The organism is Cellulosimicrobium sp. AB352 (assembly GCF_049538415.1).
In the GTDB taxonomy this organism is placed as follows: Bacteria; Actinomycetota; Actinomycetes; order Actinomycetales; family Cellulomonadaceae; genus Cellulosimicrobium; species Cellulosimicrobium funkei.
On record NZ_JBMVFX010000009.1, the window covers coordinates 1 to 56,972 of the forward strand.

The 56,972-nt window shown below is 73.8% G+C and carries 49 protein-coding genes (1 of these 49 running past the window's edge); 39 read left to right on the forward strand and 10 right to left on the reverse strand.

Features of this window, described 5'->3' with window-relative positions:
- The first annotated feature begins 259 nt into the window (after positions 1-259).
- From gatC to ACPCUX_RS08240, 4 genes are read left to right on the forward strand one after another with little or no spacing between them, the layout of a single operon-like run.
- Complete coding sequence (gene gatC, locus ACPCUX_RS08225; RefSeq protein ID WP_021480419.1) at positions 260-556, forward strand: Asp-tRNA(Asn)/Glu-tRNA(Gln) amidotransferase subunit GatC; 297 nt, start codon at positions 260-262, stop codon at positions 554-556.
- A gap of 1 nt (position 557) precedes the next feature.
- Positions 558-2,096: an Asp-tRNA(Asn)/Glu-tRNA(Gln) amidotransferase subunit GatA gene (gene gatA / locus ACPCUX_RS08230; RefSeq protein ID WP_085387601.1), complete on the forward strand. Its 1,539-nt coding sequence runs from the start codon at positions 558-560 to the stop codon at positions 2,094-2,096.
- Positions 2,093-3,598 (forward strand): Asp-tRNA(Asn)/Glu-tRNA(Gln) amidotransferase subunit GatB, encoded by a 1,506-nt coding sequence (gene gatB, locus ACPCUX_RS08235; protein WP_021480421.1) that lies wholly within the window; start codon positions 2,093-2,095, stop codon positions 3,596-3,598. Before gatA ends, gatB begins: the two co-directional genes overlap by 4 nt.
- A gap of 5 nt (positions 3,599-3,603) precedes the next feature.
- A complete protein-coding gene (locus tag ACPCUX_RS08240) occupies positions 3,604-4,209 on the forward strand; it encodes a GNAT family N-acetyltransferase (RefSeq protein ID WP_043654210.1) in 606 nt (201 codons plus the stop codon).
- 101 nt (positions 4,210-4,310) lie between these two features.
- Here the strand turns inward: ACPCUX_RS08240 and ACPCUX_RS08245 are convergent, their stop codons facing one another.
- Positions 4,311-5,189 carry a serine hydrolase domain-containing protein gene (locus ACPCUX_RS08245; RefSeq protein ID WP_423388535.1) on the reverse strand — a complete coding sequence of 293 codons (879 nt, stop codon included), beginning with the start codon at positions 5,187-5,189 and terminating at the stop codon, positions 4,311-4,313.
- A gap of 194 nt (positions 5,190-5,383) precedes the next feature.
- Here ACPCUX_RS08245 and uraD point away from each other — a divergent pair, with 194 nt between their 5' ends.
- Genes uraD through pucL form a run of 3 tightly spaced genes read left to right on the forward strand, consistent with a single transcriptional unit; the run spans position 5,384 to position 7,186 of the window.
- Entirely contained in the window at positions 5,384-5,881 is a 498-nt protein-coding gene (gene uraD, locus ACPCUX_RS08250; RefSeq protein ID WP_021480423.1) for a 2-oxo-4-hydroxy-4-carboxy-5-ureidoimidazoline decarboxylase, read from the forward strand.
- Positions 5,878-6,246, forward strand: coding sequence for a hydroxyisourate hydrolase (uraH, locus tag ACPCUX_RS08255; RefSeq protein ID WP_021480424.1), 369 nt, complete (start codon positions 5,878-5,880; stop codon positions 6,244-6,246). Before uraD ends, uraH begins: the two co-directional genes overlap by 4 nt.
- 1 nt (position 6,247) lies before the next feature.
- Positions 6,248-7,186: a factor-independent urate hydroxylase gene (pucL, locus tag ACPCUX_RS08260; RefSeq protein WP_021480425.1), complete on the forward strand. Its 939-nt coding sequence runs from the start codon at positions 6,248-6,250 to the stop codon at positions 7,184-7,186.
- Positions 7,187-7,255: 69 nt separating this feature from the next.
- Here pucL and ACPCUX_RS08265 read toward each other — a convergent pair whose 3' ends face one another.
- Positions 7,256-8,068: an IclR family transcriptional regulator gene (locus ACPCUX_RS08265; RefSeq protein WP_051028102.1), complete on the reverse strand. Its 813-nt coding sequence runs from the start codon at positions 8,066-8,068 to the stop codon at positions 7,256-7,258.
- Between the two features lie 129 nt (positions 8,069-8,197).
- On the opposite strand from ACPCUX_RS08265, the gene ACPCUX_RS08270 reads away from it, so the two are divergent.
- The 8 genes from ACPCUX_RS08270 (at position 8,198) to allB (ending at position 18,841) form a co-directional block, all read left to right on the forward strand.
- Positions 8,198-9,694: an NAD-dependent malic enzyme gene (locus ACPCUX_RS08270; protein WP_137280992.1), complete on the forward strand. Its 1,497-nt coding sequence runs from the start codon at positions 8,198-8,200 to the stop codon at positions 9,692-9,694.
- A gap of 44 nt (positions 9,695-9,738) precedes the next feature.
- The gene (gene aceB / locus ACPCUX_RS08275) at positions 9,739-11,385 is read left to right on the forward strand and encodes a malate synthase A (RefSeq protein ID WP_085387606.1); all 1,647 of its coding nucleotides are present in this window, start codon (positions 9,739-9,741) and stop codon (positions 11,383-11,385) included.
- Positions 11,385-12,734 (forward strand): DUF6986 family protein, encoded by a 1,350-nt coding sequence (locus ACPCUX_RS08280; protein WP_423388536.1) that lies wholly within the window; start codon positions 11,385-11,387, stop codon positions 12,732-12,734. Before aceB ends, ACPCUX_RS08280 begins: the two co-directional genes overlap by 1 nt.
- Before the next feature lie 82 nt (positions 12,735-12,816).
- Entirely contained in the window at positions 12,817-13,647 is an 831-nt protein-coding gene (locus tag ACPCUX_RS08285) for a bifunctional allantoicase/(S)-ureidoglycine aminohydrolase (RefSeq protein ID WP_171468156.1), read from the forward strand.
- Positions 13,648-13,858: 211 nt separating this feature from the next.
- Positions 13,859-14,665: a hydroxypyruvate isomerase family protein gene (locus ACPCUX_RS08290; RefSeq protein ID WP_034652231.1), complete on the forward strand. Its 807-nt coding sequence runs from the start codon at positions 13,859-13,861 to the stop codon at positions 14,663-14,665.
- Positions 14,666-14,729: 64 nt separating this feature from the next.
- Positions 14,730-15,614, forward strand: a complete 885-nt coding sequence (locus ACPCUX_RS08295) for a 2-hydroxy-3-oxopropionate reductase (protein ID WP_423388537.1) — start codon at positions 14,730-14,732, stop codon at positions 15,612-15,614.
- 44 nt (positions 15,615-15,658) lie between these two features.
- Entirely contained in the window at positions 15,659-17,434 is a 1,776-nt protein-coding gene (gene gcl / locus ACPCUX_RS08300; RefSeq protein ID WP_423388538.1) for a glyoxylate carboligase, read from the forward strand.
- A 42-nt stretch (positions 17,435-17,476) separates the two neighbouring features.
- Entirely contained in the window at positions 17,477-18,841 is a 1,365-nt protein-coding gene (gene allB / locus ACPCUX_RS08305; protein ID WP_144722666.1) for an allantoinase AllB, read from the forward strand.
- 249 nt (positions 18,842-19,090) lie between these two features.
- Here allB and ACPCUX_RS08310 read toward each other — a convergent pair whose 3' ends face one another.
- From ACPCUX_RS08310 to ACPCUX_RS08320, 3 genes are all read right to left on the reverse strand, one after another.
- A complete protein-coding gene (locus tag ACPCUX_RS08310) occupies positions 19,091-19,579 on the reverse strand; it encodes an SRPBCC family protein (RefSeq protein WP_076405758.1) in 489 nt (162 codons plus the stop codon).
- A complete protein-coding gene (locus ACPCUX_RS08315; protein ID WP_043654229.1) occupies positions 19,576-19,944 on the reverse strand; it encodes an ArsR/SmtB family transcription factor in 369 nt (122 codons plus the stop codon). The genes ACPCUX_RS08310 and ACPCUX_RS08315 overlap by 4 nt, the downstream gene beginning before the upstream one ends.
- 112 nt (positions 19,945-20,056) lie before the next feature.
- The gene (locus tag ACPCUX_RS08320; RefSeq protein ID WP_423388539.1) at positions 20,057-21,436 is read right to left on the reverse strand and encodes a cryptochrome/photolyase family protein; all 1,380 of its coding nucleotides are present in this window, start codon (positions 21,434-21,436) and stop codon (positions 20,057-20,059) included.
- Between the two features lie 51 nt (positions 21,437-21,487).
- Between ACPCUX_RS08320 and ACPCUX_RS08325 the strand changes: the two genes are divergently transcribed.
- Positions 21,488-23,119, forward strand: coding sequence for a peptide MFS transporter (locus tag ACPCUX_RS08325; protein ID WP_083711909.1), 1,632 nt, complete (start codon positions 21,488-21,490; stop codon positions 23,117-23,119).
- A gap of 86 nt (positions 23,120-23,205) precedes the next feature.
- On the opposite strand, the gene ACPCUX_RS08330 is transcribed toward ACPCUX_RS08325, so the two are convergent.
- Positions 23,206-23,790: a DoxX family protein gene (locus ACPCUX_RS08330; protein WP_051028307.1), complete on the reverse strand. Its 585-nt coding sequence runs from the start codon at positions 23,788-23,790 to the stop codon at positions 23,206-23,208.
- A 319-nt stretch (positions 23,791-24,109) separates the two neighbouring features.
- On the opposite strand from ACPCUX_RS08330, the gene ilvD (ACPCUX_RS08335) reads away from it, so the two are divergent.
- Positions 24,110-25,972: a dihydroxy-acid dehydratase gene (gene ilvD, locus ACPCUX_RS08335; RefSeq protein WP_021482360.1), complete on the forward strand. Its 1,863-nt coding sequence runs from the start codon at positions 24,110-24,112 to the stop codon at positions 25,970-25,972.
- 78 nt (positions 25,973-26,050) lie between these two features.
- On the opposite strand, the gene ACPCUX_RS08340 is transcribed toward ilvD (ACPCUX_RS08335), so the two are convergent.
- A complete protein-coding gene (locus tag ACPCUX_RS08340; RefSeq protein ID WP_051028306.1) occupies positions 26,051-26,611 on the reverse strand; it encodes a hypothetical protein in 561 nt (186 codons plus the stop codon).
- A 126-nt stretch (positions 26,612-26,737) separates the two neighbouring features.
- Here ACPCUX_RS08340 and ilvD (ACPCUX_RS08345) point away from each other — a divergent pair, with 126 nt between their 5' ends.
- The 3 genes from ilvD (ACPCUX_RS08345) to ACPCUX_RS08355 all read left to right on the forward strand — a co-directional run bounded on the left by ilvD (ACPCUX_RS08345) (position 26,738) and on the right by ACPCUX_RS08355 (position 30,092).
- On the forward strand, positions 26,738-28,456 hold the full coding sequence (gene ilvD / locus ACPCUX_RS08345) for a dihydroxy-acid dehydratase (protein ID WP_021482630.1): 1,719 nt from the start codon (positions 26,738-26,740) through the stop codon (positions 28,454-28,456).
- A gap of 80 nt (positions 28,457-28,536) precedes the next feature.
- Positions 28,537-29,211: a 4a-hydroxytetrahydrobiopterin dehydratase gene (locus ACPCUX_RS08350; RefSeq protein ID WP_396052256.1), complete on the forward strand. Its 675-nt coding sequence runs from the start codon at positions 28,537-28,539 to the stop codon at positions 29,209-29,211.
- A gap of 68 nt (positions 29,212-29,279) precedes the next feature.
- Positions 29,280-30,092 carry a hypothetical protein gene (locus ACPCUX_RS08355; protein ID WP_423388540.1) on the forward strand — a complete coding sequence of 271 codons (813 nt, stop codon included), beginning with the start codon at positions 29,280-29,282 and terminating at the stop codon, positions 30,090-30,092.
- 37 nt (positions 30,093-30,129) lie between these two features.
- Here the strand turns inward: ACPCUX_RS08355 and ACPCUX_RS08360 are convergent, their stop codons facing one another.
- Entirely contained in the window at positions 30,130-31,482 is a 1,353-nt protein-coding gene (locus ACPCUX_RS08360) for a cytochrome P450 (protein ID WP_423388541.1), read from the reverse strand.
- Between the two features lie 128 nt (positions 31,483-31,610).
- Between ACPCUX_RS08360 and ACPCUX_RS08365 the strand changes: the two genes are divergently transcribed.
- From ACPCUX_RS08365 to ACPCUX_RS08415, 11 genes are all read left to right on the forward strand, one after another.
- Positions 31,611-32,705: a 3-oxoacyl-ACP synthase III family protein gene (locus ACPCUX_RS08365; protein WP_240696671.1), complete on the forward strand. Its 1,095-nt coding sequence runs from the start codon at positions 31,611-31,613 to the stop codon at positions 32,703-32,705.
- Positions 32,702-33,493, forward strand: a complete 792-nt coding sequence (locus ACPCUX_RS08370) for a glycosyltransferase family 2 protein (protein ID WP_423388542.1) — start codon at positions 32,702-32,704, stop codon at positions 33,491-33,493. Before ACPCUX_RS08365 ends, ACPCUX_RS08370 begins: the two co-directional genes overlap by 4 nt.
- On the forward strand, positions 33,490-34,782 hold the full coding sequence (locus ACPCUX_RS08375) for a cytochrome P450 (RefSeq protein WP_423388543.1): 1,293 nt from the start codon (positions 33,490-33,492) through the stop codon (positions 34,780-34,782). The genes ACPCUX_RS08370 and ACPCUX_RS08375 overlap by 4 nt, the downstream gene beginning before the upstream one ends.
- Entirely contained in the window at positions 34,779-36,608 is a 1,830-nt protein-coding gene (locus tag ACPCUX_RS08380; protein WP_423388544.1) for a class I adenylate-forming enzyme family protein, read from the forward strand. Before ACPCUX_RS08375 ends, ACPCUX_RS08380 begins: the two co-directional genes overlap by 4 nt.
- Positions 36,605-37,585, forward strand: coding sequence for an NAD-dependent epimerase/dehydratase family protein (locus tag ACPCUX_RS08385; RefSeq protein ID WP_423388545.1), 981 nt, complete (start codon positions 36,605-36,607; stop codon positions 37,583-37,585). The genes ACPCUX_RS08380 and ACPCUX_RS08385 overlap by 4 nt, the downstream gene beginning before the upstream one ends.
- Positions 37,586-37,632: 47 nt before the next feature.
- Positions 37,633-38,679, forward strand: a complete 1,047-nt coding sequence (locus ACPCUX_RS08390; protein WP_423388546.1) for a DUF4037 domain-containing protein — start codon at positions 37,633-37,635, stop codon at positions 38,677-38,679.
- Positions 38,680-38,698: 19 nt separating this feature from the next.
- A complete protein-coding gene (locus tag ACPCUX_RS08395; protein ID WP_423388547.1) occupies positions 38,699-40,567 on the forward strand; it encodes an alpha-glucosidase in 1,869 nt (622 codons plus the stop codon).
- 376 nt (positions 40,568-40,943) lie between these two features.
- A complete protein-coding gene (locus ACPCUX_RS08400; protein WP_034654410.1) occupies positions 40,944-42,857 on the forward strand; it encodes an acetolactate synthase large subunit in 1,914 nt (637 codons plus the stop codon).
- Between the two features lie 98 nt (positions 42,858-42,955).
- Positions 42,956-43,480, forward strand: a complete 525-nt coding sequence (ilvN, locus tag ACPCUX_RS08405; protein WP_074809857.1) for an acetolactate synthase small subunit — start codon at positions 42,956-42,958, stop codon at positions 43,478-43,480.
- A gap of 114 nt (positions 43,481-43,594) precedes the next feature.
- Positions 43,595-44,620 (forward strand): ketol-acid reductoisomerase, encoded by a 1,026-nt coding sequence (gene ilvC, locus ACPCUX_RS08410; RefSeq protein ID WP_021481959.1) that lies wholly within the window; start codon positions 43,595-43,597, stop codon positions 44,618-44,620.
- Between the two features lie 234 nt (positions 44,621-44,854).
- A complete protein-coding gene (locus ACPCUX_RS08415; RefSeq protein ID WP_043654067.1) occupies positions 44,855-45,394 on the forward strand; it encodes an ASCH domain-containing protein in 540 nt (179 codons plus the stop codon).
- Positions 45,395-45,467: 73 nt separating this feature from the next.
- Here the strand turns inward: ACPCUX_RS08415 and ACPCUX_RS08420 are convergent, their stop codons facing one another.
- On the reverse strand, positions 45,468-46,688 hold the full coding sequence (locus ACPCUX_RS08420; RefSeq protein ID WP_051028086.1) for an ROK family transcriptional regulator: 1,221 nt from the start codon (positions 46,686-46,688) through the stop codon (positions 45,468-45,470).
- Positions 46,689-46,820: 132 nt separating this feature from the next.
- Here ACPCUX_RS08420 and ACPCUX_RS08425 point away from each other — a divergent pair, with 132 nt between their 5' ends.
- Positions 46,821-47,864 carry a 3-isopropylmalate dehydrogenase gene (locus ACPCUX_RS08425; protein WP_034654425.1) on the forward strand — a complete coding sequence of 348 codons (1,044 nt, stop codon included), beginning with the start codon at positions 46,821-46,823 and terminating at the stop codon, positions 47,862-47,864.
- A gap of 207 nt (positions 47,865-48,071) precedes the next feature.
- Positions 48,072-49,205 carry a branched-chain amino acid aminotransferase gene (locus ACPCUX_RS08430; RefSeq protein WP_034654423.1) on the forward strand — a complete coding sequence of 378 codons (1,134 nt, stop codon included), beginning with the start codon at positions 48,072-48,074 and terminating at the stop codon, positions 49,203-49,205.
- 119 nt (positions 49,206-49,324) lie between these two features.
- On the opposite strand, the gene ACPCUX_RS08435 is transcribed toward ACPCUX_RS08430, so the two are convergent.
- Positions 49,325-49,918 carry a hypothetical protein gene (locus tag ACPCUX_RS08435; RefSeq protein ID WP_051028087.1) on the reverse strand — a complete coding sequence of 198 codons (594 nt, stop codon included), beginning with the start codon at positions 49,916-49,918 and terminating at the stop codon, positions 49,325-49,327.
- 335 nt (positions 49,919-50,253) lie between these two features.
- Between ACPCUX_RS08435 and cimA the strand changes: the two genes are divergently transcribed.
- From cimA to ACPCUX_RS08465, 6 genes are all read left to right on the forward strand, one after another.
- The gene (gene cimA, locus ACPCUX_RS08440; RefSeq protein WP_423388548.1) at positions 50,254-51,912 is read left to right on the forward strand and encodes a citramalate synthase; all 1,659 of its coding nucleotides are present in this window, start codon (positions 50,254-50,256) and stop codon (positions 51,910-51,912) included.
- Between the two features lie 35 nt (positions 51,913-51,947).
- Positions 51,948-52,997 carry a lipoate--protein ligase family protein gene (locus ACPCUX_RS08445; protein ID WP_034654406.1) on the forward strand — a complete coding sequence of 350 codons (1,050 nt, stop codon included), beginning with the start codon at positions 51,948-51,950 and terminating at the stop codon, positions 52,995-52,997.
- Between the two features lie 297 nt (positions 52,998-53,294).
- A complete protein-coding gene (locus ACPCUX_RS08450; RefSeq protein ID WP_034654404.1) occupies positions 53,295-54,602 on the forward strand; it encodes a sugar ABC transporter substrate-binding protein in 1,308 nt (435 codons plus the stop codon).
- A 111-nt stretch (positions 54,603-54,713) separates the two neighbouring features.
- A complete protein-coding gene (locus ACPCUX_RS08455; RefSeq protein ID WP_378225125.1) occupies positions 54,714-55,718 on the forward strand; it encodes a carbohydrate ABC transporter permease in 1,005 nt (334 codons plus the stop codon).
- Between the two features lie 56 nt (positions 55,719-55,774).
- Positions 55,775-56,611 carry a carbohydrate ABC transporter permease gene (locus ACPCUX_RS08460; protein WP_371810625.1) on the forward strand — a complete coding sequence of 279 codons (837 nt, stop codon included), beginning with the start codon at positions 55,775-55,777 and terminating at the stop codon, positions 56,609-56,611.
- A protein-coding gene (locus ACPCUX_RS08465; RefSeq protein ID WP_423388549.1) for a glycoside hydrolase family 3 N-terminal domain-containing protein crosses the window boundary here: on the forward strand, positions 56,608-56,972 show its start. Its footprint extends 1,348 nt past the window's final position; the window shows 365 of its 1,713 coding nt (coding positions 1-365); the start codon lies at positions 56,608-56,610; the stop codon falls past the right edge of the window. Before ACPCUX_RS08460 ends, ACPCUX_RS08465 begins: the two co-directional genes overlap by 4 nt.

Consider the following 56,972-nt stretch of genomic DNA (forward strand, 5'->3'; position numbering starts at 1 on the left):
GGCGAACCCGTCTTGGCTGACCCTCTCGTCGGCGTCGGCGCTGGCCCCGGCGTCCGCCCGAGCCGTCGCGGAGCGGGGGGTGTGCCGGCGTCGAGCCGGAGCAGAGGCAGCGCCCCCGGGCGCGCACCTCGCACCACGCTTCTCCGGACGCCGGGCAGAGCGGTGTGGCTGCGCCACCGAGCGCCGGCAGACGCAGGCTGATCGGGCTGCGGGCCGGCCGGAGGCGGGCCACGGCGCGTGTCCCCACTAGAATGGGGGCATGTCCACCATCTCCCGTGACGAGGTCGCGCGCGTCGCCGCGCTGGCCCGCATCGATCTGCGACCCGAGGAGCTGGACCGGCTCTCCGGCGAGCTCGACGTGATCGTCGACGCCATCGCCAAGGTCAGCGAGGTCGCGACGCCCGACGTCCCCGCGACGAGCCACCCGATCCCGATGTCGAACGTCTTCCGTGACGACATCCCCGAGCCGCCGCTGCCCGTCGAGGACGTCCTCGCGGGCGCGCCCGCGGCGGAGGACGGCCGGTTCTCCGTACCGCAGATCCTCGGGGAGGAGTGAGATGACGGACCTGACACGGCTCTCCGCGGCCGAGCTCGCCGAAGGGCTCGAGGCGCGCGACTTCTCGAGCGTCGAGGCCACCCAGGCGCACCTCGACCGGATCGGCGCGGTCGAGGGCGCGGTCAACGCGTTCCTCCACGTCAACACCGACGAGGCGCTGGCGACGGCGCGCTCGGTCGACGACCGCCGCGTCGCGGGCGAGCCGGTGCACCGGCTCGCCGGTGTGCCGATCGCGGTCAAGGACGTCGTCGTGACGAAGGGCATGCCGACGACGGCCGGCTCCAAGATCCTCGAGGGCTGGGTGCCGCCGTACGACGCGACGCTCGTCGAGAAGATCCGCGCCGCCGGGCTGCCGATCCTCGGCAAGACGAACATGGACGAGTTCGCCATGGGCTCGTCGACCGAGCACTCCGCGTACGGCAACACCCGCAACCCGTGGGACCTCGACCGGATCCCCGGCGGGTCGGGCGGCGGCTCCGCCGCGGCGGTGGCGGCGTTCGAGGCACCCCTCGCGATCGGCACGGACACGGGCGGCTCGATCCGTCAGCCCGGGGCCGTCACCGGCACCGTCGGCGTCAAGCCGACGTACGGCGGCGTCTCCCGGTACGGGCTCATCGCGATGGCGTCCTCGCTCGACCAGGCGGGCCCCGTCACGCGCACGGTGCTCGACGCCGCGCTGCTGCACGAGCTCATCGGCGGCTACGACCCGCGCGACTCCACGTCGATCCCCGGGCGCGGGCCGGCGCTCGTCGACGCCGCGGTCCAGGGCGCCACGGGCGACCTCTCGGGCCTGCGCGTCGGCGTCGTCAAGGAGCTCACGGGCGAGGGCTACCAGGAGGGCGTGAGCGCGCGCTTCGCGCAGTCGCTCGACCTCCTGCGCGGGCTCGGCGCCGAGATCGTCGAGGTCTCCTGCCCGCACTTCGAGTACGCGCTCGGCGCGTACTACCTGATCATGCCGTCGGAGGCGTCGAGCAACCTCGCGAAGTTCGACGGCATGCGCTTCGGCCTGCGCGTGGAGCCCGAGGAGGGCCCCGTGACCGCGGAGCGCGTCATGGCCGCCACGCGCGGCGCGGGCTTCGGCGACGAGGTGAAGCGCCGCATCATCCTCGGCACCTACGCGCTCTCGGCCGGCTACTACGACGCCTACTACGGCAGCGCGCAGAAGGTCCGCACGCTCATCCAGCGGGACTTCGCCGCCGCCTTCGAGCAGGCGGACGTCCTCGTCTCGCCGACGGCGCCGACCACGGCGTTCCGGTTCGGCGAGAAGCTCGACGACCCGCTCGCCATGTACCTCAACGACGTCGCGACGATCCCCGCCAACCTCGCGGGGGTCCCCGGGATGTCGGTGCCGTCGGGCCTGTCGGACGACGGCCTGCCCGTCGGGTTCCAGATCCTCGCGCCGGCCAAGGCCGACGACCGCATGTACCGGGTGGGCGCGGCCCTCGAGGCCGCCCTGGTCGGCTCGTGGGGTGGCCCGCTGCTCGACCGCGCGCCCGCGCTGCCCACGGCCACGAACGCACAGGAGGGCCAGGTCGGATGACCGCCACGACCGTCGACCTCGTCGACTACGCCGACGCCACGCGCCGCTACGACCCCGTCATCGGGATCGAGGTGCACGTCGAGCTCGGCACGCTGACCAAGATGTTCTGCCCGGCCGAGGTGAGCTTCGGCGCCGAGCCGAACACCCAGGTGACCCCGGTCTCGCTCGGGCTCCCGGGCGCCCTGCCGGTCGTCAACGGCAAGGCCGTCGAGTATGCGATCCGCATCGGCCTCGCGCTCAACTGCCAGATCGCCGAGACGTGCCGGTTCGCGCGCAAGAACTACTTCTACCCGGACGTCCCGAAGAACTTCCAGACGTCCCAGTACGACGAGCCCATCGCCTACGACGGGTGGATCGACGTCGAGCTCGAGGACGGGACCGTGTTCCGCGTCGAGATCGAGCGCGCGCACATGGAGGAGGACGCCGGCAAGAACACCCACGTGGGTGGGGCGACCGGTCGCATCCACGGTGCCGAGTACTCGCTCGTCGACTACAACCGCGCCGGCATCCCGCTCGTCGAGATCGTCACGCGGCCGATCACGGGCGCGGGCGACCGCGCCCCCGAGGTCGCGCGCGCGTACGTACAGACGCTGCGCGACATCTTCCGGGCGCTCGACGTGTCCGAGGCGCGCATGGAGCGCGGCAACGTCCGCGCCGACGTGAACCTCTCGCTGCGCCCGACGCCCGAGTCGCCGCTCGGCACGCGCACCGAGACGAAGAACGTCAACTCGTTCCGCTCCGTCGAGCGGGCCGTGCGCTACGAGGTCTCGCGCCAGGCCGCCGTGCTCGACGCGGGCGGCACGGTGATCCAGGAGACCCGGCACTGGCACGAGGACACGGGCATCACGACGTCGGGCCGCGTGAAGTCGGACGCCGAGGACTACCGGTACTTCCCGGAGCCCGACCTTGTCCCGATCGCGCCGCCGCGCGAGTGGATCGAGGAGATCCGTGCGGGGCTCCCCGAGCTGCCGGTCGCGCGTCGCCGTCGGCTCCAGGGCGAGTGGGGCTACGCGGACGCCGAGATGCGCGACGTCGTGAACGCCGGTGCGCTCGACCTCATCGAGGCCACCGTCGCCGCGGGCACCAGCCCGGCCGGTGCGCGCAAGTGGTGGATGGGGGAGCTCGCGCGCCGCGCCAAGCAGGACGAGGTGGCGCTCGAGGCGCTGCCCGTCACGCCCGCGCAGATCGCCGCGCTGCAGGGCCTCGTCGACGCGGGCCGGATCAACGACAAGCTCGCGCGCCAGGTGCTCGACGGCGTGCTCGCCGGCGAGGGGGACCCGGAGGCGGTCGTCACCGCCCGGGGCCTCGAGGTCGTCTCCGACGACGGTGCGCTGCTCGCCGCGATCGACGAGGCGCTCGCCGCGCAGCCGGACATCGTGGAAAAGGTCCGGGGCGGGAACCTCGGGCCCGTCGGGGCGATCATCGGTGCCGTGATGAAGGCGACCCGCGGCCAGGCGGACGCGGGCCGCGTGCGCGAGCTCGTCCTCGAGCGGATCGGCTGACCGCCGTGACGCGCGGACCGGTCGTCCTGGGAGAGATGGTGCGTCTGCGCCCGATCGAGGCGCGGGACGCGGACCGCATGTGGGAGTCGTTGCAGGACCCGGAGGCCAACCGGCTCACGGGGACGACGGCGACCTTCACGCGCGACCAGATCGACGAGTGGGTGGCGACCGTCAGCGACCGGGACGGCCGGTACGACTGGGCCATCACGCCGGGCGCGGTGCGTGACGGGCAGCCGGTGAGCGACGAGCTGATCGGCGAGATCGTGCTCAACGACCTCGACGAGCACGCGCGCTCGGCGAACCTGCGGCTCGCGCTGCTCCCGAACTACCGCGGGCGCGGCTACGGTCGCGAGGCCATCTTCGAGGTGCTGCGGTTCGCGTTCGACGGGTCGACGGACGTGGACGGCGTCCGGCACGAGGGACCGCGCCTGCACCGCGTGAGCCTCGACGTGCTGAGCATCAACCCCCGCGCCCGGATGCTCTACGAGTCGTTGGGCTTCCGCGAGGAGGGGCGACTGCGCGACGTCTACCGCGACGGCGACGGGTGGGCGGACGCGACGGTCATGAGCATCCTCGAGGACGAGTTCCGGGCGGGCCTCGGCGCGTCCTGAGCCGTCCGCGGGCACGACCGCACGAAGGGCCCGGCAGCATCCGCTGCCGGGCCCTTCGTCGTCCCGTCCTGCACCGGCTCCTCGCCGCGCGGACGTGCCCGTCAGGCGCGGTACGCCTGGCGCAGCAGCTCCACGCCGTCCAGCGTGCCCTCGAAGGACGTGCCACCGGTCATGACGACCACGAGCTCCTGGTCGGGGAAGAGCGCCAGGAGCTGGCCGCCCAGGCCGAGGGCGAAGACCATGCCGAGGTCCGGGTCGGCCCACCAGTGCCAGCCGTACGCGCCGATCCAGGGGTAGGTCCGGGTGCGGGGGCGCCAGCACTCGCGCAGCCAGTCGAGCGGCGCGACCTCCTCGCGCAGCACGGCGGTCCCGAGGCGCGCGAGGTCGGTCGGGAGGAGGCACAGCCCGTTGCCCGCGTGGCTGTAGCCGTTCCGGTCCGCGTAGAAGCGCCAGCGGCGGATGCCCGACGGGCGGAAGAGGTGCTCCTCCGCCAGCTGCTCGACGCTGCGACCCGTGCGCCGGTGGAGCACCGCACCGAGCAGGTGCGAGGACCCCGTGGAGTACCACATCGTGCGTCCGGGCTCGTCGACCAGCGACCGCTCCACGACGGCGCGCAGCAGGTCCTTGCTCGCCGTGAGCGGCGGGGCCGAGCCCCGCCAGGCGCCGAACTCCGGCCACTCGAGCCCCGACGTCATCCCCAGCAGGTGCTCGACGGTGATGGCGCGCTTGCGCTCGTCGTCGACCGGCACGTGCGGCAGGTGCGCAAGCGCCGAGGACGACAGGTCGACGTCGACGAGGCCCGCGAGGATGCCGGTGACGCTCTTCGTCACCGAGTTCAGCTTGGCGAGGCGGTCCGCTCCGTCGTGCCGGCGGAACCACGTGCGCTCGGTGGTCCCCGCGTGCACGACGACGAGCGCGTGCACGCCGGCGGTGCGCAGCCGCCGCTCCCAGCGCGGGCCGGTCCAGAGGTCGTCGATCATGGGGCAGGAACGTAGCGGCTCCGGCTCGCGGCGGACGACGGGATTACCGACGCGTGGCCGGGACGCACCGTGGTTGACATCACCCGACCCACGACGTACATTCATAAGACGGAAACAAACTTCCGAGATGTGGAATCCACTCCGAAGGTCGGGCCGTGTGCCGCCCGGCCCGGTCGTCGAGAGGGAACGCAGCGATGACGCTGGACGAGTTCAACCGGTGGTCGCCGGACGAGGCGCGGGACGCGCTCCTCGCGTGCGCCCACGTGGACCGCTGGGCCGAGGAGGTCGCGGCCGGGCGCCCGTACGCGACCGTGGAGGACGCCGCCGAGGCGGCGCTCACCGCCGCCGACCCGTGGACGGACGACGAGGTCGACTCCGCGCTGGCGCGCCACCCCCGGATCGGCGAGCGTGCCGAGGGGGAGGCCGCGGACGCGAGCATGTCGCGCTCCGAGCAGGCCGGCGTCGACACCTCCGACGACGACGTGACGCGCCGGCTCGCCGAGGGGAACCGCGCGTACGAGCAGCGGTTCGGCCACGTGTTCCTCGTCCGGGCCGCCGGGCGCAGCGCCGAGGAGATCCTCGAGCAGCTCACCGAGCGGCTGGGCAACGACGCCGAGACCGAGCGGGCGAACGCCGCCCGCAACCTGCGCGAGATCGCCGCGCTGCGGCTGAAGGGAATGCTGACGGCATGAGCACCCACGCCAGCCACATCACCACGCACGTACTCGACGCGGCCAGCGGTAGGCCCGCCGAGGGGATCACCGTCCGCCTGGAGGCGGCTCCGGAGATCGCGGAGGGGACGACGGGGCAGGGCTGGTCCCTGGTGGCGTCCTCCCGCACGAACGACGACGGTCGCGTGCCCCAGCTCGGGCCCGAGACCCTCGTCCCCGGTACGTACCGGCTCGTGTTCGACACGGCCGAGTACTTCGACCGGCGAGACACCGTGTCCTTCTACCCGGAGGTCGTCATCGTCTTCCGGGTGGCGAGCGCTGAGCAGCACTACCACGTCCCCGTCCTGCTCAGCCCGTTCGCCTACTCGACCTATCGAGGGAGCTGACATGAGCACCACCACGACTGCCGAGCAGTCGGCGGCCACGCAGAGCAGCGGGGCCATCGTCCTGGGCGACAACCAGTGGGGCAAGGCGGAGGTGCGCCTCGTGCGCGTCGACCGCTCCACGCCCCGCCACGAGATCACGGACGTCAACGTCTCCTCACAGCTGAGGGGCGGGCAGGAGGCCACGCACCGCGAGGGGGACAACTCCCGGTGCGTCGCGACGGACACGCAGAAGAACACGATCTACGCGTTCGCCCGCGACGGCGTCGGCGCGATCGAGGACTTCGCGATCCGCCTCGGGCAGCACTTCGTCGAGGACTTCGAGTGGATCGAGGGCGGGCGCTGGGAGATCGAGCAGTACTCCTGGAACCGCATCGAGACCTCGGACGGCGAGCACGACCACGCGTTCGTCCGCAACAACCAGGAGACGCGCACCACGGTCGTGCAGCGCGACGGCGACGAGGTCTTCGTCGTCTCGGGCCTCACGGACCTTGTCGTCCTCAAGTCGACGGGCTCGGAGTTCCACGGGTTCCCCCGCGACCGCTACACGACGCTCGTCGAGACGGACGACCGCATCCTCGCGACGTCGGTCACCTCGCGCTGGCGCTACACGACCACGGACGTCGACTTCGACGCGGTGTACGCGAAGGTCCGCGCGATCCAGCTCGAGGCGTTCGCGACGACGCACTCGCTCGCGCTCCAGCAGACGCTCTTCGCGATGGGCAAGGCCGTCCTGGAGGCCGTCCCGGAGATCGCGGAGATCAAGTTCTCGATGCCGAACAAGCACCACTTCCTCGTGGACCTGGCGCCGTTCGGCCTCGACAACCCGAACGAGGTCTTCTACGCGGCCGACCGCCCGTACGGTCTCATCGAGGCGACCGTCCTGCGTGAGGACGTCCCGGCCGAGCCGCGTGCCTGGGCGACCGTCACCGGGTTCTGCTGAGGCGTCATGACGGACGGACGCGCCCTGCCCGGCCGCGGAGCCCCCGCGGCCCGGCAGGGCGCGCCCGCCTCAGGGCGCCGCGGTGATGAGCTCGCGCGTGAGCTCGCTCGCGACGCGGTGCAGCACCGGGACCGCGTGCTCGCCGAACTCGTACGTCACGCGGGCCGCGGGCCCGGAGACGGACAGCGCGGTGGGGGTCGGGGCGTCGGGCACCGCGACGGCGAAGCAGCGCACGCCGAGCTCCTGCTCGCCGTCGTCGATCGCGTACCCGCGCTCGCGGGTCGCGGCGAGCTCTGCGAGGAGCGCGTCGACGTCGGTGATCGACTGGTCCGTCGCGGGCGGCATGCCGACGCGGCCCATGATCTCGCGCACCGTCTGGTCGGGGAGCTGGGCGAGGACCGCCTTGCCGACGCCCGTGCAGTGCGTGTAGACGCGCCGTCCGACCTCGGTGAACATGCGCATCGAGTGGCTCGACGACGCCTGGGCGACGTAGACCGCCATGTCGCGGTCGATCATCGCGAGGTTCGCCGACTCGCCGAGGTCGTGGGCGAGGCGCTCCAGGTAGGGGCGCGCGCCGGCGCCGAGCTGGCGGCCCGCCGACTCGCCGAGCCGGATGAGGCGCGGGCCGAGGGTGTATCGCCGCGACGGCGTCTGGCGCACGTAGCCCTGGGCGAGCAGCGTGCGCAGCAGGCGGTGGATCGTGGGCAGGGGGAGCCCCGCGTGCTGCGCGAGCTCGCTCAGGCCGGACTCGCCGCCGAAGTCGGCGAGCAGCTCGAGCAGCTCGATCGCGCGGTCCACGGACTGCACGCCCCCGGCCGGCTTCGCCGGCCGCGTGCCCGGGGCGCTCTCCGTCGGCTCCGTCGCCGCCGAGGTCTCGGCCATCTCACCATCTCCTGTCCACCAGGTGCCGCCCGACGGCGGGCGCACCTCGCCTGAGCAGTGCGGGAACCTCCCGCGCTCCCTTCCGCATCACGGAAGACACGCATCAGCATACGAGAAGAAGGAACGAACATGACGTCCGAGACGAAGGCCCCGGAGACGCAGGCCGCGACGGCGAAGAACGCCGCGACCAGCCCGAGCTACTCCATCACGCTGCGCGTCGAGGCCCCCAGCGGTCACCGCACGGCGAGCGACCTCGTCGCGGCCGTGAGCGCGACGGGTGCCGCGATCACGGGCGTCGACGTCTCGGAGTCGGGCGCCGACCGCCTCGTCGTCGACATCACGGCCGACACCGTCGACGCCGCGCACGTGGAGCAGATCCGGGACGCGCTGAGCGCGCTCGACGGCCTCACCGTGCGGCACGTGAGCGACGCGACGTTCCTCATGCACCTCGGCGGCAAGCTCGAGGTCAACCCCAAGGTGCCGCTGCGCCACCGCGCCGACCTGGCCCGCGCCTACACGCCGGGCGTGGCGCGCGTGTGCCTGGCCATCGCAGAGCGGCCCGAGGACGCGCGCCGTCTGACGGTCAAGCGCAACACGGTCGCGGTCGTGACCGACGGCACCGCCGTCCTCGGCCTGGGCGACATCGGTCCCGCCGCGGCCCTCCCCGTCATGGAGGGCAAGGCCGCGCTGTTCAAGCAGTTCGCGGGCGTCGACGCGTGGCCGGTGTGCCTCGACACGACCGACACCGAGGAGATCATCCGCACGGTGAAGGCCATCGCGCCCGTGTACGGCGGCATCAACCTCGAGGACATCTCGGCGCCGCGCTGCTTCGAGATCGAGCGCCGCCTGCGCGAGGAGCTCGACATCCCCGTGTTCCACGACGACCAGCACGGCACGGCGATCGTCGTGCTCGCGGCGCTGACGAACGCGCTGCGCGTGGTGGGCAAGGCCATCGAGGACGTGCGCATCGTCGTCTCCGGCGTCGGCGCGGCGGGCAACGCGATCATCGCGCTGCTCCAGGGCCAGGGCGCGGGCAACATCGTCGCGTTCGACCGCCAGGGCGCGATCCACCCCGGCGCGAGCCTCACCGACGAGCACCGCCGCCGCCTGGCGGAGACGACCAACCCTGACGGCTTCACGGGCACGCTGCGCGAGGGCCTGGCCGGGGCCGACGTCTTCATCGGCGTCTCCGGGCCGAACATCCTCACGGGCGACGACGTGGCCACCATGGCCGACGACGCGATCGTCTTCGCGCTGGCGAACCCCACGCCGGAGGTCGACCCGATCGCCGCGGCGCAGCACGCGACGGTCGTCGCCACGGGCCGGAGCGACTACCCGAACCAGATCAACAACGTGCTCGCCTTCCCGGGCCTCTTCCGCGGCCTGCTGGACGTCGGCGCGAGCGAGATCACCGACGAGATGCTGCGCGCCGCGGCCGTCGCGATCGCCGACGCCGTCGCGCCCGAGGAGCTCAGCGCGAGCTACATCGTCCCGAGCGTCTTCGAGCCGGCCGTCTCCACGGCCGTCGCGCGCGCCGTCGCCGAGGTCGCGGAGCGCGACCGCGCGGGCCAGGCTCAGGAGAGCAGCACGTCGGGCCACCACGTCGGGTCGGCAGCCCGGTCCTGACGCACCCTCGTCAGCCCGGCCCGCCCCGCAGAAAGGACACCACCATGACCACCACCACGGCCGTCGCCGTCCACGGACCCGCCGTCGAGCGGTCCGACGAGATCCTCACGCCGGACGCGCTCGACTTCGTCGCCGACCTGCAGCGCCGGTTCGGCGCCCGCCGCGACGAGCTGCTCGCCGCCCGGGCCGCGCGGCGCGAGCAGGTCGCCCGCACGGGTCGCCTCGACTTCCTGCCCGAGACCGCCGACGTGCGCGCGGGGGACTGGACGGTCGCCGGCGCGCCCGCCGACCTCCGAGACCGCCGCGTCGAGATCACCGGGCCCCCGACGCCCAAGATGGCGATCAACGCCCTCAACTCGGGCGCGAAGGTCTGGCTCGCCGACCTCGAGGACGCGTCGACGCCGCACTGGAGCAACGTCGTCGGGGGGCAGGTCGCCCTGCACGACGCGACGCGCCGCACGCTCGCGTTCACGTCGCCCGAGGGCAAGCAGTACGCGCTGCGCCCGGAGACCGACGGCGACCCGCTCGCCGTCATGGTCGTGCGGCCCCGTGGGTGGCACTTCGACGAGGTGCACCTCACCGTGGACGGGACGCCCGCCGTGGGCGCGCTCGTCGACTTCGGGCTGCACTTCTTCCACAACGCCGCGGAGCTCGTCGCGCGCGGCTCCGGGCCGTACTACTACCTGCCGAAGATGGAGTCGCACCTCGAGGCGCGCCTGTGGGACGAGGTCTTCACGCACGCGGAGCAGGCGCTCGGCATCCCGCACGGGACGATCCGGGCGACGGTCCTCATCGAGACGATCCCGGCCGCGTTCGAGATGGACGAGATCCTCTACGAGCTGCGCGACCACGCGTCCGGGCTCAACGCGGGCCGCTGGGACTACCTGTTCTCCGTGATCAAGTACTTCCGCGACTCCGGGCCGTCGTTCACGCTGCCCGACCGAGGGTCCATCACGATGACCGCGCCGTTCATGCGCGCGTACACCGAGCTGCTGGTGCAGACGTGCCACCGGCGCGGCGCGTTCGCCATGGGCGGCATGGCGGCCGTCATCCCGAACCGCCGCGAGCCCGAGGTCACCGCCCAGGCGTTCGAGAAGGTGCGCGCCGACAAGCAGCGCGAGGCCGGCGACGGCTTCGACGGGTCGTGGGTCGCGCACCCGGACCTCGTGCCGGTGTGCCGCGAGGTGTTCGACGGGGTGCTCGGCGAGCGACCCAACCAGCTCGACCGGCAGCGCCCCGACGTCCACGTCACCGCCGACCAGCTCCTCGACGTGGCGTCCGCGCAGGGCGACGTCACCGAGGCCGGGCTGCGCAACAACCTCTACGTGTCCGTCGCGTACGTCGCGGCGTGGCTCGCGGGCAACGGCGCGGTCGCGATCCACAACCTCATGGAGGACGCCGCGACCGCGGAGATCTCGCGCTCGCAGGTGTGGCAGTGGGTGCGCTCGGGCGCGTCGTTCACCGCGGGCGAGAGCGCGGGCACGACCGTCACCGCCGACCTGGTCCGCACGCTCCTGCGCGAGGAGACCGCGCGGCTGCGGGACGACGTCGGGCACGAGGCCTACGACGCCGGGCCGTACGACCGGGCGGCGGCGCTCGTCGAGGACATCGCGCTCAACGAGCACTACGTCGACTTCCTCACGCTGCCCGCGTACGAGGACGTCGTCGCGCACGAGCAGGACGCGTCCTGATGCCGGCCGGTCCCGAGGCGGGCTCGGTCCGCGGCTTCAGCGAGGACGGCGTCGCGGCGCTGCACGCGTCGCTCGACGGGCTGCTCGCGCCCTGGGACGCGGAGCTCGCGGCCCGCTACCCGGGCGACGACGGCTCGCGCCAGCCCGTGCACACCGTCTACGTGCCGGGCGACCGGTATGCGGCCGGCCTCGCGCCGGAGTGGGCGGCCCGGGCGCGCGAGGCGGTCGACGGCGCGGGCGGCGTCCGTCGGCTCGTGGACCTGCTGGGCGTCGGAGAGGGAGCTGGGGGCGACCTCGCGGACGCCGTCGCGGAGCGCGTGAGCGCGAAGCTCGCGGTCGAGGCGATCGAGGACCTCCGAATCGACTTCGAGGACGGGTTCGGCGACCGCGGCGACGCGGCGGAGGACGCCGCGGTGATCGCGGCGGCGCGCGAGCTCGTCCGGGCCGAGGCGCAGGGCACCGCGACGCCGTTCGCGGGCATCCGCATCAAGTGCCTCGAGGAGGCGACGCGCCGACGTGGCGTGCGCACCCTCGCGCTGTTCGTCGCGGAGGTCGTCGCGGGTCGCGTCGCGGCCGGCGAGGCCCGCGCCCTGCCGGACGGGTTCGTCGTGACGCTCGCCAAGGTCACCGCGCCCCAGCAGGTCGAGGCGATGGCCCGCGCGTGCGAGCACGTCGAGGAGGCGAACGGCCTCGAACCGGGCACCCTGCGGTTCGAGGTCCAGGTCGAGACGCCGCAGGCGCTGCTCGCGGCCGACGGCACGGCGACGGTCGCCCGCCTCGTGCACGCCGCGCCGGGTCGTGTCACGGCGCTGCACTACGGCACGTACGACTACTCGGCGTCGCTCGGCATCGCCGCGGCGTACCAGTCGATGGAGCACCCCGCGGCCGACCACGCGAAGTCGGTCATGCAGCTCGCCGTCGCGGGCACGGGCGTGCGCCTGTCGGACGGGTCGACGAACGTCCTGCCCGTCGGTGACCCCCAGGCCGTCGACGCCGCGTGGCGACTGCACGGGCGGCTCGTGCGCCGCTCGCTCGAGCGCGGGTACTACCAGGGCTGGGACCTGCACCCCGCGCAGCTCCCGAGCCGGTTCGCCGCGACGTACGCCTTCTACCGCGAGGGCGCGGCGTCGGCGCTCGCGCGCCTCGCGGCGTACGTCGGGTTCGTGCCCGACGCCGGGGGCGTCCTCGACGAGCCGGCGACGGCCAAGGCGATGGCCTGGTTCCTCGGACGCGGCGTCGACTGCGGCGCGCTCACCGAGACCGAGGTCCGCACCGCGACCGGTCTCGACCGTGCCGGGCTCGACGCGGTCCGCGTCTCCGGGCGCGCGCCGCAGCCCGTCGCGGGCTGAGCGCCCGCCCGCCCTCCCATCCTTCCCGCCGCCCGCCGTGGCACCGCCACCGGCACGGCCACGACCTCCGAGGAGTGACCCCATGACCCAGACCACCCCCTACTACACCCCGCAGGGTGGCCTGCCCGGCCAGACCGAGCTGCTCACCGACCGCGCGATCGTCACCGAGGCGTACACGGTGATCCCGCGCGGCGTGCTGCGCGACATCGTCACGAGCAACCTGCCCGGGTGGGACAAGACCCGGCTGTGGGTGCTCGCCCGGCCGATCGAGGGCTTCGCGACGACGTTCGCGCAGTACGTCATGGAGGTCTCGCCCGGCGGCGGGTCGGACCAGGGCGAGGACGAGGAGACCGTGCAGTCCGTCGTCTTCGTCACCGAGGGCACGCTCGTGCTCACGCTCGCCGGGGTCGAGCACGTGCTCGACCCCGGCGGGTACGCGTACCTGGCGGCGGGGGAGCGGTGGGCGCTGCACAACCGGTCGGACGCGAAGGCCGCGTTCCAGTGGATCCGCAAGGTGTACGAGCCGATCCCGGGCCACACCGCGACGTCGTTCGTCACGCGCGAGCAGGACGTCGAGCCGCGCGCGATGCCGGACACGGACGGCGTGTGGGTGACGACGCGGTTCGTCGACCCCGACGACCTCGCGCACGACATGCACGTCAACATCGTGACGTTCCAGCCCGGCGGGTCCATCCCGTTCGCGGAGACGCACATCATGGAGCACGGCCTCTACGTGCTCGAGGGCAAGGCGGTCTACCGCCTCAACGGCGACTGGGTCGAGGTCCAGGAGGGCGACTTCATGTGGCTCCGCGCGTTCTGCCCGCAGGCCTGCTACGCGGGCGGCCCCAAGCCGTTCCGCTACCTGCTCTACAAGGACGTGAACCGGCAGGTCAAGCTCGACCGTCGCCGCTGACGGCCGTCGGTCGCTCGTCGGCGATGACCCGCGAAGGGCCCGGTCCCCCTGGAGGGGCCGGGCCCTTCGTCGTCCGTGCGCTCCGGGCCGACGGCGGTGGCGCTGTTGACGCCCGGTGACGGGCATGCCTACACTTCCATACAGCAGAAGAAAAGTTCCGCAGAATGGAATCGCAAGGTCGCGAGACGCGGACGGACCCAGGGAGACGACGATGAGCCCCGCACCGACGTACACCGTCAACTGCTCGATCCTGCTCACGGACCTGCCGCTGCTCGAGCGGCCGGCCGCCGCCGCGGCGGCGGGGTTCCGGGGCGTCGAGTTCTGGTGGCCGTTCGCGTCGCCCACGCCCGCCCGCGACGAGGTGGACGCGTTCGTCGGCGCGATCGAGACGGCGGGCGTGCAGCTCACGGGCCTGAACTTCGACGCCGGGAACATGCCCGGCGGCGACCGCGGCCTCGTGTCGTGGCCCGCGCGCTCCGCCGACCTGCGCGCGAACCTCGACGTCGTCACCGCGATCGGGGAGCGCACCGGCTGCCGCGCGTTCAACGCGCTCTACGGCAACCGCCAGGAGGGTGAGACGCCCGAGGCGCAGGACGAGCTCGGCGCCGAGAACCTCGCGCTCGCGGCGCGGGCCGTCGGGCGCATCGGCGGCACGGTGCTCGTCGAGCCCGTGAGCGGCGCGCCGGCCTACCCGCTGAAGACCGCGGCCGACGCGGTGCGCGTCATCGACCGGGTCGCCGCCGACCACGGCGAGACGAACCTCGGTCTCCTGTTCGACGTCTACCACCTGGCCGTCAACGGCGACGACGTCGACGCGGCCCTGTCGACCTACCGCGGCCGCATCGCGCACGTGCAGGTCGCGGACGCGCCCGGTCGTGGCGAGCCCGGCACGGGCGACCTGCCGATCGAGCGCTGGACCAAGGACCTGCGCGCCGGCGGCTACGACGGCTGGATCGGCCTCGAGTACAAGACCGCGGCCGCCGACCCGTTCGCGTGGCTCCCCGCCGCCGAGCGCTGACGCGACCCCCGGCCGTCCGTCGGCCGCCCCGACCCCCGACCTGAACCACCCAGAGGAGCACACCATGGCCTCCATCGCCTTCATCGGACTCGGCATCATGGGCAGCCCCATGGCCGTCCACCTGCAGAACGCCGGGCACGACGTCGCGGGCTACAACCGGAGCCCCGAGAAGACCGCGCCGCTCGTCGAGGCGGGCGGTCGCGCGGCCGGGTCGGTCGCCGACGCGGTCTCGGGCGCCGACGTCGTCGCGATCATGGTCCCGGACTCGCCCGACGTGGAGGCGGTGCTCACCGGCGACGACGGCGTCCTCGCGAACGCGAAGCCCGGCGCGCTCGTCGTCGACTTCTCCTCGATCCGCCCGGACGTCACGGTCGCGCTCGCGCAGCAGGCGAAGGACGCGGGCCTGCGGATCGTCGACGCCCCCGTCTCGGGCGGCGAGCCGGGCGCGATCAACGCCGCGCTGTCGATCATGGTCGGCGGCACGCCCGAGGACGTCGAGGCAGCCAAGCCGTTCCTCGACGTCGTGGGCAAGACGGTCGTGCACGTGGGCCCGAACGGCTCCGGCCAGACGGTCAAGGCCGCGAACCAGCTCATCGTCGCCGCGAACATCCAGGCGCTTGCCGAGGCGGTCGTCTTCCTCGAGGCCTACGGCGTCGACACCGAGGCCGCGATCGAGGTCCTGGGCGGCGGCCTCGCGGGCTCGGCGGTGCTGAACCAGAAGGCGCGCAAGATGCTCGACCGCGACTTCGGCCCCGGCTTCCGGGTCGAGCTCCACCACAAGGACCTCGGCATCGTCACCGCCGCGGCCCGCGAGGCGGGTGTCGTCGCGCCGCTCGGCGGCCTCGTCGCCCAGCTCATGGCCTCCGCCCGCGCGAACGGCGACGGCGGCCTCGACCACTCCGGCCTGTTCCGCGGCGTCGAGCGCCTGTCCGGCCGCGACGGCTCCTGACCTTCCCCCTGACGACGACGTCACCTCCAGCAAGGAGAGAAACCATGCCTCGTATGCGTGCGGTGGACGCCGCAGTGGCGATCCTCGAGATCGAGGGCGCGACCCAGGCCTTCGGCCTGCCCGGCGCCGCCATCAACCCCTTCTACTCCGCGATGCGCGCGCACGGCGGCATCGACCACGTGCTCGCCCGCCACGTCGAGGGTGCGTCGCACATGGCCGACGGCTACTCCCGTGCGAAGCCGGGGAACATCGGCATCTGCATCGGCACGTCGGGCCCCGCGGGCACCGACATGATCACCGGCCTCTACGCCGCGTGGGCCGACTCGATCCCGATGCTCTGCATCACGGGCCAGGCGCCGGTCGCCAAGCTCGACAAGGAGGACTTCCAGGCCGTCGACATCGCGAGCATCGCCGCTCCGGTGACGAAGATGGCCAAGACCGTCCTCGAGGCCGGGCAGGTGCCGCAGGTCTTCCAGCAGGCGTTCCACCTCATGCGCTCGGGCCGCCCGGGCCCGGTGCTCGTCGACCTGCCGATCGACGTGCAGCTCACGGAGATCGAGTTCGACCCGGCGACCTACGAGCCGCTGCCCGTGCACCGCCCGACGGCGACGCGCGCCCAGGCCGAGAAGGCGATCGACCTGCTGCTCGCGGCGGAGCGTCCCCTGCTGGTCGCGGGCGGCGGCATCGTCAACGCGGGCGGCGAGGACCTGCTCGTCGAGCTCGCCGAGACGCTCGGCGTCCCCGTGATCCCCACGCTCATGGGCTGGGGCGTCATCCCGGACGACCACGCGCTCATGGCCGGCATGGCCGGTCTCCAGACGTCGCACCGCTACGGCAACGCGAACCTGCTCGCGTCCGACTTCGTGCTCGGCATCGGCAACCGCTGGGCCAACCGCCACACGGGCGGCCTCGACACGTACCGCGCGGGCCGCACGTTCGTCCACGTCGACATCGAGCCGACGCAGATCGGTCGCGTGTTCGCGCCCGACTACGGCATCGTGTCGGACGCGAAGGCGGCCCTCGAGCTGTTCGTCGAGGTCGCGCGCGAGCGCCGCGACGCCGGCCGTGCGCGCGACTACGCGGACTGGGCGGCCGAGTGCGCCGAGCGCAAGCGGACGCTGCAGCGCAAGACGCACTTCACCGAGATCCCCATCAAGCCGCAGCGCGTGTACGAGGAGATGAACAAGGCCTTCGGCCCCGAGACGCGCTACGTCACGACCATCGGGCTCTCGCAGATCGCCGGCGCGCAGTTCCTCCACGTGTACAAGCCGCGGCACTGGATCAACGCGGGCCAGGCCGGGCCCCTCGGCTGGACGGGGCCGGCGGCGCTCGGTGTCGCGAAGGCCGTGCCGGACGAGCCGGTCGTCGCGCTCTCGGGCGACTACGACTTCCAGTTCATGATCGAGGAGCTCGCGGTCGGCGCGCAGTTCAACCTGCCGTACGTGCACGTCGTCGTGAACAACTCCTACCTGGGCCTGATCCGCCAGGCGCAGCGGGCCTTCGACATGGACTACCACGTCCAGCTCTCGTTCGAGAACGTCAACTCGCCCGAGCTGGGCGGCTACGGCGTCGACCACGTCAAGGTGGCCGAGGGGCTGGGCTGCAAGGCGATCCGCGTGACCGACCCCGAGGGGCTCGGCGAGGCGTTCGCGAAGGCGCAGGCCATGGCGGCGGAGTTCCGCGTGCCGGTCGTGGTCGAGGTCATCCTCGAGCGCGTCACGAACATCGCCATGGGCGTCGAGATCACCGGCGTGAACGAGTTCGAGGACCTCGCGATCTCGGCCGAGGACGCCCCCACCGCCACCGCGCTGCTCGACTGAGCACGCCGCACCCAGGGAGCAGGAGACATGACGGAGGGCGCGATGGGCACGGGTGAGGTGAGCGGTCGCGGGCACGAGTACGACCTCGTCGTGCGCGGCGAGCGCGTGCTCGTCGCCGGTGGCGAGCACCCGCGCGAGGTGGGTGTCGTCGGGGGAGTGGTCCGCGCGATCGAGCCGCTCGGCGCGGGGCTCGACGGCGCGCGCGTCGTCGAGCTGGGGCCGCACCAGGTGCTGGTCCCCGGGCTCGTCGACACGCACGTGCACGTGAACGAGCCGGGGCGCACCGAGTGGGAGGGCTTCGCGTCCGCGACACGGGCCGCCGCCGCGGGCGGGGTGACGACGATCGTCGACATGCCGCTCAACTCGATCCCGCCGACGGTCGACGTCGAGGCGCTCGAGACCAAGCAGAAGGTCGCGCGCGACCAGGCGTTCGTCGACGTCGGGTTCTGGGGCGGCGCCGTGCCCGGCAACGCGGACGAGCTGCGGCCCCTGTGGGACGCGGGCGTGTTCGGGTTCAAGTGCTTCCTGCTGCACTCGGGGGTCGAGGAGTTCGGGTACCTCGAGCCGGACGAGCTGGAGGCCGACCTGCGCCTGCTCGCCGACTTCGACGGGCTCATGCTCGTGCACGCCGAGGACTCGCGCGCGATCGAGCGGGCGCCCACCCCGCACGGCGACCACTACGACACGTTCCTCGCGTCGCGCCCGCGCGGCGCGGAGAACGTCGCGATCGCCGCCGTGATCGAGGCGGCGCGCTGGACCGGGGCGCGCGCGCACGTGCTGCACCTGTCGAGCTCGGACGCGCTGCCGATGATCCGGAGCGCGAAGCGCGAGGGCGTGCGCCTCACGGTCGAGACGTGCCCGCACTACCTGGCGCTCGCGGCCGAGGAGATCCCCGACGGCGCGACGCAGTTCAAGTGCTGCCCGCCCATCCGGGAGATCGACAACCGCGAGCTGCTCTGGGAGGGGCTGCTCGACGGCACGATCGACTGCATCGTCTCGGACCACTCGCCGAGCACGCCCGACCTCAAGGAGCTCGACACGGGCGACTTCGGGACGGCGTGGGGCGGCGTGTCGTCGCTCCAGCTCGGGCTCGCGATCGTGTGGACCGAGGCGCGGACGCGCGGCGTGCCGTTCGCGCGCGTCGTCGAGTGGATGTCGGCTCGCCCGGCGGCCGTCGCGGGCCTGCGGCGCAAGGGCTCGATCGCGCTCGGCTTCGACGCGGACCTCGCGGTGGTCGAGCCGGACACGGCGTTCGTCGTCGACCCGAAGGCCCTGCACCACAAGAACCCCATCACGCCGTACGCCGACCGCGCGCTCTCGGGCGCCGTCGTCGCGACGTACCTGCGGGGCGAGGAGATCACCCTCGACCGCCCCACGGGCCGCCTGCTCTCGCGCGGCGACGCGTGAGGGGCTGAGACTCCCGTGCCCGGCCGCGGGGGCCGGGCACGGGGAACCACCTGACCCGCGCACGACGAGGGGCGGCACCGCTGGTGGGTGCCGCCCCTCGTCGCGCGCTGGTAGAGCCCGGGTCAGCCGAGGTAGAGCCGTGGTCGCCCGGGGTAGAGCCGTGGTCGTGACCACGGCTCTACCCCGGCGGACCAGGGCTCTACCTCGGCGGACCAGGGCTCTACCTCGGCGGGGTGGAGGGCGTGGGGGTCAGGAATCCGCGAGGAGCTCGTCGAGCTGCTCGTAGCCCTCGCGCACGCCGACCTCCATGCCGCTCGCGACGAAGCCGTCGCGGCCCTCGAACGAGTCGACGAGCGACGTCGCGGTGAGCCGGCTGCGGCCGTCGGGCAGGTCCTCGAACACGAGGCGGTCGAGCGAGACGCCGTCGGGGAAGCCCTCGAACGTGAACGTCTGGACGATGAGCTCGTCGGGGCGCACCTCGTGGACGCTGCCGAAGAACGCGTACTCGTTGCCGTCCGGGTCGACCTGGACGTACCGGTACGCGCCGCCCGTGCGCACGTCCCAGAGCTCGTTGCGCTGGGTGAGGTAGCGCGGGCCGTTCCAGCGCGCGAAGAGCTCCGGGTCGAGGTGGGCGCGGAAGACCTTCGCCGCGGGCGCGTCGAACTCGCGCACGATGCGGACGATCGGGAGGTCCGTGGGGACGACGATCTCGGTCTCGTGGGTGCCGGTGGTGGTCATGGTGCTGCTCCTGTCGTCGGGTCGTTCTCGGTGGTGCCCGGTCGGTCGGGCAGGTCGCGCAGGACGTCGTCGAGGCGGCGGTAGCGGTCCTCGGCCTCGCGCCGGTAGCGCTCGATCCACTTCGTCATGAGGTCCAGCACCTCCGCCTCGAGGTGCACGGGGGCGCGCCGGGCGTCCGTCGTGCGGGTCACCAGGCCGGAGTCCTCGAGCACGCGCAGGTGCTTGGACACCGCCTGGACGGACATGTCGTACGGCCGGGCGAGCTCGCCGACGCTGGCGTCTCCCGACGCGAGCCGGGCCACCATGTCGCGGCGCGTGGGGTCGGCGAGCGCCGAGAACACGCGGGAGAGCGGGTCGGCCGTCACGGGACCTCCTCGTGGGGCGCCGGGGTGCGGCGTCCGGTCATCAACTCATCGGTTGACAACGACGCTACGCCGCACTCGGAGAGTCGTCAACCCTTTGGTTGAGAAAGAGGCGTCAGACGCGCCGGGCCCGCTCGAAGTCGTCGAGCGAGACCTTCCGCTCGACGGCGTGGTCGACGATCCGCTCGGGGTACCCGGCCGGCAGCTCGCGCAGCGTCCACGGCTCGTGGACCGCCCGGCCCTCGACCTCCCGCAGCTCCGGCACCCACCGGCGCACGTACGTGCCGTCGGGGTCGAACTTCTTGCCCTGGGTGACGGGGTTGAAGATGCGGAAGTACGGCGCGGCGTCGCGGCCGGTCCCCGCGACCCACTGCCAGTTGAGCTGGTTCTGCGAGACGTCGCCGTCCGCGAGGTGCGCCATGAAGTGCTCCGCGCCGCGCTGCCACCGCACGTGCAGGTCCTTGACGAGGAACGACGCCACGACCATCCGCACGCGGTTGTGCATCCACCCCTCGCCGAGGAGCTGGCGCATCCCGGCGTCGACGAGCGGGTAGCCCGTGCGGCCCTCGGCCCACGCGGCGAGGTACGCGTCCTCGGCGGCACCCTCCGCCCACGCGTCCTCCGGGACGACGGTCCGCAACGACTGCTGCGCCGCCCCCGGGTGGTGGTACAGGACGTCCGCGTGGAACTCGCGCCAGGCGAGCTCGGAGCGGTAGGCGAGCGCGTCGTCGGACGGCGCGGAGCCGTCGTGCAGGGCGCTCCGCACGTCGGCGAGGAGCGTGCGCGGGTGCAGCTCGCCCCACTTCAGCGGCACCGACATGCCCGACGTCGCGGGCCGGTCCGGGCGGTCGCGCTCGGTCGCGTAGCCCGCGAGGTGGTCCGCGAGGAAGTCGCGCCAGCGCCGTCGCGCCGCGGCCTCGCCCGCCGCGGGGAGCCGGGCGTCGGTACCGGGGTCGGCGGGGACGCCGTCCGACCGGAGCGTGGCCCACGGCACGTCGCGCGGCCTCGGCGCCGGGTCGCGCCAGCCGTGCTCGACCCACGCGTCGCGGAACGGCGTGAAGACCTGGAACGGGGTCCCGGTGCGCGTGCGCAGGCGCCCCGGCGCGACGGCGTAGGGCGAGCCGGTGCGCACGAGGTGCGCGTCGGCGTCGGGCAGCGCCTCCTCGACCGCGACGTCGCGGGCGACGCCGTAGGGCTCGAACGACGCCGCGACGTGCACCTCGCGCGCCTCGACCTCGCGCGCGACGGCGGGCACGACGGCGCGCGGGTCGCCGTGCCGGACGACGAGCCGGCCGCCCGTCGCCTCGTCGAGCGCGGCGAGGCTGCGCGCGAGGTAGGCGCGGCGCGGGTCGCCCGCGGCGCCCCACAGGCGGGGGTCGAGCACGTAGAGCGCGACGACCTCGTCGTCCGCGTCCCGGGCGGCCTGCACCGCCGCGACGAGGGCCGGGTTGTCGGCGAGGCGGAGGTCGCGGCGGCACCACCAGAGCGTCGGCATCCGGCCACGCTAACGGTCGCAGGCGGTGCACGCCGGTGGGAGCATCGCAGGATGGGTGGTGACGACCGACGAGAGCAGGACGACGCGCGACGCCGTGCGCTCGGGCGCGAGGCGCGCACCGAGCCGGAGGCCGGGGCACCGCCCCTCGGGCCGGGGACCGCGGCCGGTGTAGGGGCCGCCGAGGGCCCCGCAGCGGGGGCCATCGTCGGGGACCACGCGTTCTTCGGGCACCCGCGCGGGCTGCTGACGCTCTTCACCACCGAGCTGTGGGAGCGGTTCAGCTACTACGGGATGCGCGCGATCCTGCTGTTCTACCTCACGGACACCGTGGCGAACGGCGGCCTGGGCATCGGGGAGACGACGGGCCTCGCGCTCGTGTCGATCTACGGCACCAGCGTGTACCTGCTGTCCGTCGTGGGCGGCTGGCTCGCGGACCGCGTGATCGGGTCCCGGCGCTCCGTCCTGTACGGCGGCATCATCATCGCGGCCGGGCACGTGAGCCTCACGGTCCCCGGCGCGGGCTTCTCGATGGTGGGCATCGCGCTCGTCGCGCTCGGCACCGGCCTGCTCAAGCCGAACGTGTCGTCGATGGTCGGCGAGCTGTACGCGCGCGACGACCCGCGCCGCGACTCGGGCTTCTCGATCTTCTACATGGGCATCAACCTCGGCTCGTTCGTCGCGCCGTTCCTCGTGGGCGCCGCGCGGGCCTGGGGCGGCTACCACGCGGGCTTCGCCGTGGCCGCGGTGGGGATGGCCGTCGCGCTCGTGTTCTTCGTCGCGGGCCGGCGCTACCTCGGCGAGGCGGGGGCGCACGTGCCCAACCCCGTCCGCCCCGAGGAGCGCGCGAAGATCGCGCGGATCTTCCTCCTCATCGCGGGCGGCGTGGTGCTCGTCGGTCTGGTCGCCGTCCTCGTCGCGGGCGGGTTCGAGATCTCGACCTTCATCGACACGATGTCCTACCTGGCGTTCCTCGCGCCGATCGCCTACTTCATCGTCATGTACCGCTCGCCGCGCGTGACGGACGCCGAGCGGCCGCGCGTCATCGCGTACATCCCGCTGTTCGTCGCGGCGATGCTCTTCTGGATGATCTTCGAGCAGGCGGCCACGACGCTCTCGGCGTTCGCGAAGGACCGCACCGACCTGACGTTCTTCGGCGTGGGCATCAGCCCCGAGTTCTTCCAGTCGGTGAACCCGCTGTCGATCATCGTCCTCGCGCCCGTGTTCGCGTGGATCTGGCTCAAGACGGGCGACCGCCCGACGACGGCCAACAAGTTCGCGATCGGCCTCACCCTCGCGTCGGTGTCGTTCCTCTTCCTCGCGGCCGCGTCGGCCGTCGTCGGCGACGGCAAGGCGCCGTCGTGGGTGCTCGTGCTCGTCTACGTGATCCAGACGCTCGGCGAGCTGTGCCTGTCGCCGGTCGGCCTCGCCGCGACGACGCTGCTCGCGCCCAAGGCGTTCCGGTCCCAGGCGATGGCCCTGTGGTTCCTCGCGCCCGCCGCCGGGCAGGCCATCACGGCGCAGGTCGTGCAGGTCACCGAGGGTGCCTCCGACACCGCGTACTTCGGCGGCATCGGCGCCATCACCCTCGTGTTCGCGCTCGCGCTGTTCGCGCTCGCGCCGTGGGTCACGCGGCACATCCGCCACGCCGACGAGCTCGAGGGCGCGCACACCGCCGGGGCCTGAGGGCGGCGTCGGACGACGGAGCGGGGCCGCGACGTCGCGGCCCCGCTCCGGTCCTGCACCCGTGGTGGTGCCAGTCCCGCGGCGCGTCAGCGCAGCCAGGCCGCCCGGCGCACGAGGGGGAGGGCCGCCCAGCGTCGGCCGAGGCCCCACGTGTCGCCCGCGAGCGTCGTCGCGAGGACGGCGAGTAGCAGGATCACGAGGACGTGGTCGTCGACGACCGGGTTGTTCGAACCGGCCGCGAGCGGCCACTGCGAGAGCCACAGCATCGCGAACAGGACCGTGCCGCTCACCGCGGCGACCCGCAGGCCGATCCCCAGCAGGAGCGCGAGGCCGACGCCCAGCAGCCCGAGCATGAAGAGCCAGTCGGTGACGGGGCTCGCCATCGCGGCGAACGTGCTCGCGAGCGGGCCCTGGGCGCCGTTCTCGAGGTAGCCCTGCGTGGGTGCGCCCCCCGCGAGCCACGCGCGCTCGCGCGGGGTCGCGTACCCGAGGCCGACGAGCTTGTCGGTGAACGGCCACAGGAAGACGACGGCCGTGCCGATCCGCGTGAGCGCGAGGGCGTGGCGGGCCGACGAGCGCGTGACGACGTCGTCCTGGGTGACGGGGCCGGTGGTGCGCGCTGCGGCCCCCGGGGTGGCGCCGGGCGGCGCGGCGGTGGTGGACGTGGACATGGAGGTGCCCCCTCGGGAGAGAAGTGGTCGGGTCGGGGCCGGCGAGGACCCACCCCGACCCGAGCGGTGTGCCGCTCCCCGTCGAGGCGTCGCGGTGGTCGTCCGGCCGTGACGTGCTCGCCCACGGTGGCAGGGGTACGGGAGGCGGTTCAACCCTTACGTCCGGATCGCGTGGACATCCCGTAGGTCCCTCGGGGCTACGTACGTAGGCCGCACGACCACGAGACGGACGCCTCGGCCGGACCGCCCCGACGAGGCGTAATGTGACCCGGCGGCCGGAGGATCGGTCGCAGCACCCCGTCGAAGGAGCTGACCCGGAATGAGCCGCCCCCTGCGCTCTCGGACGTCCACCCACGGCCGCAACATGGCCGGCGCCCGCGCCCTCTGGCGCGCGACCGGCATGGGCGCGGAGGACTTCGGCAAGCCGATCATCGCGATCGCCAACTCGTACACGCAGTTCGTCCCCGGCCACGTCCACCTCAAGGACATGGGCGACCTCGTCGCGTCCGCGATCCGCGAGGCCGGCGGCGTCTCCAAGGAGTTCAACACCATCGCCGTCGACGACGGCATCGCCATGGGCCACGGCGGCATGCTCTACTCGCTCCCGAGCCGCGACCTCATCGCCGACTCGGTCGAGTACATGGTCAACGCGCACTGCGCCGACGCCCTCGTGTGCATCTCGAACTGCGACAAGATCACGCCCGGCATGCTCAACGCCGCGCTGCGGCTCAACATCCCGGTGATCTTCGTGTCCGGCGGGCCCATGGAGGCCGGCAAGGCGGTCGTCGCCGACGGCGTCGCGAAGACCCCGCTCAACCTCGTCAACGCGATCAACTACTCGGCCGACGACGCGGTGTCCGACGCCGCGCTCGCCCAGGTCGAGGAGAACGCGTGCCCCACGTGCGGGTCGTGCTCCGGCATGTTCACCGCGAACTCGATGAACTGCCTCACCGAGGCGCTCGGCCTGTCGCTCCCCGGCAACGGCTCGACCCTCGCGACGCACGCCGCGCGCAAGGAGCTCTTCCTCGAGGCCGGCCGCACGATCGTCGGGCTCGCGAAGCGCTACTACGAGGACGAGGACGACTCCGTCGCGCCCCGCTCGATCGCGACCAAGGCCGCGTTCTCGAACGCCATGGCGCTCGACGTCGCGATGGGCGGCTCGACGAACACCGTGCTGCACATCCTCGCCGCCGCGCAGGAGGGGGGCGTCGACTTCGACCTCACCGACATCGAGCGCATCAGCCGCCAGGTGCCGTGCCTGTCCAAGGTCGCGCCGAACCACCCGAACTTCCACATGGAGGACGTGCACCGCGCCGGCGGCATCCCCGCCCTCCTGGGCGAGCTCGACCGCGCGGGCCTGCTCGACCACGACGTCACGAGCGTCCACACGCCGACGCTGCGCGAGTGGCTCGACGACTGGGACGTCCGGGGCGGCAAGGCGACCGAGCGGGCCGTCGAGCTGTTCCACGCGGCGCCCGGGGGAGTGCGCACCACGCAGGCGTTCTCGACGTCGAACCGCTGGGAGTCGCTCGACACCGACGCGGCCGAGGGCTGCATCCGCGACCTCGAGCACGCGTACACCGTCGAGGGCGGGCTCGCCGTGCTGCGCGGCAACCTCGCCGAGGACGGCGCCGTGTTCAAGACCGCCGGCGTCGACCCGGACGTCTTCCACTTCGTCGGCACGGCGCTCGTCTGCGAGTCGCAGGACGAGGCCGTCGAGAAGATCCTCACCAAGCAGGTCCAGCCCGGGCACGTCGTCGTCGTGCGCTACGAGGGCCCCGCGGGCGGCCCCGGCATGCAGGAGATGCTGTACCCGACGTCGTTCATCAAGGGCCGCGGCCTCGGCAAGGTCACCGCGCTCATCACCGACGGCCGCTTCTCCGGCGGGTCGTCGGGCATCTCCGTCGGCCACGTCTCGCCCGAGGCCGCCGCGGGCGGCGTCATCGGCCTCGTCGAGGACGGCGACGAGATCGAGATCGACGTCGACACGCGCCTCATCCGCCTCAACGTGCCCGACGACGTGCTCGCCGAGCGCCGCGCCAAGATGGAGGCGCGCGAGAACCCGTGGCAGCCGGTCGACCGCGACCGCTACGTCTCGCCCGCCCTCCAGGCCTATGCCGCCATGGCGACGTCCGCCGACCGCGGCGCCGTCCGCGACGTGTCGCTCATCAAGCGCCGCTGACCCGACGACGACGGGCCCGCACCTCCCGAGGTGCGGGCTCGTCGTCGTGCGCGGGCGCGGAGCCCCACGCGGCGAGGGTCAGCACTCCTCCTCGGACTGCTCGGTGACGACCCACCGCGTGCCCTGCGGCACCATGACGGCGGTCCCGCAGTCGCCGCCGTCGTAGACGACGGACAGCACCGTCGCGTCGGCGCGCTCCTCGCGGACGCCGACCTCGACCTCCGGCACGTCGCCCACGGCCGCGTAGAGACCGGCGGTGGTCGTGGTCATCGACGCGCAGTCCGTGATGCCCGGCCACCCCTGTGCCGTCATCTCGGCGACCATCCGGTCGACGAGCTCCGGTGCGAGGTAGCCGCACGCGACCTCGACGTCGGGCGCGCGGCTCGCGGCCAGCCACGCGCGGAACGACTCCTCGGGCGTCTCGACCTGCCCCTGGGGAGCCTCCTCGGCGCTCGCGGTCTCCGTCGCGGTCGCGGCGTCGTCGGGCGTCCCGGTCGTCGCGTCCGGTGCGGGGGCGGACGTCGCGGAGGTGGGGGAGCCGGGGCTCGTGCCCGACGGCGCGGGAGCCGCGCACGCGGCGGTCGCGGCCAGGGCGAGGACGGGCAGGACGGCTCGGACGGCTCCGGGGCGTGTGTGCACGGCCCCATGATGCCGTGCGCCTCGCACCGCGGTCGGCCCGTCTCGGGCCTGCACGGGCCGGGCGGGCCTCCGTGCCGCGGCGCGTCCCGCCGCGCCCCGCGCCGGTGCCGTTCCTAGAGTGGGGTCATGACTGGGCACACCTCGGGGTCCGACGCCGGACCCGACCTCAAGCCGCGTTCCCGCCAGGTCACCGACGGCCTGGAGGCGACGGCGTCGCGCGGCATGCTGCGCGCCGTCGGGATGGGCGACGAGGACTTCGCCAAGCCGCAGATCGGCATCGCGAGCTCGTGGAACGAGATCACGCCGTGCAACCTGTCGCTCGACCGGCTCGCGCAGGGCGCGAAGGAGGGCGTGCACGCGGGCGGCGGGTACCCGCTGCAGTTCGGGACGATCTCCGTCTCCGACGGCATCTCCATGGGCCACGAGGGGATGCACTTCTCGCTCGTGAGCCGCGACATCATCGCGGACTCGGTCGAGACGGTCGTCCAGGCGGAGCGCCTCGACGGGACGGTCCTCCTCGCCGGGTGCGACAAGTCCCTCCCGGGGATGCTCATGGCGGCAGCGCGGCTCGACCTGGCGAGCGTGTTCCTCTACGCGGGCTCGATCATGCCCGGCTGGGTCAAGCTCTCCGACGGCACGGAGAAGGACGTCACGCTCATCGACGCGTTCGAGGCGGTCGGCGCGTGCGCGCGCGGGCTCATGAGCCGCGAGGACGTGGACCGCATCGAGCGCGCCATCTGCCCCGGCGAGGGCGCGTGCGGCGGCATGTACACGGCCAACACGATGGCGTCGGTCGCGGAGGCGATGGGCATGTCGCTGCCCGGCTCGGCGGCGCCGCCGTCGGCGGACCGACGCCGGGACGCGTTCGCGCACCGCTCGGGCGAGGCCGTCGTCAACCTGCTGCGGCTCGGCATCACGGCGCGCGACATCATGACGAAGGAGGCGTTCGAGAACGCGATCGCCGTCGTCATGGCGTTCGGCGGGTCCACCAACGCGGTGCTGCACCTGCTCGCCATCGCGCACGAGGCCGAGGTCGACCTCACGCTCGCCGACTTCGACCGCGTCGCGAGCCGCGTGCCGCACCTCGGAGACCTCAAGCCGTTCGGGCGCTACGTGATGAACGACGTCGACCGCATCGGCGGCGTGCCCGTCGTCATGAAGGCCCTGCTCGACGCCGGCCTGCTGCACGGCGACGCGCTCACCGTGACGGGCCGCACGGTCGCGGAGAACCTCGCCGAGATCGACCCGCCAGACCCGGACGGCAAGATCCTGCGCGCGCTCGACGACCCGATCCACCACACCGGGGGCATCACGATCCTGCACGGGTCGCTCGCACCCGAGGGCGCCGTCGTGAAGTCCGCCGGGTTCGACGAGGACGTGTTCGAGGGCACCGCGCGCGTCTTCGAGCGCGAGCGCGCGGCGCTCGACGCCCTGGAGGACGGCACGATCACCGACGGGGACGTCGTCGTCATCCGGTACGAGGGGCCGAAGGGCGGCCCGGGGATGCGCGAGATGCTCGCCATCACAGGCGCGATCAAGGGCGCGGGGCTCGGCAAGACGGTCCTGCTGCTCACGGACGGCCGCTTCTCCGGCGGGACGACCGGCCTGTGCGTGGGGCACGTCGCGCCCGAGGCGGTCGACGGGGGCCCCATCGCGTTCGTGCGCGACGGCGACCCGATCCGGCTCGACGTCGCGAACAAGACGCTCGACCTGCTCGTCGACGCCGACACGCTCGCCGCGCGCCGCGACGGGTGGGCGCCGCTGCCCCCGACGTTCACGCGCGGGGTGCTCGCGAAGTACGCCAAGCTCGTCCAGTCGGCGTCGCGCGGCGCGATCCTCGAGTGACCGCGGAGCGCGCGGGCGTCGGAGGCGCGCACTAGCGTGGTGTCGCACCTCGCCGCAGCGACGCACCCCGGAGGACGGCCATGACCCAGACGGCGGACGACCGCATCACCGCGCGCCAGTTCCACGACAGCGACGGCGTCGAGGACTGGCGGTTCATCCTGAGGACGGTGCAGACGCTGTTCCGCACGGGGTCGTTCACCGCCGGGGTGGAGCTGGTCGACGCGATCGGCGAGCTCGCCGAGGCGGCGAACCACCACCCCGACGTGGACCTGCGGTACGGGACGGTGACGGTCCGGCTGACCTCGCACGACGTCGGGGGCGTCAGCGAGCGGGACGTGGCCCTCGCCCGGCAGATCTCCGCGGCGGCGCGCGAGCTCGACCTCGTCGCGGACCCGACGGCGGTGCAGGACCTCGAGATCGCGATCGACACGCTCGTCGGCACGGCGGTGCAGCCGTTCTGGCGCGCGGTCCTCGGGTTCGACGAGGGCGCGCCCGAGCTGCCCGCGCCCGAGCTCCGCGACCCGAGCGGGCGCGCCCCCGCGTTCTGGTTCCAGCAGATGGACGCGCCGCGCGAGCAGCGCAACCGCATCCACGTGGACGTGACGGTCCCGCACGACGTCGCGGAGGCGCGCGTCACCGCCGCCATCGCCGCGGGCGGGCACCTCGTGTCCGACCGTCGCGCGCCCGCGTTCTGGGTCCTGGCCGACGCCGAGGGCAACGAGGCGTGCGTGTGCACCTGGCAGGCGCGCGACTGACCGCGCCCCGTGGCGCCGGGGGTGAGACGAGCGCGCAAGAACCGTCCGGCCCCTGCGAGGCTGGTCCCGTGAGCGCCCGTCCGGAGAGATCGCCGCGCCGTCGTCGAGCCGCGCCCGCCGTCGTCCCGCTGGCCATCGTGACGGCCGCGGTCGTCGCGCTCGGCGGGTGCACGGCCGCCGGGGAGCCGGAGGCCGCTCCGGGGTCCTCCGCCCCGAGCCCGACGGCCACCGAGGACGCGCCGGGCACGCGCGACGAGCCGTCGGAGGAGACGACGCCCGAGGTGGTCGACCCGCTCGCCGACCGTCCCTCCGCGCCACCCGCCCAGGCGGTGGACGCGGGAACGGTCGCCGCCGGTGCACCCGCCGCGGCGAGCGGGACGGGGAGCGCCGCCGTGACGTTCGCGCGCGACGGCGACTTCGCCGTCGTCGTGCACCTGGACTGCGGTGACTGCGCCGGGACACGCGCGTTCATGGCGCCGACGGACGTCACGCCGTACCCGGGCGCGCTCGGTGAGACGACCGGGTCGTACCTCATGGACGTCTTCGAGGACTCCGCGCCGCAGCAGTCGATCTGGCTCGAAGCGTCGGGGGAGTGGTCCCTGCGGTTCGAGAGCTGGAACGACCTGCCGCCCGTCGCAGGGCCGCAGTCGGGCACGGGGCCGACCGTCCTGCGGCTCGACGGCAGCACGACGAGCGCGGAGGTGTCGTGGACGCCGGCGGCCCCCGAGGACTCGTTCCAGGGCCGGTACTTCGGGGTCACGCGCGAGGCGTCGCGCATGTTCGGCGACACCGAGGCGTTCACCGAGACGTACGACCTCGCGCTTCCCGGCGTCCTCGCCGTGAAGACCGCCGGCACGTGGAGCGTCACCCCGCAGGGCTGACGCCCGGTGTGCCGCTGACGAGACCCGGCCTGCGGGGTCAGGCGCGCGCGACGACGAGCTCGTCGTAGCCGGGCACCAGGACCCGCCGCTTGGCGCGGCGCGAGACGACGCGCAGGGGTGCGCCGTCGTCGAACAGCGCGTGCAGGAGCGCGGCGATCTCGGCGCGGGCGAGCGCGGCGCCGAGGCACAGGTGGCGCCCCGCGCCGAACCAGAGCTGGCGCGTCTCGCGCACGTAGGGGCGGTCGGCGCGGAACGGCCCGGCCGCTGTGTTCGCCGCCCACGTGAGGATCATGACGCGCTCCCCGGCGCGCAGGGTGCGGCCCGCGACCTCGACGTCGGCCGACACGCCCCGGCCGATCACCGACGCCGGGCTCGTCACGCGCAGACCCTCGCGCACTGCGTTCTCGACGGCGTCCGGCTCGCCGGCTGCGCGCGTGACGGGGTGGGCGCGCTCGTCGGCCAGGAGCCGGAGCAGGCGGTGCTGCTCGCCCGTGTCGATCAGGAGCGCGGTGGTGCGGGCCATCGCGGACGCCGACGTCTCGGTGCCCGCGACCATGAGCAGGCTCGCGAGCCCGGTCGTCTCCTCCAGCCCGAGGCCGAGCTCGCGGCACCGGCCGAGCAGGCGGTCGGCCGGCGCGTGCCGCCACCCGTCCGGGACGCCCTGGGTCAGCTCGGCGACGATCTCCCGCGCCGCGGCGACCTGGCCCGGCGCGAGGTACGTCGAGCCTGCGCTCCCGAGCGCGATCGACGCGAGGCGCTCGCCCGTCGCGAAGGCCGCGAGCGCGTCGTCGTCCGTCGGAACGGCCTCCGGCGTCGCGCCGGTCCCGGCGACCGCCGCTGAGCCCGGCCCTGAGCCCGCCCCGGTGGCCGCCGGGGACGGGATGCCGAGCAGCGAGATCATCATCCGGCCGACGAGCACGCGCGCGAGCCGGCCGACGTCGACCGACCCGCCCGCGGCGAGGGTGCGGCGCGCGTCGTCGAGCGCGAGCGACCACGCGCCGTCGACCAGCGCCGCGGCGCTCGCCTCGGTGAAGAGCTCGCGCGAGCGGGTGCGCAGGTCGTGGTGGCCCGGGCCGTCGAACAGGTCGAGGACCCAGTCGCCGAGGATCTGGGCCCAGAGGTGCCCGACCCCGCCCTCGCCGACGATCGTGAAGTGCCGGTGGTCGGTGAGGATGCGGCGACCCACGGTCGGGTCGGCCGTCACCCACCCGAGGCCCGGGACCCGGCGCAGCCCTCCGCCCGGACGCGGCCCGGTGAGCGCGCCGCCCACGAGCAGCACACCGGCCATCGCGGGGCGTGCGGCGGTGAGGACCTGCAGCTCGTGCCGGGTCGTGGGCAGGGCGCGACGTCGTTCGCGGGCGGGCACGGGGCCGGTCGTGGTCGCAGTCACGGGGTCAGTGTGGCGCACCGGGGAGGCCACGGGGCGGCCGCGCCGCCGTCCGGGGATGGGCACTTCACCCCATCGGAACCTGTGGACGACCGCCGTCCGAGGGGGTCTGCTTGGCTACTGTGTCGCGCGTGCCAGAGAACCCACCCCGCCCGGTAGCCCCCGGGTCCGCTCCCGTGCGTCCCGCGGCGGTGATCGCCGCCGTCGGGGTCCACCTGCCCGAGCGCGTGGTCGACGTGCGCGAGGCGGAGCGCGCGCTCGCGGAGCGCAACCCGGGCGCGGCGCCGCGCGTGCCGATGGTCTCGCGCCTCACGGGCGTGCGGCAGGTCCACGTGCTCCCCGACGACTGGGACGCCTCCGACCTCGCCGTCGCGGCCGCGGAGAAGCTGCTCGCGACCCAGGGCCTCGCGCCCGACGACGTCGACCTGCTGCTCTTCGCGTCGGCGAGCCAGGACATGGTCGAGCCCGCGACGAGCCACATCGTCGCCGCGAAGCTCGGGGTCCGGGCGCCCGTCATGGACGTCAAGAACGCGTGCAACTCCGTGCTCAACGCGATCGAGGTCGCCGAGGCGCTCGTCGCGACGGGCCGGTACGGGACGGTCCTCGTCGCGTGCGGGGAGGCCCCGTCGCGCGCCGTGCGCTGGGACGTCCCCGACCGTGCGACGTACCTGCTCTCAGCCCCGGGCTACACCATGTCCGACGCCGGGGCCGCCGTCCTCGTGCGCCGCGCCACCGCGGCGGAGGCCGACGCGCGCGACGGCTCCGGCGCCCCCGCGCCCCGCGGCATCCTCGCGAGCGCGTTCGGCGCCGAGTCGACGCACTGGGACGTCGGCATGCTCCCCGGGGGCGGCACCGCGCACCCGCGCGACCTCGAGCGCACCTACTTCGAGATCGACGGGTCCCGGCTCCGGGACGCGTTCCTCGCGCTCGGCCCGGGGGTCGTCCTCGACGCGCTCGGCCGTGCGGGGCTTACGTGGGACGACGTCGCGCTCGTCGCCGTGCACCAGGTCGCCGTCGCCTACCTCGACGACGTGCACGCCGCGCTCGGTCTGCCGACCGGCCGCACGCTCGTCACCGTCGCCGACCACGGCAACGTCGCCTCCGCGACGCTCCCGCTCCAGCTCGCGACCGCGCTTGAGACGGGTCGGGTCGGGCCGGGCGACGTCGTCGTGCTCGTCGGCCTCGCGGGCGGCATCAGCATCGGCGCGACGGTGGTGCGGCTGTGAGCACCCGGCGGTTCACGCGAGGAGTGGCGAGCACGCAGCGGCTCGCCGTCGTGGTGCCCGCGCGCGACGAGGCGCACGGGATCGTCGCGACGCTGGAGGCGCTGCGCGACCAGCAGGACACGGACTTCGACCTCGTCGTCGTGGACAACGGGTCGTCGGACGGCACGGGCGACCTGGCGCGCGCGACCGCGGCGGCGTGGGGCATGACGCGGTGGCGCGTCGTCGACGAGCCGCAGAAGGGCACGGGCGCGGCGGCCGACACGGGGATGCGGGCGGCGATCGCGCAGGGCGCGACCCACCTCGCGCGCACCGACGCCGACTGCCTGCCGCTGCCCGACTGGACCCGACGCGTGCGCGCCGCGTTCGCGAGCGGGCACGATCTCGTCGCGGGACGGCTCGTGCCGCGCACCGACGACCGCCCGGTCTCGCGCGTCCAGCAGGGCGTGCTCTCCGCGGCGGTGAGCGTCGCGAGCACGTTCGGGCGCTTCCGCCCCGGCAACCAGGACCCGTCCTACCTCGGGCCCTACGTCATGGCGCCGGGCTGCAACATGGCGATCACCGCGGCGCTGTACGAGGCGGCGGGCGGGTTCCCGCGCACCGCGATCGAGGACGTCCACGAGGACCGGGCGCTCGTCAACGCGGTGCGCCGTCACACGCGGCGGTACGGCGCGCACCGCGACGTCGTCGTGCGGGCCTCCACGCGCCGGGCGCACGCGTGGGGCCTCGTCCGCACGCTCGGCTGGTACGCCGACCACCGCTACCGGCCCGAGCTCGTGGACATCCGATGACCGGCACGGCGCTCGCCTCCGCGCCCGCCGGGCTCGCCGCGGCGATGCGCTGGGAGGAGCGGGTCCAGCGCGGGGCGCACCCGCTCGTGTACCCGGCGATCCGGGCCCTGCGGCACCGCGGCCCGGTCGTGCGCGTCCCCGGGATCGGGGTGGTCGTGTCCGACGCGGCGACGGCGCGCGCCGTGCTGCTCGACACCGAGCACTTCTCCAAGGTGGGCCCGGGGTCGCCGTCGGACCTGTGGACGCCCGTGCTCGGCCCGTCCGTGCTCCTCAACATGGAGGGCGCCGATCACGCACGCCTGCGCCGGGCGCTGTCGGGTCTCTTCACACCCCGTGCGGTGCGCGACCTCGTCGCGGTGAGCGTGCCCGACGTCCTCGCGGGCCTCGCCCCGCGGCTGCTCGCCGGCGAGCGCGTCGACCTCGTGGCGGAGACGGCGACCATGGCCGGGACGGTCGTCTGCGCGATGACCGGGCTGCCCCCGACGGACGCCGCCGTCCGTGAGGCGATGACCGCCGCGCAGTCCGTGGTCGGGCTCGTGCGCCTGCACCGGCGCAGCCTCACGCCCAGCCAGGTGCGGCACGCGCGCGCCGTCCTCGCACGGCTGTCCGCGCCGGCGCGCGACGCGTACCGCGCGGGGGACCCCGCGACCGTCCCCGGGCGCATGCGCGAGCTCGGGCTCTCGGAGGACGAGGCGCTCGGCGCCGTCGGCGCGTTCGTCCTCACGGGCACCGAGACCATCCAGTCGTTCGTGCCGCGCCTCGTGGCGCTCACCGCGGACACCGGCTGGCTCGACCGGCTCCTCGCGGCCGACCCCGGCGCAGGGCCGGAGGCCGCCGCGCTGCGCGGTCGCGTCGTCGAGGAGGCGCTGCGCGTCACGGCACCGACCCCCGCGATGCTGCGCTCGGTGCGCGCCGACGCGACCGTGGGCGACGTCCGCGTCCGCGCGGGCGACCGGGTCGTGATCGCGACGATCTCTTGCTGCAAGGACGCGGGCCCCTTCGACCCGGACGCCCCCGTCGACCCGGCGGTGCGGCACCTGTGGTTCGGCGCCGGACCGCACTTCTGCCTCGGGATGCCGCTCGCGACGGCCCAGGTCGATGCCGTCCTGGACGCCCTGCGCCCGGTCGCCGCGGCGGGTCAGAGCCTCCAGGTCACCGACCGCGCCGCCGCCCGCGGCGTGCTCATCCCGGCGTACCGCTCGCTCGTCGTACGGGCCGTCGGCGGTGAGGTGCGCGCGTCGGGCCCGGTCGCGGGATCGGCCGCGTCGTCGGCGGGGGAGGCGGCGTGACCACGCCCGACGCCGTATCCCGCCACCTGCTCGCCCCGATCCTCGCCCGCGGGGCCGCCGGGCACGCGTCCGCCGACGCGGTCGCGCTCCGGCGCTGGACGCGGCCGGGCCGCCGCGGTGCGCGCGTGCGCGAGGAGGTCACGTACGTCGACCTCGCGCGGCGCGTCGAGGCGACCGCGACGGCGCTCGCGGCCGACGGCCTCGCGCCGGGTGACCGCGCCCTGTTCTCGGTGCGGCCCCGGCCGGAGGGCGTCGTGCTCGCGTTCGGGGTGGTCCGGGCGGGCGGGACCGTCGTCTTCGTCGACCCCGGCTCGACGCCGGAGCTCTTCGCCGCGCGCGTGGGTGCGGCCGGGCCGTCGCTCGCGACGACCGAGTCGCTCCTCTACGCCGTCTCGCGCGGGCCGCTGCGCCGTCTGGCCCGGTCACGAGGCCTGCTCCTGCCCGACTACGCGAGCCTCCCGCTGCGGCACGTGCACGCCGGCGCGTGGCTCCCCGGGGTGCCGCGCGGCTCGCGCGCCGCCCGCCGCCTCGCCGCGAGCGCGGTCGATCGCGCGGCGCTGCCGCCGCTCGACCCGGACCGTGAGGCGCTCACCGTCTTCACGTCCGGCACGACGGCGCAGCCGAAGGCCGTCGTGCACACGGCCGGGTCGCTGCTCGCCGGGTGCGACCTGCTGCGCGACGTGTTCGCGCTCGCGCCGGGCGACGTCGTGCACACCGACCAGATGCTGCTCGGCGTCCCGGCGCTGCTGGCGGGCGCCACGTGGTCCGTGCCGGCCGACCCGCCGGGCCGCGACATCACGACCTTCGCGCGCCAGCTCGACGGCGCCGCAGGCACGTACCTCGTGCCCGCGGACGTCACGGCGCTGCTCGACGCGATCGAGGCCGGGACGGTGCCTGCGCACGGGCCGCGCGTCGCGCTCGTCGGCGGCGCTCCCGTGACCCGCGCGCTCCTGGAGCGCGCGACGCGCGTGCTGCCCGGCACGCGGTGGGTCGCGGTGTACGGGATGACGGAGATCCTGCCGGTCGCGGTGGTCGAGGCCCGCGAGAAGCTCGCGCACGCGGGCGACGGCGACCTCGTCGGCGTCCCGCTGCCCGGCACGGTCGCGCGGCTCGACCCGGTCGAGGACGAGGAACCCGAGGACGGCCGCGACGACGGCGTCGGGGAGCTCGTGCTGTCCGGGCCGTCGCTCATGGCGGGCTACCTGCACGACCTCGACGCCCCCGCCCGGGGCGCAGGCGAACGGGCCGCAGAGCACCGCACCGGCGACCTCGCGCGCCTCGACGACGCGGGGCGGCTCGTCCTCGTCGGCCGCACGCGGGACATGATCATCCGCGGCACGACGAACATCTACCCCGGCCTCTACGAGCCGCGCGTCGCGGCGCTCGACGGCGTCGGCGAGGCGCTGCTCGTGGGGGTGCCCCAGGTGGACGGCGACGAGCGGGTCGCGCTCGTCGTCACCTCGGCGCCGGGAGACTCTCGGCCGGACGCGGGCACCGGGACCGACCCTCGGCCCGACGCCGGTGCGGCGGTGCATCTGGACCCGCACCACCCGCTCGTGGACCGGGTGCGCACCGCGCTGCCGGGCGTGCTCGACCACGACGCGCTGCCGGACGTCGTGCTGCTCGCCGACCGCATCCCGCTCGCCGGTCGCTCGCGCAAGCCCGACCGCGCCGCGCTCTCGCGCGCCGCCGCGCAGTTGGTGCTCGCCGCGCCGCTCGGGAGCGCCGCGCCGACCGTGCCCGCCGCTCCGGCCGGACTCGTCGAGCCGGTGGTAGCCGCCGCGTCGACCGCCGTCGGCCGAGACACCCCCGGCACCCGCGCGTGAGGGTTGTCGTCACCGGGGCGTCGGGGTTCGTCGGGGGAGCGGTCGCGCGCGGGCTGGTCGCCGACGGCCACGAGGTCTGGACGTCCTCCCGCCGCGACCCGGCGGTCGACGGCGCCCGGCACCTCGCCTGGGACCTCACCACCGGTCCGCTCGCCGACGCGCCCCCGGTGGACGCCGTCGTGCACGCGGGCGCCGCCGTGTCCGACTGGTGCGCGCTCGACGTCGCGCGCGCCACGAACGTCGCCGGGACGCTCGCGGTCCGCGACACGTTCCCCGGCGCGCGGTTCGTGCACGTCTCGTCCGGCAGCGTGTACGACCCGTACCGCCCGAGCGTCCGCGCGCGCGAGCACGAGGCGCCGGTCGCCCGGTACCTCGACGCCTACGGCACGACGAAGGCGGAGGCCGAGCGCGCGCTGGCCCGCGACGTCGCGCGCCACCCCGACCGCGGCGCTGTCGTCGTCCTGCGCCCGCACGCCGTCTACGGGCCGGGCGACTCGACGCTCCTGCCGCGCGTCGAGGCCGCCGTGCGGCGCGGACGCCTCGTCCTGCCCGGCGGCGGACGCGTCCTCCAGTCCCTGACCCACGTGGACACGCTGCTCGCCGCGGTGCGCGCCGCCGTCATGCTGCCCGACACCGCGGCCCGCGCGCCCGGCGCGGGGGACGGCGCGGCCGGAGGCCCGCTCGTCGTGAACGTCGCCGACGCCGAGCCGGTGGTCCTGCGCGACGCGCTCGCCGACGCGCTGCGCCGCCGCGGTACCGCCGTGCGGGTCGTCGCCGTCCCGGTGCGCCCCGCCTGGGCGCTCGCGGGCGCGGTCGAGACGGTCGCCCGGCGGCTGCGCCGCCCCGAGCCGCCACGCCTGACCCGGTACGCGCTGAGCCACCTCGCGATGGAACGCACCTACGACCTCGCGGTCCTGCGCGACGTGCTGGGCGTCGACCCGGCTCTCACGAGCTTCGTCGGGGCCGAGCGGTGGTAGCGGCGAAAGCCCTGGGTATCGTGACGCCGACCCGCTAGGTTGCCCGGGTGGAGACCGGGACCGACCTCGCGCGGCGCTACTACGACGAGGTCGTCGGGCCGATCCTGCTCGGCCGCTGGCCCGGGCTGCCGCACGCGGCGGGACGCCTCGGGAGCGGGTCCGACGTCCTCGGGCTCGACGACGCGACGTCGCGCGACCACGACTGGGGTCTGCGCCTGACGTTGCTGGTCGACGAGCCGATGGTCGACGAGGTCGACGCGCTGCTCGGCGCGGCGCTGCCCGACACGTTCGCCGGGCACCCGACCCGGTTCCCGACCACGTGGAGCCCGCACGGTCCGCACCAGGTCGAGGTCGCGTCGCCGTCGGGCTTCGTCACGTCGCGCCTCGGCGTCGACGCGACGCGACCGCTCGCCGTCGACGACTGGCTCACGCTCACCGGTCAGGCGGTCCTCGAGGTGACGGCCGGGCCGGTGTTCGTGGACACCGGCGGCCAGGTCACCGCGGCGCGCGAGCGCCTCGCCTGGTATCCCGACGACCTGTGGCGGTACGCGGTCGCCGTCGACTGGGCGCGGATCGGGCAGGAGCTGCCGTTCGTCGGCCGGACGGCGGAGCGCGGCGACGACCTCGGGTCGCGCGTCGTCGCCGCCCGGCTCGTGCGCGCAGCGATGCACCTCGGCTTCCTGCTCGAGCGGCACTGGACGCCGTACGCGAAGTGGTTCGGGACGACGTTCGCCGCGCTCCCGCGTGCCGCCGCCGCCGGGCCCGACCTCGCGGAGGCGCTCGCGGCCGACGACTGGCGGGCGCGCGAGGCGGCGCTGTGCCGAGGGCTGGAGACCCTGCACGACCTCCAGGGCGAGGTGGGCCTCCCGACCGTGACCGACGTCGTCGTCCCGTTCTTCGACCGGCCCTTCCGGGGGCTCGGGCCGGTGGCCGACGTGGTGACGTCCGCGATCCAGGACCCGGTGGTGCAGGCGCTGCCACCGGGCGTCGGGACCGTCGAGCAGTGGGTCGACGACGTCGACGTCCTCACGGACCCCGCCCGTCGCGTCGCCGCGGCGCGCGGCGTCGGGCAGGCTGGGACCAGGACCCCCTGACCCGAGAGGAAGCCGTGCGATGACCTCGTCCGCACCCACCCCGGACCCCCTGCCCCGCGGCGGGTGGCCCGGCGCCGAGACGCCCGGTGACGCCCCCTGGTGGACGCGCTCGGTCGTCTACCAGGTGTACCCGCGCTCGTTCCAGGACACCGACGGCGACGGCATCGGGGACCTCCCGGGGATCACGCGACGCCTCGACCACCTGGAGCGGCTGGGCGTCGACGTCGTGTGGCTGTCCCCGGTGTACCGGTCGCCGCAGGCGGACAACGGCTACGACATCAGCGACTACGAGGACGTCGACCCGCTGTTCGGGTCGCTCGCGGACCTCGACGCCCTGATCGAGGGGCTGCACGCGCGCGGGATGAAGCTCGTCATGGACCTCGTCGTCAACCACACGAGCGACGAGCACCCGTGGTTCGTCGAGTCGCGCTCGTCGGCGCAGAGCCCGCGGCGCGACTGGTACTGGTGGCGGCCCGCGCGCGAGGGCATGGAGCCCGGCGCCCCGGGCGCCGAGCCGACGAACTGGCGCTCGTTCTTCGGGGGCAGCGCGTGGCGGTTCGACGAGGCCTCGGGCGAGTACTACCTGCACCTGTTCGACACCAAGCAGCCGGACCTCAACTGGGAGAACCCCGACGTCCGCGAGGCGGTCTACGCGATGATGCGGCGGTGGCTCGACCGCGGCGTCGACGGCTTCCGCATGGACGTCATCAACCTCATCTCCAAGGACGTCGCGCCCGACGGCTCGCTGCCCGACGGCGAGGTGCACTGGGGCACGTACGGGGACGGGAGCCCGCACTACACGGACGGCCCGCGCGTGCACGAGTTCCTCGCCGAGATGCACCGCGAGGTGTTCGCGCCGTACCTCGCCCAGGGCCGGGAGATCCTCACGGTGGGGGAGACGCCGGGCGTGACGGTCGAGCACGGCGTGCGGTACACCGACCCGGACCGTCGCGAGGTCGACATGGTGTTCCAGTTCGAGCACATGGGCATCGACCACGGCGCGACCCGGTACGACCCGGTCCGGTGGGACCTCGCCGACCTCAAGGCGACCCTCGGCCGCTGGCAGGCGGGCCTCGCCCACCGGGGCTGGAACGCCCTCTACTGGGACAACCACGACCAGCCGCGCGTCGTCTCGCGGTTCGGCGACGACTCCCCGGAGCACCGCGTCGCCTCGGCGAAGGCGCTCGCCCTCCTGCTGCACCTGCACCGCGGCACGCCCTACGTCTACCAGGGCGAGGAGCTCGCCATGACGAACGCACCGTTCACGCGGATCGAGCAGTACCAGGACGTCGAGTCGCTCGGGTACTTCCGCGAGCTCACCGGTCGCACGGGCGCCCCGCGCCTGCGGACCGACGGGGAGATGCTCGCCGTGCTCGCGCACGCGAGCCGCGACCACGCCCGCACGCCCGTGCAGTGGGACGCGAGCGCGAACGCCGGCTTCACGACGGGGACGCCGTGGCTCGAGGTCAACCCCAACCACACGACGATCAACGCGGAGGCCGCCTGGGCCGACGAGGACTCCGTGCTGCACTTCTACCGGCGGCTCGTCGCGCTGCGCCGGGAGGAGCCGGTCGTCGCGCTCGGCGACTTCCGCATGCTGCTGCCCGACCACGAGGCGGTCTACGCGTTCACGCGCGCCCTCGACGCGACCGGGCCCGACGGGACGACCGTCCGGGACGAGCTCCTCGTGCTCGTCAACGTCGGCGGCGTCCCGCAGGACGTCCCGGCCGGGACGCTCACGGGCTGGGAGGACGCGTCGGTCCTCGTGACCACGCACCCCGGGCGGGCCGACGACGGCACCCGGCCGGGCGCCGTCGGGCACCTGGAGCCGTGGGAGGGACGGGTGCTCCGGCGCACCGGGCCGCGCCCCGCACGTCCCAGTGCGTGAGACGGCCGCCTCGACACGTGACATCACCGGGACATGGGCGTACAGTCCCAGACGTGCAGACGATCCTCCTTGTAGTACTTCCTGAGCGCGCCGGCTGAGGCCACGCCACCAGGCTTCGTCAGCGCGCTCACCCCTCGTCCAGCCCGGCATCCCGGGTCCGAGGGGTTTTTTGTTGCCACCACAACGCCATCAGCACGGCAGACAGACCGCGGCAGGCCTACCCGGCCACCGCGAGCGCCGCACCCGCGAGACCCGCGAGGACCGGCACCCGCACACCGCGACCAGCACGACCGCACCACCACGGTCGGCTCCGGCTCCCGGCGGAGCGCCCCACGGGGCGCCCGCCGGGCCGAGGCCACGACACGCAGGAGACACCATGGCCCAGGGTCCCACCCCGGCACCTCCGCGACAGGGCGCCCCGGCGCCCGCCGCCGCGGCGCCGAAGCCCGCCCCGACACCCGCGTCGGTCGCCCCGCGCGGCGACGTCCGGCGCGCAGCCACGGCTCGCCCGGCCGGCGCCTCGAACGGCGCCCCGACGGGCGAGGAGATGACGGGCGCGCAGTCGATCGTCCGCTCGCTCGAGGAGGCCGGTGCCGAGGTCGTCTTCGGCATCCCGGGTGGTGCGATCCTCCCGACGTACGACCCGCTCATGGACTCCCAGCGCCTGCGCCACATCCTCGTGCGCCACGAGCAGGGCGGCGGCCACGCGGCGCAGGGCTACGCCCACGCGACCGGCCGCGTCGGTGTCACGATGGCGACGTCGGGCCCGGGCGCGACGAACCTCGTGACCCCGATCGCCGACGCGAACATGGACTCGATCCCGCTCGTCGCGATCACCGGCCAGGTCGCCGAGTCGATGATCGGCACCGACGGCTTCCAGGAGGCGGACATCGTCGGCATCACGATGCCGATCACCAAGCACTCCTACCTGGTCACCGACCCGGACGACATCCCGCGCACCATCGCCGAGGCGTTCCACATCGCCTCGACCGGCCGCCCGGGCCCGGTGCTCGTCGACATCGCGAAGTCGGCGATGCAGTCCCGCACCACGTTCTCCTGGCCGCAGGACGTGCAGCTCCCGGGCTACCACCCGGTGACGAAGCCGCACAGCAAGCAGATCAAGGAGGCCGCGCGCCTGCTCGCGACGGCCCGGCGCCCGGTCCTGTACGTGGGCGGCGGCGTGATCCGCGCGAACGCGTCGGCCGAGCTGCGCCGCCTCGTCGACCTGTCGGGCGCGCCCGTCGTGACGACGCTCATGGCCCGCGGCGCGGTGCCCGACACGCACCCCCAGAACCTCGGTATGCCCGGCATGCACGGCACCGTCCCGGCCGTGGCGGCGCTGCAGAAGGCCGACCTCGTCGTGTCGCTCGGCGCCCGCTTCGACGATCGCGTCACCGGCGCGCTGTCGAGCTTCGCCCCGCACGCGCAGGTGGTGCACGCCGACATCGACCCCGCGGAGATCGGCAAGAACCGTGACGTGGACGTGCCGATCGTCGGCGACCTCAAGGAGGTCATCACCGACCTGCTGCCGGAGCTCGAGCGTGAGCACGAGGCCAAGGGCAAGCCGGACGTCGAGGCCTGGTGGCGCCAGATCGACGACTGGCGCGAGACGTACCCGCTCGGCTACACGGAGCCCGACGACGGCCACCTCGCCCCGCAGCACGTCATCTCCCGCCTGGGCGAGATCTCGGGCCCCGAGTCGATCTACGTCGCGGGCGTCGGGCAGCACCAGATGTGGGCGGCCCAGTTCATCCGCTACGAGCACCCGCGGACGTGGCTCAACTCCGGCGGCCTCGGCACCATGGGCTTCTCGATCCCGGCGGCCATGGGCGCGAAGGTCGGCCGCCCCGACGCCACGGTGTGGGCGATCGACGGCGACGGCTGCTTCCAGATGACCAACCAGGAGCTCGCCACCTGCACGATCAACGAGATCCCCATCAAGGTCGCGCTGATCAACAACAGCTCGCTCGGCATGGTGCGCCAGTGGCAGACGCTGTTCTACGACCAGCGCTACTCGAACACGGACCTGCACACCGGCCACGGCACGGCGCGCGTGCCCGACTTCGTCAAGCTCGCCGACGCGTACGGGTGCGAGGGCATCCGCGTCGAGTCGATGGGCGAGGTGGACGCCGCGATCAAGCGCGCGATGGAGATCGACGACCGCCCGGTCGTCATCGACTTCAACGTCTCGCGCGACGCGATGGTGTGGCCGATGGTCGCCGCCGGCGTGAGCAACGACGACATCCAGTACGCGCGGGGCATCTCGCCCGCCTGGGACCGGGAGGACTGAGCGAAATGCAGCGGAGGTTGAGGGCCGCAGCGAAGCAAGGCACTCGGCTGCAGCGCAATGCAGCCTCGATCCGACCCCTGTCCCTGGAGGACTGACCGATGTCCCGCCACACCCTCTCCGTGCTCGTCGAGAACAAGCCCGGCGTGCTGACGCGCGTCGCGGGCCTGTTCGCCCGCCGCGCCTTCAACATCCACTCCCTCGCCGTCGGCCCCACGGAGCACGAGGAGATCTCGCGCATCACCGTGGTCGTCGACGTGGAGGAGCGCCCGCTCGAGCAGGTGACGAAGCAGCTCAACAAGCTGGTCAACGTCATCAAGATCGTCGAGCTCGACTCGACCGCCTCGGTGCAGCGCGAGCTCCTGCTCGTCAAGGTCCGCGCCGACGGTGCCCACCGCACCGGCGTCCTCGAGGTCGTCAACCTGTTCCGCGCGAAGGTGGTCGACGTCGTGCCCGACGCCGTGACCATCGAGGCGACCGGCACGGGGGAGAAGCTCGACGCGCTGCTCGGAGCCCTCGAGCCCTACGGCGTGCGCGAGATCGTGAAGTCGGGGACCGTCGCCGTCGGGCGCGGGTCCCGTTCCATCACGGACCGCGCGCTGGAACGCGTCGTCCGCTCCGCCTGACCATCGCCTACCCTCGCACCGAGACCCTTGCGGGCGTCGGTGCGCACCGGTCGCCGTTCCGCGCGACACCGCAACAGACCCCTGCACCGCAACGAAGAACCGAGGAGATCCATCGTGGCTGAGCTGTTCTACGACGACGACGCCGACCTGTCCATCATCCAGAGCAAGAAGGTCGCGATCGTCGGCTACGGGAGCCAGGGTCACGCGCACGCCCAGAACCTGCGCGACTCGGGCGTCGAGGTCGTCGTCGCCCTGCGCGAGGGCTCCAAGTCCGTCGCGAAGGCCCAGGACGAGGGCTTCGAGGTCAAGTCCGTGGCGGACGCCGCGGCGTGGGCCGACCTGATCATGATCCTCGCGCCGGACCAGCACCAGCGCTCGATCTACAACGACGAGATCAAGCCGAACCTCGCTACGGGCAAGACGCTCGCGTTCGCGCACGGGTTCAACATCCGCTTCGGCTACATCGAGGCCCCCGAGGGCGTCGACGTCATCCTCGTCGCCCCGAAGGCCCCGGGCCACACGGTGCGCCGCGAGTTCGTCGCGGGTCGTGGCATCCCGGACATCATCGCCGTCGAGAAGGACGCGTCGGGCCAGGCCTGGGACGTCGCGCTGTCGTACGCGAAGGCGATCGGCGGCACCCGCGCGGGCGTCATCAAGACGACGTTCACCGAGGAGACCGAGACCGACCTGTTCGGCGAGCAGGCCGTGCTCTGCGGCGGTGTGTCGCAGCTCGTCCAGTACGGCTTCGAGACGCTGACCGAGGCCGGCTACCAGCCGGAGATCGCGTACTTCGAGGTGCTGCACGAGCTCAAGCTCATCGTCGACCTCATGTGGGAGGGCGGCATCGCCAAGCAGCGCTGGTCCGTCTCCGACACCGCCGAGTACGGCGACTACGTCTCCGGCCCGCGCGTCATCGACGCCCGCGTCAAGGAGAACATGCAGGGCGTCCTCGCCGACATCCAGTCGGGCGCGTTCGCCAAGCGCTTCATCGACGACCAGGACGCCGGCGCGCCGGAGTTCACGGCACTCCGCGAGAAGGCCGCGCAGCACCCGATCGAGAAGGTCGGCAAGGAGCTGCGGTCGCTGTTCGCGTGGAAGCAGCAGGACGCCGACTACACCGAGGGCAGCGCCGCACGCTGACGCAGGCAGGGCGACGGAGGAGCTCTTGCCGGAGTCGGCGGGAGGTGTCTGCCCGACCGTAGGTACCGAGGGCAGCGCCGCGCGCTGACCACTCCGCTCCACCGGGGGTGGGTGACCGACTCGCGCGTTCCGTGCGAGGGGTCGCCCACCCCTTCGTCGTCCCACCGGTCGCCGTCGCGACCGGCCGGTGAGCGGTGCGGGTGGTGCGCGGCCCCGTGCGCCAGGATGGGGGGCATGACCCGACAGGCGGACGAGGGAGACCCGGTGACGGACGACGTGACGGTGGACGAGCGGGCGGCGGAGATCCTGGCGTTCTGGGAGCTGGCGCGGCCCAGCGCGGGCATGGCGCGGCTCGGCGTCGTCACGGGCACCACGGTGTCCGAGAGCGTGCCGCCTCCCGCGTGGTCGTTCGGGGACAACCCGGCGCTGGCGGACGACCTGCTCATGGCGGTGCTCACGGGGGAGAAGACGGCGACGTCGTCGGCCCTGTGGGAGTACGAGGAGACGGGCGAGGCGGTGCCGCGCGTCGGTGAGCTGTCGATCCTGCTCGACGGCGCGGGCCACCCGCGCGCGCTGATCCGCACGACGTCGGTCGAGGTGGTCGCGTTCGAGGACGTCGACGCGGACTTCGCGCACGCGGAGGGCGAGGACGACCGGTCGCTGGAGTCGTGGCGCGTCGAGCACGAGAAGTACTTCCGTCGCGTCCTGTCGCGCGAGTTCGCGCGGGACATGCCGCTGGTGTGCGAGCGGTTCGAGCTGCGCTACCCGCGCTGAGCGCGGCGAGGATGAGCGGTGGCCGGCCGTGCCACGGTCGGCCGGCCACCGCTCGCGAGGTAGGTGAAGAGGACTACCCCGGGACGGAGGGCGCGACGACCGGGTGGTCCGGTCGTCCCGCGGCGGCGAGCAGGAGGGTGCGCACGTCCTCGGCGACGACGGAGCGCGCGCCGCGCAGGACGGCGAGCTCGGGGACGGCGCTCGCGACGACCGCTCCCGTCCGCTGGTCGGTGCCGCGCAGGACGGCGGCGGTCGCCTCGGCGAGCGGCGCGCCGCACGCGACGCCCGTGGGCCCGCCGAGCACGACGGCGTCGGGCTCGAGGATGGCGACGACGGGCTGGAGGACGATCGCGACGCGGAGCGCGAGGTCCTGCACGAGGTCGTGCACCGCGGTGCTGTCGCGGTGCGCGGCGAGGGCGGCGACGGCGTCGCCGTAGGAGGAGCCCTCCTCGGTGATGCCGGGGACCCCCGCGCGGGCGCAGAGCTCGACGAGGCGGAGACCGCCGACGAGGTCCTGCACGTTGACCGAGTCGTCGATGCCGGCGGCGGGCACGGGGAGGTAGCCGATCTCACCGGCGCCACCCGCGGTGCCGTGGTGCACGCGGCCCTCGAGCCACGCGCCCATGCCGATGCCCTCGCCCAGCCACAGCAGCGCGAAGCTCTCCTCGTCGCGGCCGGCGTCGCGCTCGGCGATCGCGGCGAGGTTGACGTCGTTCTCGACGTGGACGTCGATGCCGAGCGCGTCCTCGAGGTGTGCGCGCAGCCCGCGACGCGGCCAGCCGGGGAGCTCTCCGACGAGGGCGATGTCGCCGGTGCGCGGCGCGACGGCGGCCTGCACGCCGACGACCGCGGTCGCGACACGGGAGACGGGGATGCCGGCGTCGGCGCAGGCCTCGTCGCGCGCGGCGAGGACGTCGGCGGCCGCCGAGCGCTCAGGACCGGCGGCGACGGTCGTCTCGCCGAGCGTGCGGCCGAGCGCGTCGACGACGCTGGCGCGCACCCCGCCGGGCACGACGTCGAGCGCGAGTCCCACGACGACGTCCGTCCGGGCGGCGTACTGCGTGGCCTGGGGGCCGCGCGCCCCCTGCACGGAGCCCGTGGGCTCGATGAGCCCCGACTGCTCGAGCCGTGCGACGATCTGCGAGGCGGTCGGTCGCGAGACGCCGGTGCGGTCACCGATCTGGGACCGGGTCAGCGGCCCGACGTCGAGGAGGAGCTCCAGGGCCGCGCGGTCGTTGATGGTGCGCAGGAGCCCCGGGGTACCGGGGACCCTCGACGTGGCGGGCGCGGTCATGGTCGGTCCTTCGACGGGCTTTAGGAAAGTTTACTAATAGTGGACCGCCTGAGCGCGGAACGCAACTCGACGCCCGTCCGAGACGTGAGACCACCGTCCCGAAGGGTGGCGGCGCGGCGTAGGCTCGCCGACATGACGCGCACCATTGATCTGGCAGTCGTGGCCGGCGACGGCATCGGGACCGAGGTCGTCGAGCAGGGGCTCGCCGTGCTCGAGGCCGCCGTGGCCGGCTCGGACGTGAAGGTCTCCACGACGCCGTTCGACCTGGGTGCGCGCCGCTGGCACGCCACGGGGGAGACGCTCACCGACGCGGACCTCGACGCGATCCGCGGGCACGACGCGATCCTCCTGGGCGCGATCGGCGACCCGAGCGTCCCGTCCGGCGTCCTCGAGCGCGGCCTGCTGCTCAAGCTGCGCTTCGCGCTCGACCACTACGTCAACCTCCGCCCGGGCAAGCTGTACCCGGGCGTCACGTCGCCGCTCGCCGACCCTGGCGAGATCGACTTCGTCGTCGTGCGCGAGGGCACCGAGGGCCCGTACGTCGGCAACGGCGGCTCGCTGCGCACCGGCACGCCGCACGAGATCGCGACCGAGGTCTCCCTCAACACGGCGTTCGGCGTCGAGCGGGTCGTGCGCGACGCGTTCGCCCGCGCCCAGGCGCGTCCGCGCAAGCACCTCACGCTCGTGCACAAGCACAACGTCCTCGTGCACGCGGGTCACCTGTGGCGCCGCACGGTGGAGGCCGTCAACGCGGAGTTCCCCGACGTCACGACCGACTACCTGCACGTCGACGCCGCGACGATCTTCCTCACGACGAAGCCCTCGCGCTTCGACGTGATCGTCACCGACAACCTGTTCGGCGACATCCTCACCGACCAGGCCGCCGCGATCACGGGCGGGATCGGCCTCGCCGCGTCCGCGAACATCAACCCCGACCGCACCGCGCCGTCGATGTTCGAGCCCGTGCACGGCTCGGCACCGGACATCGCCGGGCAGGGCAAGGCCGACCCGACCGCCACGGTGCTGTCGGTCGCGCTGCTCCTCGACCACCTGGGCCTCGGCGACGAGGCGCAGCGCGTCGAGGCGGCCGTCGCCGCCGACCTCGCCGAGCGGGGGAGCCGAGTACGCTCGACGGCCGAGGTGGGCCGCGAGCTCGCCGCTCGCGTCGCCGGCTGACACGCCGTCACGGGCCCCTCGCAGGCCCGGGCACCGGTTCGCCGCAGTCCCCGCACCTCGGTCGTCATCGCCCCAGGACCGGATCCCTCCCGTTCTGACCCGGTGGCGCCCCGCGTCGTCGTGCCCTCGCGCGGATCCCCGCACGAGCCGCACCGGCGTGGAAAACTAGGCGGAGACCACCCGGGTCGCCAGGTGAAAGGCCTCATGATGAGCACCCTCGCAGCGCAGCACCAGCCGTCCTCCTCGGCGGAGGACCTCGTCGCCCTGTTCGACGTCCGCCCCACGGACTCCCCGACGCCGCCCGCCGAGCGCGAGGCCGCCATCGCGGCCCCGAAGTTCGGCACCGTCTTCACGGACCACATGGCGCGGATCAGCTGGAACTCGACCGACGGGTGGGTCGACCGCCGCGTCGAGAGGTACGGCCCGCTCCTCCTGGACCCGGCGACCGCCGTCCTGCACTACGCGCAGGAGATCTTCGAGGGCATGAAGGCGTACCGCCACGCCGACGGGTCGGTGTGGACGTTCCGGCCCGAGGCCAACGCCGCGCGCTTCGCCCGCTCGGCGCACCGCCTCGCGCTGCCCGCGCTGTCGGTGGACGACTTCGTCGGCTCGATCACCGCGCTCGTGCGCACGGACGTGGACTGGGTCCCGTCGGGCGAGGAGGCGAGCCTCTACCTGCGCCCGTTCATGTACGCCTCGGAGGCGTTCCTCGGCGTGCGCCCGTCGCTCGAGGCGGAGTACCTCGTCATCGCGTCGCCCGTCGGCCCGTACTTCTCGGGCGGCGTGAAGCCCGTGTCCATCTGGGTGGACCGCGAGTACAGCCGCGCCGGCGCGGGCGGCACCGGCGACGCGAAGTGCGGCGGCAACTACGCCTCGAGCCTGCTCCCGCAGGTGGTCGCGCAGCAGCACGGGTGCGAGCAGGTGTGCTTCCTCGACTCCGCGACGCGCACGTTCCTCGAGGAGCTCGGCGGCATGAACGTGTTCGTCGTCAAGGCGGACGGCTCGGTCGAGACGCCGGAGCTCAGCGGCTCGATCCTCGAGGGCGTGACGCGCTCGTCGATCATCCGCCTCCTCACCGACCGCGGGCACGAGGTCGTCGAGCGCCGCATCCCGCTGACCGACGTCCTCGCCGGGATCCGGGACGGCTCCGTGACGGAGGTCTTCGCGTGCGGCACGGCCGCCGTGATCACGCCGATCGGCCGGCTCGCCGGCTCGGACTTCGACCACACGATCGGCACCGGCGAGGCGGGCTCGCTGACCATGACGATCCGCACCGAGCTCACGGACATCCAGACCGGTCGCGCCGCCGACCGCCACGGCTGGCTGCGCCGGCTCGCCTGAGCGCCGGCTGCGTCGGCTCGCCCGAGCCCGCCCGCACGACACGGGGCGCCCCTCCCGCGGGAGGGGCGCCCCGTCGTCGTCCGGCGTGCGGCGCGGCTGGTGCGCCCGGGTGCTCCAGGTCAGACGACGGGCGCGGGCCGCGCGACGATCGTCCGCCCCGCGACGCCTGCGAGCAGCGACCACACCGCGACGCCGATGAGCAGGTTGATGAGCCCGGACAGCGCCGCCGCGGTGACGTCGCTCGACCACGCGAACGGCAGGACGGCGATCGCCACCACGACGAGCGCCATGATCCAGCCGAAGAACGCGCGCGGACGGGGCGTGCTGAGGATGAGCAGGTGCAGCACCCCGGCGGCGAGCAGCGCGAGGATCGCGCCGTCGATCGCCCACGCCGCCTGGCGCGACCCCGTGGCGAAGAGGTCGGGCGGCGGGACGAGGGTGATCGCGAAGATGCGCTCGAAGATGATCACGCCGAGCAGCCCGATGAGGGCGGCGACGAGCGCGGTCGCGGCGGCTCCCGCCCAGAACCGGCCGGCCTCGACCGTGAGGCGCGGGTCCGCCGGGCTCACGGGGGTGCGGGGCTCGGGGAACTGGGCCTGCGGGTCCGTCGGGCGGATCGCCGGGGGCGGGGACTGCGGGGGGACCGGCGGCTGGCCGTAGCGCCGCGTCGGAGGGTTCTGCGGGTCGTAACCGCCCGGGGTCGGGTCGCTCATCGTCACTCCTCGCTCGGTCGCCGTCGCGCCGACGGGCGGCGGGCGGCTCAGTGGATGGACGCTCTGGTCCATCCTGGCGGAACCTGTGGCACCATGTGCCCTGTGACACACCTCGTCTCCCAGCTCATTATCGAGTAGCGCGCCCGGTAGCACCCACCGGACGCGCAGACCTCCCGCACCCTCGGGGGGTTTTTTTGTTGCTGGGCACCACCTCCGCCCGGCGGCACGGACGCCGGGCCCACCGCCTCACGAGGGCCCCGCCCGGCGTCGGGAGACGCACCGCAGGGGCGGGCGCAGCGACGCCCGCGACACGACGAACGGCAGGAAGAGGCACCATGACCTCGGCGACGACCCCCGGGACCGGTCCCCACGAGCCCCGGGTCTTCCACGTCTACGACACGACCCTGCGCGACGGCGCGCAGCAGGAGGGCATGAACCTCTCCGTCGCCGACAAGCTCGCCATCGCCCCGCTGCTCGACGAGCTCGGCGTCGGTTTCATCGAGGGCGGCTGGCCGGGCGCCGTGCCCAAGGACACCGAGTTCTTCCGCCGCGCGGCCAAGGAGCTCGACCTGCGCCGGGCGGTGCTCGCGGCGTTCGGCGCGACGCGCAAGGCCGGGCTGCGGGCCTGGGACGACCCGCAGGTGCGGGCGCTCGTCGACTCCGAGGCGCCGGTGGTCACGCTCGTCGCGAAGAGCGACGTCCGGCACGTCGAGCGCGCGCTGCGCACGACGCCCGACGAGGGCCTCGCCATGATCACCGACACGGTGTCCTTCCTCGTGAGCGAGGGACGCCGCGTCGTCGTCGACGCGGAGCACTTCTTCGACGGCTACCGGTACGACGCCGCGTTCACGCGCGCGGCCGTGCAGGCCGCGTTCGAGGCCGGCGCCGAGGTCGTCGCGCTGTGCGACACCAACGGCGGCATGCTCCCCACGTGGGTCGCCGAGACCGTGGCGGAGCTGCGCGACGCCGTCGGGCTCCCGCACGGACGCGACGCGCTGCCGGGGGACGCGCTGCTCGGGATGCACGCGCACAACGACTCGGGCTGCGCCGTCGCGAACACGCTCGCCGCCGTCGAGGCGGGCGCCGTGCACGTCCAGGGCACGGTGAACGGGTACGGGGAGCGCACGGGCAACGTCGACCTGCTCACGGTCGTGGCGAACCTCGAGCTCAAGCACGGGGTGCGCACGCTCACGGGCGAGGGCCTGGAGGAGGCGACGCGCATCTCGCACGCGATCAGCGAGATCACGAACATCTCCCCGTACGCGCGCCAGCCGTACGTCGGGGCGAGCGCGTTCGCGCACAAGGCCGGCCTGCACGCGAGCGCCATCAAGGTGGACCCCGACCTGTACCAGCACATCGACCCGACGGCGGTCGGCAACGACATCCGCATGCTCGTCTCGGACATGGCGGGACGGGCGTCGATCGAGCTCAAGGGTCGCGAGCTCGGGTTCGACCTGTCGGGCCAGGGCGACCTCCTCACCCGCGTGACGAACCGGGTCAAGGACGACGAGGCGCGCGGCTACACGTACGAGGCCGCCGACGCGTCGTTCGAGCTGCTGCTGCGCGAGGAGATCGCGGGGGAGCGCCCGCCGTACTTCCGGGTCGAGAGCTGGCGCACGATCGTCGAGCGCGCCGGGTCGCGCGGCACCGAGGCGACGGCGGAGGCGACCGTCGAGCTGCACGCCGGGGGCGAGCGCATCGTCTCCACGGGCGAGGGCAACGGCCCCGTCAACGCGCTGGACCACGCGCTGCGGCTCGCGCTCGGGCGCGTCTACCCGGAGATCGAGGTGTTCGAGCTCATCGACTTCAAGGTGCGCATCCTCGACACCGAGCAGGGCACGGACGCCGTCACGCGCGTGCTCATCGAGACGACCGACGGCTCGACGTCGTGGTCGACGGTCGGCGTCGGGCCCAACCTCATCGAGGCGGCCTGGGAGGCGCTCACCGACTCGGCGATCTACGGGCTGGTCCACGCGGGCGTCGAGCCGCGCTGAGCCGGAGGTGCGCGCGTCGGGCTTAGGGTGGACGCGTGCGTGGTGAGTACAAGGTCCCCGGTGGCAAGCTCGTGGCGGTCGACGTCGAGGTGGAGGCCGGGCGGCTCGCCCGGGTCGCGGTCAGCGGCGACTTCTTCCTCGAGCCGGACGACGCGCTCGAGGACATCGACGGCGCCCTGACGGGCATGCCGGAGACGGCGACGGTGGCGCAGCTCGCGAGCGCCGTGCAGGCCGCGCTCGGCCCTGACGTGACGATGGTCGGGTTCTCGCCCGAGGCGGTCGCGATCGCGGTGCGCCGGGCGCTCGGCCGGGCGACGGGGTGGGGCGACCACACGTTCGAGATCGTGCACGAGGGCCCCGAGGAGCCGGCGATGCACCTCGCGCTCGACCAGGTGCTCACGGAGGAGCTCGACGAGGGCCGTCGCGGCCCGACGCTGCGGATCTGGGAGTGGGCGTCGCCCGCGGTGATCATCGGCTCGTTCCAGTCGCTGCGCAACGAGGTCGACCCGGAGGGTGCGGAGCGGCACGGGGTGACGGTCGTGCGGCGCATCTCGGGCGGGGGCGCGATGTTCGTCGAGCCCGGGAACACCATCACCTACTCGCTGTACGTGCCGGGGTCGCTCGTCGAAGGGCTCAGCTTCGAGCGCTCGTACGCGTTCCTCGACGACTGGGTGCTGGGCGCCCTCGCCGACCTGGGCGTGGAGGCGACGTACAAGCCGCTCAACGACATCGCGTCGCCGGCCGGCAAGATCGCGGGCGCGGCGCAGAAGCGGCTGCGCGGGGGAGCGGTGCTCCACCACGTGACCATGGCGTACGACATCGACGCCGACAAGATGACCGAGGTGCTGCGCATCGGGCGCGAGAAGCTCTCGGACAAGGGCACCACGAGCGCCAACAAGCGCGTCGACCCGGTGCGCTCGCAGACAGGCATGGCGCGCGAGGACGTCATCGAGGCGTTCAAGGACCACTTCCGCTCGCGGTACCGCACGGTCGAGGGTGCGGTCACCCCCGAGGAGCGCGAGCGCGCGCAGGAGCTCGCGCGGACGAAGTTCTCCACGCCGGAGTGGACCGCGCGCGTCCCGTGACGCGCGGGGTGCTGCGCGGGGACGTGCGCGGCCGGCGCGGGATTGTGACGCCCGCCCGCGGGCAGGGCCCCGCGGCCTGAGCGGTCGCCAGAGCCGGGCGACGCCCGGCGATTGTTAAGAACGTGCAACATCTGCCGCCGTGGCTTCCGTTCGCGCACGCGTGGCAGTAATCTCCACACATACGTCCACTGATGGAAGTAAGTTTCACACCGCGGGAGCCGACCGGCCGCGCGGGACCGTCAGGACACACGACCCGGCCGTTCCCCCGACGGCCGACCAGAAAGGAAGTGTCACGGCATGCAGCGACGCAGCACGGTGGCCGTCACGGGCACCCTCGTCCTCGCGCTCGGCCTGGCCGCGTGCAGCTCCGGCGGCGGGTCCGGCTCCGAGGGGACCGGTGGCGACGACGCGACCGACTTCTCGGGCGAGACCCTCACCGTCTGGATCATGGAGGGCACCAACCCCGACGCGGACGCGTTCTTCGACGAGGTGACGACCGCGTTCAAGGACGAGACCGGCGCCGACCTCCAGATCGAGTTCCAGCCGTGGGCCAGCGCCCACGACAAGTTCACGACCGCCATCGCCGGCGGCACGACGCCGGACGTCGCCGAGGTGGGCACCACCTGGACGGGCGAGTTCGCGGACGTCGGCGCGCTCGCCGACCTCTCCGACCGCATCGCGGACGCCGGCCTCGAGGACGACCTCGTCCCCGGGCTCGTCGAGTCCGCGACCCTCGACGGCGGCGTCTACGGCATGCCGTGGTACGCGGGCGTGCGCTCGGTCGTCTACCGCGCCGACCTCTTCGAGGCCGCGGGCATCGAGACCCCGACGTCGTGGGACGAGCTCGTCGCCGCGGCGGACGCGCTCAAGGCGGCGAACCCGGAGATCATCCCGTTCCCCGTCGCGGGCGACAGCCAGTACGGCGCCATGCCGTTCGTCTGGGGCGCGGGCGGTGACCTCGCGGTGAAGGACGGCGACACCTGGACGTCGGAGATCAGCTCGCCGGAGTCGGTCGAGGGCCTCGAGTTCTACACCGGCCTCGCGACCGAGCACGGCTTCTCGACCGCCGCCGCGACGACGTGGAAGGAGACGGACCTCCTCGCCGCGTTCGAGCAGGGCCAGGTCGGCATGATGATCTCCGGCAGCTGGACGCCGGGCAAGATCCTCGCCGACGTCCCGGACATGGAGGGCAAGATCGGCGCCTTCCCGATCCCCGGCCAGACCGAGGGGCTGTCCGACTCGTTCCTCGGCGGCTCGCACCTCGGCGTCTTCGAGGCGAGCGAGAAGCAGGACCTCGCGTGGAAGTTCGTCGAGATGATGACGACCGGCGAGTTCGCGCAGGCGTGGGGCGAGCAGTCCGGCTACTTCCCGGGCCAGACGTCGCTCCTCGAGAAGGTCATCGAGGAGGACGACCCGATCGTCGCGCCGTTCGCCCAGCAGATGGTCGAGGCCGGCCGCTCGGTCCCGGTCACGCCGCTCTACGGTCAGATCCAGGGCAAGAAGACGCTGGAGACGATGCTCCAGTCCGTCCTGTCGGGCAGCGCGACCGTCCAGGAGGCCGCCGACACCGCGGCCGCCGACATGGACGAGACGTTCGGCTCCTGACCTGACGCGTCCGGCCGCGGGCAGCACGCCCGCGGCCGGACGCCGCCTCCGCCGGCACCCCGACCGCCGGCGCCCGCACCACGCCCCGCACCCCGCGACAGGACCTCTCCCATGGCAGACCTTCGAGCCGCGCCCGGCGCCTCGCCGGCCCCGGCCGCCCAGGCCGACCGGCCGCCGTCGAGCACCGTGCCGACCGCCGCACGACGGCGCCGCACGGGCCTCGGCCACCGTTCCCCGCTGCGCCCCTGGCTGCTGCTGGCCCCGGGACTCGTCGTCCTCGGCGTCCTGCTCCTGTGGCCGCTCGTGCGCGTCGTGCTGCTCTCGCTGCAGGACTACGGCCTGCGGCAGATCGCGAGCGGCGAGTCGAACTGGATCGGGCTCCAGAACTACGCCGACCTGCTCGGCGACAGCTACCTGTGGACCACGGTCCTGCCCAACACCGTGCTGTTCGCGCTCGCGTGCGTCGTGCTCACGGTCGCGCTCGGGACGGCGGTCGCGCTGTTCCTCAACACGCTCGGCGGGTTCTGGCGGGGCGTCGGCGCGACGGCGATCATGGTCGCCTGGGCGGTCCCGGCGATCACGGGTACGTACGTGTGGGTGTGGATCTTCGACCCGCTGAACGGCCTCGTCGCCTCGGTGCTCGAGGGCGTGGGCGCGATCGAGCCCGGCACGGTCAACTGGTTCACGGAGCGCCTGTCGTTCTACGCCATCGCGACGCTCAACGTGGTGCACCACGGGTTCCCGTTCGTCGCGATCACCGTGCTCGCGGGGCTCATGACGATCCCGCACGAGCTGCACGAGGCCGCCAAGGTCGACGGCGCGACGGCGTGGCGCCGGTTCTGGGCCATCACCGCGCCCATCCTGCGCCCCGTGTTCGCGGTCGTGACGATCCTGTCGACCATCTGGGACTTCAAGGTCTTCACGCAGATCTACCTCATGCCCGGCGGCAACGGCGGGAACAAGGACGTCTTCAACCTCGGCGTGTGGTCGTACATCCAGTCGTTCGCGCAGGGCAAGTACGGCATGGGCGCGGCGATCGCGGTCCTGCTCACGCTCATCCTGCTCGGCATCACGCTCGTGTACATGCGCACCCTGTTCAAGGAGGAGGAGCTGTGAGCGCCGCCGTCGTCGACACCCGCGCCACCCCCGGGCCCGGCGCCCGCACCGAGCAGGTGCTGCGCGCCCGCCGCCGCCGACCTGGCGTCGCGGCGGCCAAGACCCTGGGGATCGTCGCCCTCCTCGTCTTCTCGCTCTTCCCCGCCTACTGGATGTTCTCCTCGGCGATCGACCCGGAGGCCGCGACGCGCGGCGCCCGGCTCCTTCCCGCCGGCGTCACGTGGGACAACTTCGTCACCGTGATCGACGACGGCGGGTTCGGCCACTACCTGCGCAACTCGGTGCTCGTCGCGCTCGGCACGGTGCTCGCGTCGTCGGTCGTGGCGCTGCTCGCCGCCGTCGCGGTGAGCCGGTTCCGCTTCCGGTTCCGCAAGTCGATGCTCGTGCTCATCCTCATGGTGCAGATGGTGCCGCTCGAGGCGCTCGTCATCCCGCTGTTCATCCAGATGCGCAACCTCAACATGCTCAACTCGCTCCTGGGCCTGGCGGTCGTGTACCTCGCGTTCGCGCTGCCCTTCGCGATCTGGACGCTGCGCGGCTTCGTCGCCGCGGTGCCGGTCGAGCTCGAGGAGGCGGCGTTCCTCGACGGCGCGTCGTGGGGGCGCATGTTCTGGAAGGTCCTGGTGCCGCTCGTCGCGCCCGGGGTCGTCGCGACGAGCGTCTTCTCCTTCATCACCGCGTGGAACGAGTTCATCTTCGCGCTGACGTTCCTCCAGCAGTCGAGCAAGTACACCGTGCCGATCGGGCTGCAGAAGTTCTTCGGCGAGAACACGACCGACTGGGGCGCCGTCATGGCCGCGTCGACGATCATCACGCTGCCCGTGCTCGTGTTCTTCGTCCTCGTGCAGCGCAACCTGTCCTCGGGCCTCACCGCCGGGTCGGTGAAGGGATGAGCGGCGCGACGCCTCCGGCCGCGGCCCCGACCGGGGCGCAGCGCGCGGCCGACGTGGTGCGCGCCGTGAACGGCGTGCTCCTGCCCGGGTTCACCGGCACGGACGACCTGCCGGCGTGGCTCGTCGACGCGGCGCGCGACGGCCTGGCCGGGGTCGTGCTGTTCGGGCACAACACGCCCGACGTCGCGACCACCGCGCGGCTCACCGCGCGCCTGCGCGGCGCGTCGCCCGACCTGCTCGTCGCGGTCGACGAGGAGGGCGGGGACGTGTCCCGGCTCGAGGCCGCGACCGGCTCGAGCCTGCCCGGCAACGCGGCCCTCGGGCTGGTCGACGACGTCGCGGTCACCGAGGAGGTCGGCGC

Excerpts from the sequence above, each read along its gene's own strand:
- gatC (WP_021480419.1), top strand. The coding sequence starts at position 260 with ATGTCCACCATCTCCCGTGACGAGGTCGCGCGCGTCGCCGCGCTGGCC.
- gatA (WP_085387601.1), top strand. The coding sequence starts at position 558 with ATGACGGACCTGACACGGCTCTCCGCGGCCGAGCTCGCCGAAGGGCTC.
- gatB (WP_021480421.1), top strand. The coding sequence starts at position 2,093 with ATGACCGCCACGACCGTCGACCTCGTCGACTACGCCGACGCCACGCGC.
- ACPCUX_RS08245 (WP_423388535.1), bottom strand. The coding sequence starts at position 5,189 with ATGATCGACGACCTCTGGACCGGCCCGCGCTGGGAGCGGCGGCTGCGC.
- uraD (WP_021480423.1), top strand. The coding sequence starts at position 5,384 with ATGACGCTGGACGAGTTCAACCGGTGGTCGCCGGACGAGGCGCGGGAC.
- uraH (WP_021480424.1), top strand. The coding sequence starts at position 5,878 with ATGAGCACCCACGCCAGCCACATCACCACGCACGTACTCGACGCGGCC.
- pucL (WP_021480425.1), top strand. The coding sequence starts at position 6,248 with ATGAGCACCACCACGACTGCCGAGCAGTCGGCGGCCACGCAGAGCAGC.
- ACPCUX_RS08265 (WP_051028102.1), bottom strand. The coding sequence starts at position 8,068 with ATGGCCGAGACCTCGGCGGCGACGGAGCCGACGGAGAGCGCCCCGGGC.
- ACPCUX_RS08270 (WP_137280992.1), top strand. The coding sequence starts at position 8,198 with ATGACGTCCGAGACGAAGGCCCCGGAGACGCAGGCCGCGACGGCGAAG.
- aceB (WP_085387606.1), top strand. The coding sequence starts at position 9,739 with ATGACCACCACCACGGCCGTCGCCGTCCACGGACCCGCCGTCGAGCGG.
- ACPCUX_RS08280 (WP_423388536.1), top strand. The coding sequence starts at position 11,385 with ATGCCGGCCGGTCCCGAGGCGGGCTCGGTCCGCGGCTTCAGCGAGGAC.
- ACPCUX_RS08285 (WP_171468156.1), top strand. The coding sequence starts at position 12,817 with ATGACCCAGACCACCCCCTACTACACCCCGCAGGGTGGCCTGCCCGGC.
- ACPCUX_RS08290 (WP_034652231.1), top strand. The coding sequence starts at position 13,859 with ATGAGCCCCGCACCGACGTACACCGTCAACTGCTCGATCCTGCTCACG.
- ACPCUX_RS08295 (WP_423388537.1), top strand. The coding sequence starts at position 14,730 with ATGGCCTCCATCGCCTTCATCGGACTCGGCATCATGGGCAGCCCCATG.
- gcl (WP_423388538.1), top strand. The coding sequence starts at position 15,659 with ATGCCTCGTATGCGTGCGGTGGACGCCGCAGTGGCGATCCTCGAGATC.
- allB (WP_144722666.1), top strand. The coding sequence starts at position 17,477 with ATGGGCACGGGTGAGGTGAGCGGTCGCGGGCACGAGTACGACCTCGTC.
- ACPCUX_RS08310 (WP_076405758.1), bottom strand. The coding sequence starts at position 19,579 with ATGACCACCACCGGCACCCACGAGACCGAGATCGTCGTCCCCACGGAC.
- ACPCUX_RS08320 (WP_423388539.1), bottom strand. The coding sequence starts at position 21,436 with ATGCCGACGCTCTGGTGGTGCCGCCGCGACCTCCGCCTCGCCGACAAC.
- ACPCUX_RS08325 (WP_083711909.1), top strand. The coding sequence starts at position 21,488 with ATGGGTGGTGACGACCGACGAGAGCAGGACGACGCGCGACGCCGTGCG.
- ACPCUX_RS08330 (WP_051028307.1), bottom strand. The coding sequence starts at position 23,790 with ATGTCCACGTCCACCACCGCCGCGCCGCCCGGCGCCACCCCGGGGGCC.
- ilvD (WP_021482360.1), top strand. The coding sequence starts at position 24,110 with ATGAGCCGCCCCCTGCGCTCTCGGACGTCCACCCACGGCCGCAACATG.
- ilvD (WP_021482630.1), top strand. The coding sequence starts at position 26,738 with ATGACTGGGCACACCTCGGGGTCCGACGCCGGACCCGACCTCAAGCCG.
- ACPCUX_RS08350 (WP_396052256.1), top strand. The coding sequence starts at position 28,537 with ATGACCCAGACGGCGGACGACCGCATCACCGCGCGCCAGTTCCACGAC.
- ACPCUX_RS08375 (WP_423388543.1), top strand. The coding sequence starts at position 33,490 with ATGACCGGCACGGCGCTCGCCTCCGCGCCCGCCGGGCTCGCCGCGGCG.
- ACPCUX_RS08395 (WP_423388547.1), top strand. The coding sequence starts at position 38,699 with ATGACCTCGTCCGCACCCACCCCGGACCCCCTGCCCCGCGGCGGGTGG.
- ACPCUX_RS08400 (WP_034654410.1), top strand. The coding sequence starts at position 40,944 with ATGGCCCAGGGTCCCACCCCGGCACCTCCGCGACAGGGCGCCCCGGCG.
- ilvN (WP_074809857.1), top strand. The coding sequence starts at position 42,956 with ATGTCCCGCCACACCCTCTCCGTGCTCGTCGAGAACAAGCCCGGCGTG.
- ACPCUX_RS08415 (WP_043654067.1), top strand. The coding sequence starts at position 44,855 with ATGACCCGACAGGCGGACGAGGGAGACCCGGTGACGGACGACGTGACG.
- ACPCUX_RS08420 (WP_051028086.1), bottom strand. The coding sequence starts at position 46,688 with ATGACCGCGCCCGCCACGTCGAGGGTCCCCGGTACCCCGGGGCTCCTG.
- ACPCUX_RS08425 (WP_034654425.1), top strand. The coding sequence starts at position 46,821 with ATGACGCGCACCATTGATCTGGCAGTCGTGGCCGGCGACGGCATCGGG.
- ACPCUX_RS08430 (WP_034654423.1), top strand. The coding sequence starts at position 48,072 with ATGAGCACCCTCGCAGCGCAGCACCAGCCGTCCTCCTCGGCGGAGGAC.
- ACPCUX_RS08435 (WP_051028087.1), bottom strand. The coding sequence starts at position 49,918 with ATGAGCGACCCGACCCCGGGCGGTTACGACCCGCAGAACCCTCCGACG.
- cimA (WP_423388548.1), top strand. The coding sequence starts at position 50,254 with ATGACCTCGGCGACGACCCCCGGGACCGGTCCCCACGAGCCCCGGGTC.
- ACPCUX_RS08450 (WP_034654404.1), top strand. The coding sequence starts at position 53,295 with ATGCAGCGACGCAGCACGGTGGCCGTCACGGGCACCCTCGTCCTCGCG.
- ACPCUX_RS08455 (WP_378225125.1), top strand. The coding sequence starts at position 54,714 with ATGGCAGACCTTCGAGCCGCGCCCGGCGCCTCGCCGGCCCCGGCCGCC.